The sequence below is a fragment of the Saliniramus fredricksonii genome, from assembly GCF_900094735.1.
Taxonomy (GTDB): Bacteria; Pseudomonadota; Alphaproteobacteria; order Rhizobiales; family Beijerinckiaceae; genus Saliniramus; species Saliniramus fredricksonii.
This window is the reverse complement of the sequence record NZ_FMBM01000002.1, coordinates 1247678-1304545: the sequence shown is the minus strand read 5'-3', so window position 1 is coordinate 1304545 and position 56868 is coordinate 1247678. Positions and strand designations below refer to the sequence as shown.

Below are 56868 nucleotides of genomic sequence, written 5' to 3'. Positions count from 1 at the left end.
GGTTCATCCCCACGTGCGTGGGGAACACGCCCAGCCGGAAATCTCAAGAGCGCCTGGACGGTTCATCCCCACGTGCGTGGGGAACACACCCAGAGATGATCTCGACCACACCCCAACACCGGTTCATCCCCACGTGCGTGGGGAACACATCTTGTCCTGGATAAGCTGCTTTGCGCTGAACGGTTCATCCCCACGTGCGTGGGGAACACGCGCGGCGCGGGGCATGTCACGCCCTCATTGCCGGTTCATCCCCACGTGCGTGGGGAACACGAGCCGCGCGATCTCGGCAGGGGTGAACCACTCGGTTCATCCCCACGTGCGTGGGGAACACTGTTCTTGATCTTACTGGTCCTCAGGGAAATGCGGTTCATCCCCACGTGCGTGGGGAACACATATTCACCAGAAAAAAGAATTGAAGGCGTATCGGTTCATCCCCACGTGCGTGGGGAACACTCCAGCGCGCAGCGTAGGGCAGACGGCAGTTCCGGTTCATCCCCACGTGCGTGGGGAACACGCACGCGCTGGATGCGTTTCGTGACGATCCCGCGGTTCATCCCCACGTGCGTGGGGAACACCTGATCCGGGTCGCGCCGGTCAATCTTTTTAGCGGTTCATCCCCACGTGCGTGGGGAACACTGTTCTTTCGAATACACAGAGAAACGCAACGTCGGTTCATCCCCACGTGCGTGGGGAACACTCTTCCGAGAAGTTATTGATTTCACGATTTAATTTCGATGTCAAAGAGCGTACCGACTGATTCGCGGTTTGTTCTTGGGCATGAATCTGCCCTGAAACCGGGGTGGATTGCAAGCGTCTGTTGCGGTTGAATCAAGGCATCGTGAAACCGTCGAGAGGGTCGTAGCGGCCTTCGAGGACATCGTTACCGCTGCCTTGGCAGGTGAATCGCCAGCCCGAATCGCAGTCGCGCATCAGCACGACGATGCGGGCGTGGATACCCCGGCTTGCGAAGCGTTCCTCGAGCGCATGCGCCTGCCGCTCGATCTCCGGCGCAAGGCCTGCGCGGGGGCGGAACCGGTTCTGGCGGATGGCGACTTCCGACAGGGACCAGGCACGGCGCGGGTCAGGATCCGCTTCGGAGCCCGTCTCGGAGCCGGCCTCGCAGACCGTGTCGGCATGCAGTGGCGCCAGCGCGCCGCCCTCCCCGATCACCGCGAGGCGCAGCGTCACCCTTTCATCGCCCTCGCGTGTCGGCGTCACCGTGTCGGGCCCCCATGCGCCGGATTCAGGGGCGTAACCGGGGGCGAAGTCGATCACGTTGAGGCCGGCAAAGGCCCGGCTCGCGAGATCGCGCCCGGCCTGCTCGTCCGCGCTTGCCTGGAGGGATGGGGGCGCACCCAGACTCGCATCGGGCGCATAGACCGCCTCGATCAGCCCGCGCAGGTCCTCCGGCACCCGCATCACCGGCTGCGCGAACAGGGCCCGCGCCGAAAGCCAGAGCCGGGCATGATCGCGGTAGACATATTGTCCGATCGGGAAGAGCTGCCCATACCAGTCCGCCGGCGCATCCGCTACAGGGTCAGGCGCGACGACGGCGAGTTCCGGGCCCGGAACCGGACGCGCGCCGCGCGTATGCCGCCACAGCCGCCCGGCGCGCTGGATCATCAGGTCGATCGGCGCGAGATCCGTGAGCATCAGGTCGAAATCGAGATCGAGAGATTGTTCGACCACCTGGGTCGCGACGAGCACCCGCCCTGCCCGCTCATCCGGCCGCGACGCCTTGCCGAAACGTGTGACCACCCGCTCCTCGATGGCGAGCCTGTCGGCCATGGCGAAGCGGGCGTGAAACAGATCGACCGCCAGCCCCTGCCCGCGCAGAAACCGGGCGGCCTCGATCGCATCATCGACGCTGTTGCGGATCCAGGCCACCGCTGCACCGTCGCGCGCAGCCCGGATGATCCGCTCCTGCGCCGCCTCCGGCGTGTCGACGCGCGTCACCGTGATCGCGCGGGCAAGATCGGCCCTTGCCGCGAGAGGCGTGATCACGGGTGCGCTTGTTGGTGTGCCGGATACGGCGGTTGCGCAGGGATACGGTGTTGCGGCACCCGCCGGCGCACTCTTGCCATAGGCTCGGATCAGCCGTGCGCGCATGGCCGCCGGGAGCGTTGCGGAGAGGACGATCACCGGTGCATCGAGCCGTGCTTGATGCACCACCAGCGCCTCGATCTCCGCCTGCATATAGGCGTCATAGGCATGGGCCTCGTCGATGATCAGCACCTGCCGCGACAGGCCGAGCTGGCGGATCGCCGCGTGCTTGACGGGGAGCACCGCGAGCAGGGCCTGGTCGATCGTGCCGACGCCAATCTCCGCCAGAAAGGCGCGCCGACGGTCATCCGCCAGCCAGCGCGTACAGGCCGCCGAAGCTGTCTCGTCCTCATCCGCATCCGCGCTTGGGGCACCGCCATAGCCGACCTCCTCGCGCCGCCCCGCCAGCGCAATGGAGCGGATGAAGGCCGGGTCGAGATTACGCGCGCCGTGGGCGAGGACGATGCTCGGTCGCGCGCCCGGCGCGTAGAGCGCGCGATAGGCCGCCCCGAGGCGGCGATAGAGGCCGTTCGCCGTTGCCATGGTGGGCAGCGCCACGTAGATACCGCCCGCGCGCGCTGCCTGCATCAGGCGATGGGCGAGGATCAGCGCCGCCTCGGTCTTTCCAGAGCCGGTGACGTCCTCGATGATGAAAAGACCCGAGCCCTCGCAATCCACCTGCGCCGCCCATTCCTGCGCCTGAGTCGGCGTGAAGGCGCCGCCGCTGACGATGGCGAGACTGTCTCCGCGCGCCACCTGCGCGCGCTCCAGGCCGCTCGCCGCGATCGCCGCTTTCGCTTGCGGGGTTGCGTGATTGCCCCAATACTCCGGCCAGGAGATGTCCGGGGTGGCATAGGGAAAATACCGCTGATCCGAGCCGATCCAGTCGGCGAGCGCCACGAGCCCTGCCAGACGCCAGGACAAGGCTGTTTCAGCGCCTTGCGCGATCGGCGGCAGCACCGGGCCTTCGAAAAGCGTCATCACGCGTTCCACGAGCGCGCGCGCCGCATTTGCCCCGGCCTCGTCGGGTCGCCCCACATGCACGCTGAGATCAACCTCTACCGGGACCGGGCGGCCATGATGGCCGAAGACGGGGCCGAGCAGGAAAGCGCGCTCGAACTCGTTCTGGCCGAGAAGCAGCGCGAGTTCCTTTCCGCAAAAGCGTGCATCTTCCACCATCGCGTATCCGACGGCGCCATGGTTGCACGCCACCGCACGCGGCGGGCCGAGCAGCGTGTGCGGGTAGACGTCCAGTGCCTTGGCCTGAAAGGTTCGCGCACATTTCCCGAGATCGTGCAAGGCGACCAACGCCGCGAGACCGTTGATCGCTTCATCCGCATCACCGTCAAATGACGCGACGAGTCCGGCGCGCTGCTCGGGCCAGATCCGGATCAGCTTTAAGAAAGTGGCTGCGACGTCGAGGCTGTGCCAGGCGAGTGGATGATACGGCATGATCTGACGCAAGCTTGCATCGCCCGCACCAGGCTGCGCCTTGCCCCAGATCTGCATAACGCCATCATGCGAAAAGAACCGAACCACCACCGTGCGTTCCTCAAAAAAGGTTAAACGTTATCCTGAAATAAAAACAGCCTTGCCGGCAATTCCCGACTTGAACGACCTGTCAGATGGAGAGCAACTGTTATTTGTGTCTGCAAATGATGCGCGTACAATTGATTGGCGGCTGCGCCGACTAATCGTCGTCCTCAACAACCCTCGTTAGGGACTTTTACTCGACTGCTCCATCTTCCCCGCAGGCGCGCTATACCGGTCCCGCACACGCGAGAGAGGACCCATCACGACCATATTCTTCAACAAAGCGCGCGAGCGCTGGCAGTACGATTTCCAGCGCCACGGAGAGCGCTATCAAGGCTACTGCATCGATCCGGAATCGGGAGAGCCAGTAAAGACGAAGCGTCAGGCGCAGGCGATCGAGGCGCTGCTGAAGGGCTGCGCCGGCATAGGACCGATCAAGGAAGCGCCGTCCGCGCCTGTCGCTGCGGTCACCTTCGCAGAGGTGATCGCCTCCTACGCCGAAAACCACGCGCGGCATTGCCGGACGTGGACGACGATGCGGTATCAGCTTCGGGAACTGGTCGATTTCTTCGGCCTCGAAACGCCCGCCGACGACATCCGCCCGGAAGACATCGTGCGCTACATCGCGTGGTCTCGGCAACAACCAGTGAGGCGGTACCGGGGCGGTCAGAAGGCCGGGCGCGGCGATTTCCTCGACACGGGGGCGAAGCGCTCGCCAAGCACGATCAACAATCATCTCGCCTTGTTCGCTGCCGCCATGGCCCGCGCCCGGAAGCAGGGCCTCATACGGCATGTTGTCGATGTTCCCCGCCTGCGGGTCCCGCGTGACCTCCCGAACCCGCTGCGGCCCGAAGACGCCCGCGCGATTCTGGCGCAGGCAGAGCCGCACCTCCGTGACGTCATCGTACTTTGCATGAGCACGGGAATGCGGCTTCGGGAGCGCCTGCCCCTCCGATGGAAGCAGGTCGATCTGGACCGGGCCGTCATCACGCTCGACAGCAGCACCAAGAGCGGCAAGGGTCGCGCCGTGTATCTGGGCAATCAGGCGCAGGCTACGCTGACCCGGCTCGCATCCGAGCGCCCGGAAGGTGCAGATCACGTGATCCTCTACCGGCACAAAGGCACGGGCGATCCGCGACCGATCAAGGATATCCACAAGTCTTGGGGACGGGCGTTGGAGCGCGCGGGGCTCAAAGGCCGGTATCGGTTGCACGACAACCGGGCGGCCTTCTGCACGGCATTGGCGGAAACCGGGGCGAACGCGATCGATATCCAGCGGCTGGCCGGTCACGCCTCGATCGCGACCACGATGCGCCATATCAACGCGAGTGATTCGCGCCTCCGTGAGACAGTCGGGCGCCTCCCGGCATCGACTATCCACAACAGATGGCGACCCCGGCAGGAATCGAACCTGCAACCTGTGGATTAGAAGTCCACCGCTCTATCCGGTTGAGCTACGGGGCCTGAACTGGAAAAATCCCTAACGAGGCACATCGGTAAACCTAAAAGATTAGCGATATCAATAATATAGGATATATAGTCCAACTGATTAGAAGTCCGGTGCTCTATCCTGCTGAGCTACGGGGCCGAGGGCGGTGCCGGGGCGCCACCTTGTTGCGCCACGCCTAGTGGGTCCAGGCACCGACGCGGTTGTATTTGAAATTATCCGCATAGGCGAGCGTACGGCGCTTGGGTTGCTTGGGCTGCTCGACGCGGTAGGGGATGCCGTTACGTTCGCAATAGGCGACCGCTTCCTCGCTCGTCTCGAAGGAGAGCTTCACCTGCTGCGTCATGTCGGAGGAACTCGTCCAGCCCATCAAGGGCTCGACCGTGCGCGGCGTCGACTGATCGAAAACCAGAACCCACTTCCTGGTGCGCGCTGTGCCGGAAGAGGTCGCGCCACGGGCGGGTTTGAAGATGCGAGCGGTCATGCTTGGCCTCAGATCCTTGGAAACGTCCCCTTGCCCGGCGAACCGGGAATTGGCCATCTGGTCGGGGCGGCAGGATTTGAACCTGCGACCCTCTGCTCCCAAAGCAGATGCGCTACCAGGCTGCGCTACGCCCCGATGATGGTCAACACGTTGTCAACTAGGCGGTTTGCGAACGGATGGCAAGCCTCTTCAACCGCGCCACACGCAGCCCCGACATGCGCAATATCATAGGGCGATACGATTTATAATTGCTGAACGCCGGAATGACGCGATTCACTGTGCGAATAACGGGTGTTCGATGCGATCCCCGGCTGTGATGCCGAACCGATCACTGATGCCGGCATTGATCTCGAATACCGCGAGAACCGGCTCGCCGGACGAAATCGAGCGCTCCGACAGCGGCTCGGTATCGCGTGCAATCCGTGCGATGGAGCCATCGGCGCGCACGAACAGCATATCCAGCGGAATATACGTGTTGCGCATCCACATCGAGACCATGTCGACGCGCCCGAAATCAAACAGCATGCCATGATCGTCCGGCATCGAACGCCGATACATCAGCCCGCGCGCACGACTCTCCGGCGTGTTGGCCAGCTCGACCGAAAACACATGCCGGTCGTCGCCGCTGATGATCGTCAGCGAATCGGCATCCTGAGCCTGTGCTGCCTGATAGGAACCGGGAAGGGAAATGGAAAGGGCGAGCAGCGCAACGACCAGCAACGCCGCCACCACGAATCGATTCACGATCGGGCACCACCAGGAGCTTGCAGAACCGGGGCCCGAAGGCATTGCGGTGCATGGGGCACGCCGGGGCGGGATCGTGATCATCATTCTGAAACCAGCCTCAGTGGGACGCGGGCAGGCGCCCCTCCGGCAACCGGACCTCGGCTGCCATCAGCCCCTTGGGCCCATCGCCATAACGCACCAGAACGGTCTCTCCGGGCTGGAGTTCGGCGATACCGTAGCGGCGCAGGGTCTCCATGTGCACGAAGATATCCGGAGTCCCCTCCCCGCGTGTCACGAAGCCGAAGCCACGCAGGCGGTTGAACCATTTCACGATGCAGGGCTCCAGAGGGCTCGTCGGCTCGACGGTGACATGGGTGCGCGGCATCGGCAGTTCGGAGGGATGCAACGCCGTCGATTCATCCATCGAAACAAGCCGGAAAGCCTGGAAACCCCGGCTGCGCCGCACGGCCTCGACGACGACAGTAGCGCCTTCATGCGCCGTCTGATAACCACCCTTCTGCAAGCAGGTCACGTGGAGCAGCACATCCGGCCAGCCATTATCCGGCACGATGAAGCCAAACCCCTTTGCAACGTCGAACCACTTGATCCGACCGGTAACCTCGAAAAGCTGGAGCTGCGCTTCCGCCGCCTGCGCGTCAGCGGCGGCACCCTGTTCGCCGGCAGGCCCCGCCGCAGCCGTTTCGCGTGACGGATCCGGGTCGTTTTGCACGGATGGAGCGACATCCGGTTTGAACGGATCATGGTTAGACATATACTCACCAACCGAATCACGACGACAATATAATCTTAACGATAAGATACCATCGCTGTGCAATTCCGAAAGCCCGAATTGGATGCAGATCCCGCCTTTCATTGCTGCACTGCGAAATCAGAGGTTGCCCCTTATCGCTCGCGCCCGAACGGCGCGTCGGTCACCGCGATGAGGATGCCCGGATCCGGAGACATGTGCTCATGGCCATTCCGACGCGCTTGCGCCTCGATGCGCTCGATCTTGCCCGCGGTGTGGCAATTCTGGCCATGGTCATCTACCATTTCGCCTGGGATCTGAGCTTTCTCGGCTTCGTCGCCACCGATGTGGGTCGCGAACCCGGCTGGATCGCGTTTGCGCGCGCCATTGCGACGAGCTTTCTGGTGATCGTCGGAATCAGCCTCGTATTCGCGCACCAGGCGGGACAGAGCTGGTCGAAATTCGTGCGGCGCGTGGCGAAGATTGCGGCAGCGGCCGGCGCGATCACGCTCGCGACGTTCATGGTCTTTCCCGATGCCTTCATCTTCTTCGGTATTCTGCACATGATCGCAGCCGGCAGCATCCTGGCCCTGCCCTTCCTGCGCGCGCCGGTGCTGCTGACCCTCGCTGCGGCCCTCGCCGTTTTCGCTGCGCCCCAATTCTACGGCTCCCCCGCCTTCGATACGCGCTGGCTCGCCTGGATCGGCTTTTTTGAAACCCCGCCCCTGACGAACGATTTCGAGCCTGTCTTCCCCTGGTTCTCCGCCGTGCTCGTCGGCGTCGCGGCGGGGCGGCTGGCCTTTGATCGCGGTCTGATCATCCATCTCGCCCGCTGGCAGATACGCAGTCGACCGGCGCGCTGGCTTGCCGGCGCCGGACGCTGGAGCCTCGTGATCTACCTTCTGCACCAGCCGATCCTGCTCGGTGCGCTCTACCCGCTCGCCATGCTGACAGCCCCTGCCCCGGCGACGTTCACGCAGGCTTGTGTCGCGGAATGCGTGGCTGTCGGCACCGATGAAGCCATCTGCGCCCCCGCCTGTGCATGCACGCGTGACGCGCTCGTACGCAACGGATTCGAGCGCTTGCTCGAGGCGCCAAGCATCAGCCAGCAGGAGCAGACGCTGCTGGACGATGTCGCCGCCCAATGCTTCCGTGCCGTACGCGATGGTGATCCAACGGGCAATGATCCTCTCGATATCAAGCCCCTGAGATGAACAAAAGGGCGCACCGTCGACCGGCGCGCCCCTGGTTCGATCGACCGGCGATCGCCGGCAGATCAGTCAGGCAGACGATCGGCAATGCCCTGCACGAAGAAATCCATCCCGAGAACCTGCTCATCGGAGAGCACACCATCACCCTCGCAGGGCACTTCCGACCCGTCCTGCGCAATGATCGGGCAGGTGAAGGGATTGAGCTCGCCCGAACGGATGGCTGCTTCCGTGTCAGCGGCACGCTCGGCGACATCATCCGGCATGTTGGTATAAGGCGCCATGCGGATCATGTCGGCAGACAGACCGCCCCAGGTGTCGCTCGGCTCCCAGGTCCCTTCAATGACGGCGCCAACACGCTCGACGTAATAGTCCGACCAGTTGTTGACGATCGAGGTCAGCAGCGTATCAGGGGCGAAGTCGATCATGTCAGAGGCCTGGCCGAAGCCGTAGGCGCCGCGATCAGCGGCGGTCTGCATGGCGGCGGGGCTGTCGACGTGCTGGGCGATGACGTCGGCGCCCTGATCGAGCAATGCGCGGGCTGCGTCGGTTTCACGGGCGGGATCGAACCAGGCGTTGACGTATACGACGCGCAGTTCGATATCCGGGTTTACCGATTGCGCGCCGAGAATATAGGCGTTCATCCCGGCAGTGACTTCCGGGATCGGATAGGCGCCGATATAGCCGATCACGCCGCTCTCGGACATCTCCGCCGCGATCTGACCGAGGATGTAGCGACCCTCATGGAAGCGCGCATTGTAGGTCGCGACATTGTCCGCACGGCGGAAGCCGGTGGCATGCTCGAACTTCACATCCGGAAAGCGTTCTGCGACGCGGATGGTCGGCTCCATATAGCCGAAGGAGGTGGTGAAGATCAGATCATGGCCAGTGCGGGCCAGTTGCTCGATCACGCGCTCGGCATCACCGCCGGAGACGCTCTCGACGAAGGTCGTCTCGACCTGATCACCAAAGGCTTCCTCGATGGCGAGGCGGCCCTGGTTATGCTGATAGGTCCAGCCGAAATCACCGACCGGCCCGACGAAAACGAATCCGACCTTGACCGGCTCATCGCTCTGGGCCTGGGCCGGTGCGGCGCCGAACGCCATCATTGCGGCAAGCGCGCCCGCTGCTACGAAATCCCGTCTCTTCATGACGACCCCTTTCTTTATTGGTTTCAGCAGATTGGCATGCCCCCGAAACCAGCGCAATGCCACAGAAAACAGCTTCGCTTCAGCACGTTACGACAGCATCTGCAGCACAATCGTTGTGCAGCCTGCCGCGCGCCTGCGCAGTGCTACCGGTCCGGCACATAGGGCTGGCCGAGCGAACCCGGTGCCCCGACCCCGCTCGACCCGCGCCGCGCCGAGAGGATCACCAGAGCGATGATCGTCGCGAGATATGGCACGGCAGAGAGGAATTGCGAGGGCAGCCCGAATTGCGCCGCCTGCGCATGCAGTTGCAGCACTGTCGCGGCGCCGAAGATATAGGCGCCGACAAGCGCCCAGCCCGGTCGCCAGGCGGCGAAGACGACGAGCGCCACGGCGATCCAGCCGCGCCCGGCCGTCATGTTCGGCGCCCAGAAACGTGTATAGACCAGCGAGAGATAGGCGCCCGCGAGTCCCGCGCAGATCCCGCCGAAGACCACCGCCATGAAGCGCACCTTCAGCACCGGCAGGCCGAGCGAATGCGCCGAGCCGTGGTTCTCGCCGATCGAGCGCAGCCGCAGGCCCGCGCGCGTCCGCATCAGGAACCACGCGACCCCGGCGACGAGCAGCAGCGAGAGATAGACGAAAATGTCTTGCGAAAAGACAGCGCTGCCCAGGATCGGCAGATCCGAGAGCAGTGGAATCGCAAGGCTCGGTGTGGGCGGCAGCCGCTCGCCCACGAAGGGCGCCCCGATCACGCCCGACAGGCCGAGCCCGAGAATCGTCAGCGCCAGTCCGGCGCCGACCTGGTTCGCCGCAAAGCCGAGCACCACCACCGCGAACAGGGCCGCCATCAGCCCGCCGGCCATCATGCCGAAGCCGATGCCGATCCAGGTTGAATCGAACAGAAAGGCGCCGACGAAGGCGCTCACCGCCCCCATCGCCATCATGCCCTCCACTCCGAGATTGAGCACGCCCGCACGTTCCGCCACAAGCTCGCCGATGGCTGCGATCAGGAGCGGCGTCGAGGCCATGACGATGGTGAACAGGATCGCTTCGAAAGTGGTCATGCGCGCGCCCTCACGATCCGCAACCGATTGCTCACCAGAGCATCCGCCGAGAGTACGCAGAGCAACACCAGCCCCTGGAAGGCGAGCGCGAGATCAAGCGGCAGCCGCAGCATGATCTGCGCATTCTCGCCCCCGATCAGGATCAGCGCCATGATGAAGCCGGCGACGAGGATGCCGATCGGATTGAGCCGCCCGAGAAAGGCCACGATGATCGCCGTGAATCCGTAACCCGGCGAGATCGAGGGCTGCACCTGGCGTAACACGCCCGAGACCTCGATGATCCCGGCCAGCCCGGCCAGCCCGCCCGAGATGCAGAACACGGTGACGATGGTGCGCGCCTGCGAGAAACCGGCGAAACGCGCGGCGCGCGGCGCATCGCCGCTCACCCGCAACCGGTAGCCGAACAGCGTGCGCCCGAGCACCACCATGGTCACGATCGCGGCGATCAGCGCGAAGATCACGCCGATATGCACCCGCCCCATCCCGGCGATTGCCGGAAGCGTCGCGGCCGTGTCGAAGACCACGGATTGCGGGAAGTTGAAGCCCATCGGATCCCGCCAGGGGCCGCGCACCAGATAATCAAGCAGCAATTGCGCCACATAGACGAGGAAGAGCGAGGTCAGGATCTCGTTGACGCCGAAGCGCACCCGCAGGAACGCCGGAATCGCGCCATAGAGCGCGCCGCCGATCATGGCGAGGATCATCATGGCCGGCAGCACCCAGATTCCGGCATCGGTACCGTGGGTGGCGAGTGCGAGCCAGGAGCCGAAAATGGCGCCGACGATGAATTGTCCCTCTGCCCCGATATTCCACAGATTGGCGCGAAAGCAGTAGGACAGGCCGATGGCGATGATGACGAGCGGCGACGCCTTCATGGCGATCTCGCGAAGCGACCACGGATCCGTCAGCGGATCCAGAATATAGATCTGGAAGGCGGCCACGGGCGAGCGACCCATGCCCCAGATCACCAGCCCGGCAATGGCGAAGGAGACGATCAGCGCCGCGACCGGCGCGAGCGCCCGCGCCCGCGCCTTCGGCTCCACTCTCGGGACGAGTTCAATGCGCATCTTGCGGCGCGACCCCCATCATTTCGAGACCGACCGCTTCACGCGTCCATTCCCCTGTCGGCCGCAGCCGGCTGACATGCCCCTCATGGATCACTGCCATGCGGTCGGCGATGGCGAAGAGCTCGTCGAGGTCCTGGCTGATCACCAGCACCGCCGCGCCTTGCGCCGCAAGATCGATCAGCGCCTGGCGGATCACCCGCGCAGCGCCGGCATCAACGCCCCAGGTCGGCTGATCGACGACGAGAAGTTTGGGGCCGCGCACAATCTCGCGTCCGACCACGAATTTCTGCAGATTGCCGCCGGAGAGCTTGCGCGCCAGCGCATCGGCGCCCGGCGTGCGCACGTCGAAATCACCCACCACCTTCGCCGCCATGCGCCGCGCCTTGTCGAAGGCGATGAAGCCGCTGCTCACGATGCCGCCGATCGCGTGATGTGACAAAACCGTATTGTCCCCAAGTCCGTGACCCGGCACGGCTGCGTGGCCGAGCCGCTCTTCCGGAACGAAGGCCCCGCCGAGCTTGCGCCGGGCATCGATCCCCTTCAATCCCACGGCGACCCCGTCGATCACCACGGCGCCGGGTTCATCCGTCGGCCTCTCGCCGGAAATTGCTGCGAAGAGTTCGCTCTGGCCGTTACCCGCGATCCCCGCAATGCCAACGATTTCGCCGGCGGCAACGGCGATATCGACATCGCGCAGGGGGCGCTCGTGGATGGAGCGGGCGGGCATTGAGAGGTTCTGCACCTGAAGCATCTCGTCATGCCCGCGAGCCTTCGCCGTGCGCGCCACATCGCCGACTTCCTGCCCGACCATCAGCGCGGCGATCTCGCGGGCGCTGCTCTCGCGCGGATCGAGCCTGGCGACGACCTTGCCGCCGCGCAGGATCGTGGCGTCGCGGCACAGCCGGCGCACTTCCTCCAGCTTGTGCGAGATATACAGAATCGCCCTGCCCTCGCCGGCAAGTTGCTCCAGTGTCTCGAACAGCCCTTCCGATTCCTGTGGCGTGAGCACCGAGGTCGGCTCGTCGAGGACGATCAGCTTGGGATTCTGCAACAGGCAGCGCACGATCTCGATGCGCTGGCGCTCGCCGGCGGAGAGCGTCCAGACACGGCGATCCGGGTCGAGCGGCAGGCCGTAGCCCTCGCTCACCTGCTTGAGGCGCTTGCGCACCACGTTGAAGGAGAGATCGGTCAGCGCGACGGCGACATTTTCCGCCACTGTCATCTCGTCGAAGAGCGAGAAATGCTGGAATACCATGCCGATGCCAAGATTTCTTGCATCAACGGGTGAATTGATTTCGACCTGCTTCCCCTCCCAGAATATCTCGCCGGCACTCGGCTCGATCACCCCGTAGAGGATCTTCACCAGCGTGGATTTGCCCGCCCCGTTCTCCCCAGAAGCGCGTGCACCTCGCCGGGCGCGATCGCGAAATCGATCGCGTCATTGGCGACGAGATTGCCGTAATGCTTCGTGATGCCCTTCAGCGCGACGAGTGTCCCGCCGGAGGAGGATCTTGGGGGGATGAGGCGGACAAACCGGTTTGCTCTCTCGCTCAGGGGCTCATCACCGTGGCCCCGGTCGTCTCGCGACCCTCGAGCGCCTTGTGGACATCGACCGCATCGGCGAGTTTGGCGCGGTGGTGGACGGGGATCTTCACCGCCCCGCTAGCGACCACATCGAACAGCTCGCCCGCGACCTCCTCCAGATCGGCACGCTTGGCGATATGCGTGAACAGCGTCGGGCGGGTGGCGTAGAGCGAGCCCTTCTGGGCCAGCAGGCCGAGATTGAAGGCCTCGATCGCACCGGAGGCGTTGCCGAAACTCGCAAACATCCCGAACGGACGCAGGCAGTCCAGCGATGCCGGGAAGGTCGCCTTGCCGACGCCGTCATAGACGACATGGCAGCGCTCCCCCCTGGTGATCTCGTCGACGCGCTTGGCGAAATCCTCGTCGCGATAATAGATCACGTGATCGCAGCCGTTCTGCATGGCGAGTTCGCCCTTCTCGCGCGAACCGACCGTGCCGATCACCGTGGCGCCGAGATGCCTGGCCCATTGGCAGGCGATCAGGCCGACACCGCCGGCGGCAGCGTGGAAGAGGATGGTGTCGCCTTTCTTCACGCGGTAGGTCCGGCGCAGAAGGTATTGCGCCGTCATGCCTTTCAGCATCATCGCGGCAGCGGTCTCGTCATCGACGCCGGCCGGCGTGGCGACGACCTTGTCGGCCTCGAGCAGACGTTCATCGGCATAGGAGCCGAGCGTCGCGGCATAGGCGACGCGGTCGCCCTCCTTGAAGCGGGTCACACCCTCGCCCACCGCCGTGACCACGCCCGCACCCTCGTTGCCGGGGGTGAAGGGAATGCTCGGCGCCGGGTAGAGGCCGGAGCGGAAATAGGTGTCGATGTAATTGACGCCGATGGCCGTGTGCTTGACCCGGATCTCGCCGGGGCCGGGATCGCCGACGGCGACTTCCTCGTAACGCATGACCTCGGGGCCGCCATTTTCATAGATGCGGATCGCCATGGTCTTTGACATGGGCCGTCTCCTCCCTCGTTCGCGTCGGATCATAGGATGCGGGACAGTCCTACCGCAACGTCCATCGCGTCGTCAGAGGCATTTGCTCACAGGCCGATTGCATCGCGCAAGGGAGCGAGCCCCACCGCCGAGACGGACAATGCGGCACCGGCGATGATCATCGCGACGCCGATCGCGTTGGGCAGGCGCTGCGAATCGACCATCTTCTCCGCCGCCATGATGATTGCGAATATTGCCATCCAGAGGATGTTCATGGCGCCGAGCACCACGAGCAGCCCCATCATCGCCCAGCAACAGCCGACGCAGAGCACACCCTGATGAAGACCGAGCCGAAACGCCGCCATATTGCGCGTCAGCGCCGCCTCGCGCTCCTCGCTAAAGGGATGGCGGATGGTGACGAGACAGGCGCGCTTGAGCGGCGAGAACTGGTAGAACCCGGCGGCGCCGATAATCGCCCCGGCGAGGATCGTCGCGGTTGCCGGCGGCAGGGCGATGCCCGACAGGATCGCCGAGATGAAGGCCTGCGCCGTTGCCGCCACGACGGCCACGATCACCCAGATCCCGAGATAACCCGCCGCCACGGCCAGCGGCGATGCGGCATGGGCCCGGTCGCTCACCTCCTTCTCGACGCGATCGGCGAAACCGACGATCAACAGACTCGCGGTCGGCAGCATCATCGCGACGCTCATGGCGATCCACATGCCGATCGCCATACCCAGCCGCGAGAGCATTTCCGCCGTCGAACGGGAACCGAGAATATCGGCGGGGGCGCACAGCGCCTCCATGAAGGCGGCGGCACCCGAGGCCATGGTGATTGCTTCGGCGAACATCACCCCCCAACCCAGCGCCGTCAGCAGAACGAGCGCCGTGATCGCCACCGGCATCGGTTGCAGGATCGGGCCGAATTTTTGCCTGAACGCCGTCATGGGCGCATGCTCCCTCGCGCATGAAACCGGTACTTTCATGCCGATCTCCTAGCGCGTCCATTGAAGCGGCTGCATTGATCGAAAGCAAGCGCTGCGCCTTGCGCGCCTCAACGGCGTGCGGCCGATCCGCGCCCTTCCCCGAGCCATGCGGCAAGAACGGCGCCGAGCAGCAGCAGAAGACCGAGCAGCCCGAGCGCGAGCGGCATCACCGATACGCCGAGCACCACGGAAGAACCGCTCGGGCGGATGCCGATCCAGTCATTGCCATAGGCGCGCGCATCGCCACGCACGCTCTGGATTCGCGGCACGGCAAGGGCCCCCTCCGCGCGCGACAGGCGCCGCACCGATCCACCGGTCTCTAAGGTGATATCCGCCAATTGCTCGCGCGTGGAGAAGACATCGACGAGTTCGCGTGGGTTGGCCGGACCAACGCTGGCAAAGGCGACGAGATCCCCGTTGCGCAGCGTGTAAAGCCCGCGTTCCTCGCCGGCGATCTCGGCCCGGAACAGGCCGGGCAGATGGGGTTCGAGCGCGACGCCGGACTCGGCACCCGAGGGCGATGTGACGCTGACGGAGGCAACCTCGTCGGCCATGCTCTGACGCTCGATGAAGATCCGCTCTCCCTGCGTCGTCGCGCGCAACGCCTCCTCCTCCAGCGCCGGCTCGCGCATCAGCCAATGCGCGGTCCGGCGCAGGAGATCCACATGCGGGCCGCCTTCGCGATAACCCCGCGCCCAGAGCCAGGCATGATCAGACAGAAGCAGCGCGACGCGCCCCTCGCCCTGGCGCTCCAGCACCAGCAGTGGACGGTCCTGCGCGCCCGACATCACCGTCTGCCCCGCAGTGACCCGCGTGTCGAGCACGCGCAACCACTCGCCCCAGGCCGGCGGATCGCTTTCCGATCCCGGAAGACCGCGCGTCACCGGGTGGCGCTCACCGGTATCCGTGAGCATCGCCTTGAACGGCTCCTCCAGCACACCGCCGGTCGGCTCGCCCGGAATGATCGGCGCGAGGCGGGTGCGGGCAAGCGAGGCGCGCCCGGCGAATTCCGGCCCCGCCGCGAGCAGAACGGCGCCACCCTCGCGCACATAACGCACGATGTTGTCGTAATAGATCGACGGCAGGATGCTCTGATTGGCATAGCGATCGAAAATGATCAGATCGAACTCGCCGATCTTGTCCTGAAACAGTTCGCGCGTGGGAAAGGCGATCAGCGACAATTCGTCGATCGGCGTGCCGTCCTGCTTTTCCGGCGGGCGCAGGATGGTGAAATGCACGAGATCGACATTGGCATCCGAGCGCAACAGGTTCCGCCAGGTCCGCTCGCCCGCATGGGGCTCGCCGGAGACGAGCAGGACGCGGAGATTCTCGCGAATCCCCTCGATCGTCACGACGGCCCGGTTATTGGCCATGGTGAGCTCGTCGGGCAGCGGCTCGACCTCGATCTCGACCACATTGGGGCCGGCACGGTCGATCTGGACGGGGATGCGGAATGATGCTTCCGTCGGCACTTCCCGGCGCGCGAGACGCTCGCCGTCGCGGCGCACGGTGACCACGGCCGAGCCCGTGCCGCCGCGCTCGCCGATCTTCGCCTCGATCAGTTGCGTGCGCCCGACAATGCCGTAGCGCGGCGCCCGGATCAGATCAATCTGCCGGTCGGCCTCGTCCGGGTATCCTGTGATCAGGGCATGCAGGGGTCCTGTGAAGCCGAGATCCTCCGCTGATCCGGGAATGTCATGGACGACGCCGTCGGTGAGCATCACCGCGCCCGCCACGCGCTCCGGCGGCACGTCGGCGAGCCCGTTGGCGAGCCCGGTGAAGAGTTCCGTTCCAGCGTCACCCGCCGCATCACCCACCTCGATGATGCGCAGTTCGATATTGCGCAACCCGCCAAAACGCTGCTCCAGCTCCTCGCGGACAGCCTGCGTCACCTGCGCCCGATCGCCCAGCCGTTGAGAGGTCGACCGGTCCACCACCAGGGCCACGACATCATCGACCGGCTCGCGGTCCTGCGTGACGAAGGCGGGATTGGCCAGTGCAAGCACCAGCACGACCAGCGCAGCCGCGCGCAACAGGGCCACCGGCCCGCGTATGACGATCGCGGCCAGCGCGACCAGAGCCGCGAGAATGCCAGCCGCGATCAGCACGGCATCGGGGACCAGCGGTGTGAAGCTCAAACTCGCCAAAGCGTCGCCTTCCTCAATTGCCGAGCCGCTCCAGCAGGGCGGGCACATGCACCTGATCGGCCTTGTAGTTGCCCGTCAGCGCGTACATCACGATGTTCATCCCGGCGCGGAACGCCATCTCGCGCTGACGCGGATCGCTGCCACTCACCGGCAGCATCGCCTCACCCCGCGACCCGATCGCCCAGGCGCCCGCGAGATCGTTCGCGGTGATGATGATCGGCGACACGGCGTCACCGGCCCGTGCCGGACGCATCCCCTCCTCGACGGGAGCCGGGGGCAATTCCTCGACCCAGGTCACACCGGATGAATGCCGGCCCGGCAATTCATCCATGATGAAGAACGTCTTGGTCAGGACGTGATCCGGCGGCATCGGCTCAAGCGGGGGCACGTCGACATCCGCAAGCAGCCGGCGCAGATATGCGGCTTCGGGCGAACGCGCTGAACCGGGGCGCCAGTTGGTCGCCGCGTCGCGGGTATCCATGATCAGCATGCCGCCATTCTTCATATAGGCCTCGATCCGCTGCATCGCGTCGCGCGACGGTATCGGCGCATCGGGCACGATCGGCCAGTACAGAACCGGAAAGAAAGCGAGTTCGTCCGTCTCGATATCGACGCCCATTGGCGCACCGGGTTCGAGGGATGTGCGCGCGGCCAGCGCCCGCGACAGCCCGTCGAGCCCCGCCTCGCTGATCTCGTCGACGCGCGCGTCGTGGGTGCGGATATAGCCGAGCCGGGTCACCATTGCGGCCTCGATATCCTCGATCGTATCGGCTGGTGCCGGCCCGGGCGCGCTGATCGCGAGAAAGGCGAGCGCAAGCGCACCCGTTCCGAGAGCCGCGCGTCGAAAGCGCGCGGCGAAGGCGCCGGCATGTCCCGAGAGCAGCATGGCGAGAATCGTATCGACCAGAAACAGGCCGAGGGCCGCCACGAGAAGCGGCGGGCGCAAATCCACAGTTTCCGCCGGTTCGAGCGGCAGGATGCGCGCATCAAGGATGGCGAGATCGACGGGAACGAGCCGGTCCTCGGCATTGAGCGTATTCACCGCGATCGCCGATTCCGTCGGGCCGTAGAAACCGGGCGGATGATCGAACCCGGCGCGCTCCGCAAAGGTCCGGGTGACCGGGCGGGCATGCGAAGGCGGCGAACCGAGATTGCCGGCCCCGTCGAGAGCCAGGCGCGGCGCGACGGGCTGACGCTCCCCCCCTGTCTGAAGACCGGCGCCCGGCGGTGCGGCGGCAAATTGCAGGGTCTCGCGCAACATGTCGACGAACAGCCCGGTCAGCGGCAGGTTCGACCAGCTCGCATCCGCTGTCACGTGAAAGAGCACGCTCATGCCGTCGCCACGCCGATCCGCCGTGACGATCGGGGTACCGTCTTCGAGCGCCGCCCATGTCCGCTCGGTCAGCGCGCCGGAGGGCTCGGCGAGGATCTGGCGCGAGATACCAAGCTCGTCCGGAACGGCGAGACCATGGAACGGGCTTTCCCGGGCGAATTCCGCCAGGGTGCGCGGTGCATCCCAGGAGAGCGCGCCACCGAGATTGCGCCCGCCATCGCGCAAACGCACGGGCAGAAGGTCGTCGACATTGCCGGTCATCCGTGATCCCGCAAAGCGCAGCAGCAGCCCGCCCTCTTCCATGAAAGTCGCGATCCGCGCCTGCGTGCGTGGCGGCAGAACGCCGATATCGGCGAGCACCAGAACATTGACCTGCCCGTCGAGCAGTTCCTCGATCGCTTCAGCCGAGCCGCCGCGCCCCTCGCGGATCTCGGCATAGGGCTCAAGCGCCCGCTCGATATAGAAGGTCGGCGCGAGCAGCGGCTGTGCAAGATCGAGCGTGGTTCCCGTCACGATGCCGACGCGGCTGCGCCGGCTGCGCGAATCAAGCAATGTCGTCGCGGCTGCGGATGCTTCCTCCACGATGTCGATCCGCGCCACGGAATTGCGCAATTCAATGGGGATGTCGAAACGCACATCAGTTTCGGTCTCGTCCGGCAGAAAAACGAAGGTCTCCTCGGCCAGCGTCAGGCCCCGCAGATCGGCGGCGCGCACGCGCCCCTCGTCACGCGCATTCGGCTCGGCACGCAGCACGTCGACAGAAAGCCCCTGCGCAGAATTGCGCGCATTGCCCAGCGCCAGCGCGGGTGCGGGATCCGGGCCCAAGATGGTCAGGGTTCGATCCTGCGCGATCTCCGCGAGCAGCATCGCCATGTCATCCTCGCCGGCGATGCCGACGCCGCCGGTAATCCAGAGGATTTCGGTATCGGGATGCGCTTCGAGAAAAGCACTGAGCGGACGGCGCCAGCTCTCGGCCTGCGGAAAATGTGGACGCGCGTTGACGGCCCGCAAGCGCTCCAGCGCGGCTGCAGGCTCCTCCAGAGCGATTTCCGCTACCGGCGTCGCCGTGGCCACAATGCCCATCGAGCGCCCGTCCCGCGCAATCGCCTCGCCCTGTTCCAGCGCGATCGCCGCATGCCGGCGCCAATCGGCAGCTGTACCGGCGCCATTGTCGACGATCATCAACACCGGTGCGCGCCGGTCACCCTCCAGCGAGGGCGCCGGATTGAGGATCGGGCCAGCGGCGGCGAGGATCAGCAATGCGGCGATGACGAGGCGCAGCAGCAGGAGCCACCACGGCGTGCGCGCCGGCAATTCACGACGCGGGATCAGATCGGCGACGATCTTGAGCGGCGGAAACGCGATCCGGCGCGGCTGCGGCGGGGTCACCCGCAGGAGCAGCCAGATCGCAGGGAGGGCGATCAGCCCGGCAAGGACGAGCGGTACGGCGAAGGTGAGCGGCAGACCGAACATGTCAGCGCCCTCCCATGCCCGAGCGCGCCGCCTGGACGAGCGCCATCAGCCGCAGGGCGGCCTCGCTGGCGGGACGGTCGGTGCGGTGAATCGTGAGCGTCCATCCCCGCCGCCGCGTCGCCGCCTCCAGCGCATCGCGGTGGCGGGCAATGCGCGTGCGATACTGCGCGCCCCAGCTCGCCGCATCCCCGACCCGCAGCCGCAGACCGCCCTCGGGATCCTCCAGCATGGCCTGCCCGGCAAAGGGAAAGCTCTCCTCGACCGGATCGACGATCATCATGACATGCCCGCGCGCGCCCCGCGCTGCAATCGCCGCGATGCAGGCTTCCCATTCCTCGGCGGGGCTGAGGCAGTCACTGAGGATCACCGCTTCGTCATGGGGGGCGAGCGCCGTAGGCGGTGGCATGTCGGTGGCGTCGGAGCCGCGCGGATCGGCGAGGATTTCGGCGAAACGCTCGGCGATCCGGCGCACGGCGCGGGGCGGCGCCTGCCCCATCATGCCGACACGCTCGCCCGCCTCGACGAAGCTCTCGGCGAGCGCGAGGCCGAGCACCACGGCCCGGTCGCATTTCGGCGCCATGGCAAGCTCCGAACCGAAGGCCATGGAGGCGGAACGGTCGATCCACAGATGCACCGAGTGCGCCGCCTCCCATTCGCGCTCGCGCACATAGAGACGGTCGTCGCGGCCAGAACGGCGCCAGTCGATCCGCGATGCCGGCTCGCCACTGCTGAAGGGGCGGAACTGCCAGAAGGTTTCGCCCGGGCCCGCACGGCGACGTCCATGGATACCGTGCGCGAGGGTCCCGGCGACGCGGCGCGCCTCCAGTACCAGACGCGGCAGCCGCGCTGCGAGATCCTGCGCCGCCAGCGTGACCGTCCGCCCGGGTAGCCGTTGCGTCTCGCTGAGGACCCGCACGCGCGCCATGTCAGGGCCTCACCCGCCGAGCCGCGCCGTCAGACGCTGCACGAGATCGGGAATGGTGACGCCGTCGGCGCGCGCGGCGAATGTCAGGGCCATGCGGTGCTTGAGCACCGGCGCGGCGAGCAGCGCCACATCATCAATGGAGGGCGAGACGCGGCCCTGGATCAGCGCATGCGCGCGCGCAGCAAAAATCAGCGCCTGCGAGGCGCGCGGACCAGGCCCCCAGAGCAGATGCTCGGTCACGGCGGGATCGCCCTCCCCCGGTCGCGCGGCGCGCACCAGATCAAGAATGGCCTCGACGATGCTGTCTCCGACCGGCAGGCGGCGCGCGAGGCGCTGCGCGCTCATCAGCGCCTCACCCGACATCACCGCACCGGGACGGGCTTCGGAATCCCCCGTCGTCTCCAGCAGGATGCGCCGCTCGGCATCGCGATCGGGGTAGTCGATGTCGATCTGAAGCAGAAAACGGTCGAGCTGGGCCTCCGGCAGCGGATAGGTGCCCTCCTGCTCGATGGGATTCTGCGTGGCGAGCACGTGGAACGGACGCGGCAGGTCGTGACGCTCGCCACTCACGGAAACGTGATGCTCCTGCATCGCCTGCAACAGGGCCGACTGGGTTCGCGGACTGGCGCGGTTGATCTCGTCGGCCATCAGAAGCTGCGCGAAGATCGGCCCGCGCACGAAGCGGAAATGGCGCCGGCGATCAGCATCCTCCTCAAGGATTTCCGAGCCGGTAATGTCGGAGGGCATCAGATCGGGCGTGAACTGGACCCGACGCGCATCAAGGCCGAGCACCGTGCCGAGCGTTTCGACGAGCTTCGTCTTGGCGAGGCCCGGCACACCGACGAGCAGCCCGTGCCCTCCGGCGAGGATCGTCGTCAGCGCCAGATCGACCACGTTCTTCTGACCGAAGATGACAGCCTCGACGGCCTCGCGGGCGCTGACCACGGTTTCCAGTGTCGCTTCGGCGTTGCGCAGCACCGATTCGTCAAGGGATTGCGGCGTCGACGACGTTTCTTGCATGCAGCAGGCCTTTTTCGCATCGGCGCCGGGTCGGCGCAGGATCATGCACGCCGCAATGGCGTGGTGGCGGGTTGCGCGAGTCACACCCGACACGGTGTCAGTTTGGGCCGGATGACCGCAAGCCGCAAGCGGGACCCTGCGCCGCAGCGATCCGGTCGCCGCATTGGTGAATCTGGGCGCGGCTCGCGTCGAAAATATGGCCGCCGCGACCGCTTCATCCCGGTCTCGTATTGCGAAGTTCAGCCCGGCGCAACCGACTCTCCGGCGCACCAGGCCAGAATGCGGCGGTTGCGCACCGCGCCGCGGGCCTCGCCGGCGAGGCCGTAATAATCAGCCAGCCGCGACAGGGCCCGTGCGATCATGATCTTGCCCGACCGCGCCGGCCAGGCACGCGCCCGCTCGATTTCGCTGATCCGGATGAGAAAGCCGCAGACATCGATGAGCAGATCGCCATCCTCGGCGCCCAGATGCCGCACGGCCCGGGTCACGCGCTGGCGCGCGGCGATGCAGGCCTCCGTTGCGTCGAGCCGGCCGGCGCGATTGCCGCCCCCACCACCCCCGCCCGAGCCGAGCCGGTCCCAGTCGATGCTCACACCGGGCATGATTCCTGCCATGGTGAGATCGCGCCGGAAGCGCTCACCGGCCTCGAACTGCGCGGCGTCGATGAGCGGCGCGCCATCCGCACCCTTGCGTGCGGCGAGCCAGGCGAGAGGACTTTCTTCCTGATTGACCCGCACGCGCGCTTGCGCCCCGTCATCGACGGGATCCGGCCTGTCGGCCATCACCGCGACGCGATGCTGCACAGCGAAGGCCTCGTCGCCCTGACCTGCGCGACGCGCCGCCAGCCGCGCGAGATAGCCCTTCCCGGCCTGCGAGATCAGTGTCGCTGCTGTGGAATCCGCGCGATTCCTGCTTGTAATCGCGCGATCATGCTGCAGAGGATCCTGTTGCACGAGATCATGCCGGATGAGCAAATCCAACGCGCTGCGCGCAAAGCTGCCGCCGCCGAGCGAGACCGCAGAGCCGTCACGGCGGAACTCCCCACCCTTGCTGAGAAGGATCCGGTCCGGGTCGAACGGATCGGACCGCATCCGCGTTCCCTGCACCGCCAGCCCCTGCAACAAGCGCAAGGCCTCGCGGGACAGAGCAGGCTCAGCCGGGGATCCCGGTATCGGGCCCCGTTTTCCCGACACGCGCTTGCTCGACAAACGCTTGCCAGACCCGCTTTTGCGGCTCGCAGCATCACCCTGACACACCACCGCATTTTCATAATTCATGATTTTCTTCCTTGCCGCACAACCTATGGCGGCAAGGTGGCTCGACAATTCCAGATTGTCAAGACGATTTTCCTATTGGCAGGAAAATCAGATCAGGAACCGTTCGTCCCGCTGGCCCCGTCCGCGCCTTTCGGCTTCAGCCCGAGCCGCTGCATCACCGCCTGGTGCGAGCTGTAGGGCTCCTGCCGCTCGACGCTCCAATAGACCAGCCTGTCAAGCGGAATGGGATCGCCGGTCACGGCGCAGCGTACGAACTTGCCGGGGCGCACGACGCGAAAATGCGCGTCGAGATATTCGATCTGGGCCTCCTGGCCGAAAGCATCGTTGCGGTCGAGCATGCGCGGTCTCCTCGGCCCCATTGCATAGGCAAAGCCGCGCCCCGGTTCAAGCGCCAAGGCGCCGCCTTTCCCGCGAAGCACAGCTTAGCGCGGCGAAGGCGTCTCGGGCACGGGCGTGAGCGGCGGCTTGCCGTCAAACCACGCCACCAGATTGTCGACGACGAGCTGGGCCATGGCATTGCGCGTATGCACCGAAGCCGAGCCGACATGCGGCAGCAGCACCACGTGATCCATCTCGATCAGTTCCTGCGGCACCTGCGGCTCCTTCTCGAAAACGTCGAGCCCCGCCGAGAGGATGGTGCCGTCGCGCAGGGCCGCGATCAGCGCCGCCTCGTCCACGACGCTGCCGCGCGCCACGTTGATCAGCACGCCTTCCGGCCCGAGCGCTTCGAGAATGCGCGCATCGACGAGCTTCTGCGTCCCCGTCCCGCCGGGCGTGATCACGACGAGCGTATCGACATCCCGGGCCATCGCCTCGAGATCGGCATAATAGCGATGCGGCGCATCCGCCTGCTCGCGGCGCCCGTGATAGACGACCTCGACATCAAACGCGTCGAGGCGCCTGGCAATCGCCTTGCCGATGCGACCGTAGCCGAGAATGCCGATCCTGCGCTCGCGCAGTGTCGGGCTGAGCGGGAACGGCTTTTCCAGCCAGCGGCCCTCGCGCAGATAGCGGTCCGCCTGCGGGAGTTTGCGCAAGGTAGCCAGCAGCAGGCCGATGGCGAGATCGGCCACCTCGTCGGTGAGGACGTCCGGCGTGTTGGTCACCACGACACCCTTCGTGCCGGCATAAGCGGCATCGACATGATCATAACCCACACCGAAGCTGGAGACGATTTCGAGCGCCGGCAGCGCGTCGATCAGCGCCTTGTCGACGCGCCCGCTTGCACCACCGCCGGTGGCGACGCCGCGAATCCGGGAGGCGTGCTGCGCGATGAACGCATCGGCGTCATCGGCCTCCCACAAGCGATGCAGGGTGAAGCGCGCATCAAGTTGTTCGATCACGCGCGGCGCCATCGGGCGCGGCATCAGGATCTCGATCTTTCCGGCATCATCGTTCGTGGTCATGGCGCTCTCCCGGCGTGTCTTATCGTCGCGCAGGCCCCATGCATCGGATCGGGCCCGGCGCGCTTTGCCGCCCGTTGATCATCCGGGCAACCGCTTCACTGCAGCTATAACGCGTCACGGCAACCCGGATAAGGCTCTTGCACGCAAAGGCCGCTGCGATCCTGCGCAGGCCGGGACCCGGGCACGACGCTGGCCGCACAGCCCCGCCCAATGGCATTTTCGGGGTTCGACACGGGCTTTCGCTTGCGCCATTATCGCCATAATGAATCGCTGTTCTTGCGTGAATGCTTGGCCTTGCAAAGGTGCACGCCGAACAGGCGAGGAGAAGGGGAACGCATGCTGACGATTGATCGACGCAGTTTCTTCACCGGTGTGGCGGCCGCTGCCGTCGTCGCGGGGATGCCCGGGCGGCTGCGCGCGAGCGAGACCGAATGGGCACACGGCATGTCGATATTCGGCGACCTGAAATACGGGCCGGATTTCGCGCATTTCGATTATGTCGATCCGGATGCACCGAAGGGCGGCTTCTTCGGCACCGACATGTTCGGCACCTTCAATTCCTTCAATCCCTATATCATGCAGGGTGATCCGGCGACCGGGATGGGGCTGACCTTCGACAGCCTGATGACCCGCGCCGCAGACGAGCCGGATGCGCTCTATGGGCTGGTTGCGCAATCGGTCTGGCGCTCGGAGGACGGGCTGACCTATCGCTTCCGCCTGCGCCCGGAGGCGCGCTTCCACGACGGCAGCCCGATCACGCCGGAGGACGTCGCCTTCTCGATCATGATCCTCAAGGACGAGGGCCATCCCAGTATCCGCCAGCAGCTACGCATGCTCGAAGCAGCCGAGGCCGAGGATGACGAGACCGTCGTGGTGCGCTTCGTCGAGGGCCGGTCGCGGGACCTGCCGCTCTCCGTTGCCGGATTGCCGATCCTCTCCGCCGCTTATTGGGAAGACCGCGACTTCGCCGCCTCGACCACCGAGCCGCCGCTCGGATCGGGCCCTTATCGTGTTGCGCGGTTCGAGAGCGGGCGCTTTCTGATCTACGAGCGCGTTCCGGATTACTGGGGTGCGGATCTGCCGGTCAATCGCGGGCAGAGCAACTTCGACCGTGTGCGCTACGACTATTTCCGCGACCGCCAGGTGGCGTTCGAAGCCTTCAAATCCGGCGCCTTCAACTATCGCGAGGAGTTCACCTCGCGCGATTGGGCAACCGGCTACGACTTCTCCGCACACAATGAAGGCCGGGTACAGCGGGAGGAACTGGTCGACGAGACTCCCTCCGCTCGACAGGGCTGGTGGTTCAACACGCGGCGCGGGAAATTCGCCGATCCGCGCATCCGCGAAGCGCTGGGCTATCTGTTTGATTTCGAATCGGTCAATCGGACGATCATGTTCGATTCCTACATGCGCACGAAATCGTATTTCGAGAATTCCCCGATGGCCGCCGAAGGCCCCATCCCTGATGACGAGGCGGCACTGCTCGAACCCTTCCGGGACAGCCTGCCCGAGCGTGTCTTCGGTGAAGCGATCTCGCCGCCGGCTTCAGACGGCTCGGGTACCGATCGCGGCAATCTCCGCCGGGCGCAGGAACTCCTGCAAGAGGCCGGTTGCAGTTATCGCGGGCGCGAGCTGATGCTGCCGAACGGTGAGCGTTTCACCATCGAATTTCTCGACTTCTCCAACGCGCTGGAACCGCATACCCTGCATTTCTCCCGCAATCTGAGCCGGATCGGCATCGATGCGGGGCTGCGTGTGGTCGATGCCTCGCAGTTTCAAAGACGCATTGACGAATTCGACTTCGACATCATCACCCGCCGCTTCGTCGGCTCCCTGACGCCCGGCGGCGAATTGCGCGTGCTCTTCGGCTCGGAAGCCGCCGAACTGACGGGCTCGCCCAATCTCGCCGGCATCGCCGATCCGGCCGTCGATGCGCTGATCGAGAAGGTCATCGCGGCCGGGACGCGTGAGGAGATGTATGTTGCCGCGCGCGCGCTCGACCGGGTGCTGCGCGCCGGTTTCTACTGGGTGCCGATGTGGTTCAAGGGAACGCACTGGCTGGCCTTCTGGGACGAATTCGGGCGACCGGAAACCAAGCCGCGTTTTTCCGTTGGTGCTTTGTCCACCTGGTGGATCGACGAGGAGCGGGCGCGCGCGGCACGACGTGCGTGATCGGGCTTTACGCTGTATGTGTGATTTAGCACGGTAGCTGCCGATTCGTCGCAACCGGGCCAGTGATTCGCTGCGCCCGCATCGTCAGAGGTTCCATGGCCGCTTATATTGCGCGACGTCTTCTGCTGATGATCCCGACGATTTTCGGGATCATGCTGATCTCGTTCGTGATCATCCAGTTCGCGCCCGGCGGACCCGTCGAGCGCATACTGGCCCAGATCCAGGGCGCCGATGCGGGGGCCACGGCGCGCTTCGGTGGCGCCGGCGGCGATGGTGGGGGCCTCGCGGGGCAGATGGGCGGCGGCGATGGCGGAGGCGGCGACGGCGGGGGCGGCGATTCGCGCTATCGCGGTGCGCAGGGGCTCGATCCGCAGTTCATCGCGCAACTCGAGGCACAATTCGGGTTCGATCGCCCTGCCCATGAACGGTTCGCGCTGATGATCTGGAATTTTTCGCGATTCGAATTCGGCGATAGCTATTTCCGCGATATTTCGGTGATCGACCTGATCAAGGAGAAGCTCCCGGTCTCGATCTCGCTCGGCCTCTGGATGACGATCATTTCCTATGCGATCTCCATCCCTCTGGGGGTCAAGAAGGCCGTGCGCGACGGCACCCCCTTCGACTGGTGGACCTCCGCCATCGTCATCGTGGGCTACGCCATCCCCGGCTTTCTCTTTGCGATTCTCCTGATCGTGCTCTTCGCCGGCGGCTCGTTCTGGCAGATATTCCCGCTGCGCGGCCTCTGGTCGGAGCAATATGCCGACATGTCTTTCTGGGCCTGGGTGACGAGCCCCGCCGCGATCCTGGACTATTTCTGGCACCTCGCCCTGCCCATCACCGCCATGGCGATCGGTGCTTTTGCGACGACGACATTGCTCACCAAGAACTCTTTCCTCGACGAGATCCGCAAGCAATACGTCATGACGGCGCGGATGAAGGGACTCTCGGAGCGCCAGGTGCTTTACGGGCACGTTTTCCGCAACGCCATGCTGATCGTGGTGGCCGGTTTCCCCGGCGCCTTCATCAGCGCGTTCTTTACCGGTGCGCTCCTGATCGAGACGATCTTCTCTCTCGACGGGCTCGGCTTGCTCTCCTTCGAATCCATCGTCAACCGCGATTACCCGGTCGTCTTCGCCACCCTCTTCATCTTCTCGCTGCTCGGGCTGGTCGTGAACCTGATCTCCGATCTCACCTATGTCTGGATCGATCCACGCATCGATTTCGAGACACGGGAGGTATGAGATGACGACGCTCACCCTTCATGACGGGCGCGCTCTCCCTCCCCTCAGGGGAGGGATCAAGGGTGGGGTTACCCGCGTGCAAATGCTGCGACGTGCGGGAGTTTCATCGCCCGCTCTCCCCACCCTCATTCCCTCCCCGCTGGGGAGGGAGGCCTGGCTCACCCTTCATGACGGGCACGATTTCCCCGCCAATCCGACCCTGCAGCAGGGGGGATCGTCATGAACGCGCCCGTGACCCAACCCCTCGCCCCGCCGCAGGAACAGAAGGGCTGGCTGAACCTGTCGCCGATCAACCGGCGACGTCTGGATAATTTCAAGGCGAACAAGCGTGGCTACTGGTCGTTCTGGATCTTCATGGTGCTGTTCGTGCTCACCATGTTCGCGGAATTCATCGCCAATGACCGTCCGATCATGGTGTCGTTCAAGGGAGAGATCCTGTTTCCGATCTTCGAGGATTATCCGGAGGACAAGTTCATTGATGACGGTTTTCTGCCGCTGGCGGATTACCGGGAACCGCTGATCGCGGATGCGATCGACGAGCACGGCTGGGCGATCTGGCCGCCGATCCGCTTCCATTACACGACCCACAACCTCTCGCTTCCCGTTCCGGCCCCCTCCCCGCCGACCTGGATGCTCGACGATGCGCAATGCGAGCCTGTCGCGATGCTCACCGGCGGCAGCACCTGCCGGGATCTCGAATGGAACTGGCTCGGCACCGATGACCAGAGCCGCGACGTGCTGGCGCGGCTGATCTACGGTTTTCGCATCTCGGTACTGTTCGGCCTGATCCTCGCTGGTGTCTCGTCGGTGATCGGCGTCTTCGCCGGTGCGGTGCAGGGCTATTTCGGCGGCTGGACGGATCTGATCTTCCAGCGTTTCATCGAGATCTGGACAGCGATCCCGGCGCTCTATCTGCTGATCATCATCGCCTCGATCATCACACCGACATTCTGGGTATTGTTGGGAATCCTGCTGCTGTTCAGCTGGGTGGCGCTGGTGGGCGTCGTGCGCGCGGAATTCCTGCGCGCGCGCAATTTCGAATATGTTCGTGCCGCCCGGGCGCTCGGCCAGTCTGACGGCAAGATCATGATCAAGCATGTCCTGCCCAACGCCATGGTCGCGACGCTGACCTTCCTGCCCTTCATTCTCAACGGCTCGATCACGACGCTCACCTCCCTGGACTTTCTCGGCTTCGGCCTGCCCCCCGGCTCGGCCTCGCTCGGGGAATTGCTGGCGCAGGGCAAGGCCAATCTGCAGGCGCCCTGGCTCGGCCTGACCGGCTTCTTCATCATCGCACTGATGCTGAGCCTGCTGATCTTCATCGGCGAGGCCGTGCGCGATGCCTTCGACCCGCGCAAGACCTTCTCGTGACGGCGCTCATGACGCACCCCGCGCTCCCCACACTCATCTGTCGCGGCCTTCATGACGGGCGCGTCCGTTCGATGCCCAACCAACCGACGAAGGAGCGCGCATGAGTTCGCCGATCCTGTCCGTGCGTGATCTCTCCGTCGCCTTTCGCCAGGGCGAGGATTCGGTGCTGGCGGTCGACCGGGTTTCGTTCGATGTCGCGCCGGGTGAAACCGTCGCGCTGGTGGGGGAATCCGGATCGGGCAAATCGGTGACGGCGCTTTCGGTGGTGAAGCTCCTGAACTACCCCACCGCGTCTCATCCGACGGGCGAGATTCTGTTCAAGGGCAAGGATCTGCTGCCTGCCAGCGAACCGGAGATGATGCAGGTGCGCGGCGCCGACATTACGATGGTCTTCCAGGAGCCGATGACCTCCCTCAACCCGCTGCACACGATCTCGCGCCAGATCGGCGAGATCCTGCGGATGCACCGGCGGCTGAGCGAAAAGGACGCCCGCACGCGCACCCTGGAACTGCTCGAACTCGTCGGTATCCGCGATGCCGGCCAGCGGCTCGACGCTTATCCACATCAGATGTCCGGCGGTCAGCGCCAGCGCGTGATGATTGCCATGGCGCTCGCCAACGAACCGGACCTGCTGATCGCCGATGAGCCGACCACGGCGCTCGACGTAACCGTCCAGGCGCAGATCCTCGAATTGCTGGCTGATCTGAAGAAGCGGCTGGGCATGGCGATGCTTTTCATCACCCATGATCTGGGTATCGTGCGCAGCATCGCCGACAAGGTCTGCGTGATGACCAATGGCAAGATCGTCGAGGCCGGCACCGTGCAGCAGGTGTTTGGCAATCCACAGCACGATTATACCCGGCGCCTGCTCGCGGCAGAGCCGAAGGGCCGACCGCATCCGGTGCCCGCAGGCGCGCCGGTGGTCGTCGAAGCCGGGCCGATCAAGGTCTGGTTCCCGATCAAGAGAGGCTTCCTCGGTCGTACCGTCAACCATGTGAAGGCGGTCGACGAGGTCAGCGTCAGCGTCCGGCAGGGGGAGACGGTTGGCGTCGTTGGCGAATCCGGATCGGGCAAGACGACTCTGGGCCTGGCCATCCTGCGCCTGATCTCGTCGCAAGGCCCGGTGGCGTTCCTCGGCAACCGGATCGACGGGCTGAAATCGAAACAGATCAGGCCCATGCGCAAGAATATGCAAGTGGTCTTTCAAGATCCCTACGGCTCACTCTCGCCGCGCATGTCGGTGACGCAGATCGTGGAGGAAGGCCTGCTCGTGCTCAATCGCGGACTCTCGGCCGATGAGCGGCGTGAGGTCGTGGCGCGGGCGCTGATCGATGTCGGGCTCGACCCCTCCGCCATGGATCGCTATCCGCATGAATTCTCCGGCGGCCAGCGCCAGCGTATCGCCATCGCGCGCGCCATGGCGCTGGAGCCGCAATTCGTGCTTCTGGACGAGCCGACCTCGGCGCTCGACATGTCCGTGCAGGCCCAGATCGTCGAACTCTTGCGCGAACTGCAAGACAAGCGCAAACTGGCTTACATGTTCATAAGCCATGATCTCAAGGTGGTTCGCGCACTCGCCAACCACGTCATCGTGATGCAGAACGGGCGTGTCGTGGAACAAGGCGACGCGGACCGTGTCTTCGACGCGCCTGAAAGCCCCTATACCCGCGCATTGTTCGCCGCAGCCTTTGATCTCGAAGCGGCGGGTGCCGGCATCGTTTCCGATTGATCGGGCCATGTCCGTTCCTCACAAACGCGCCCTCCTGATCGTCCTCGACTCGGTGGGGATCGGTGGCGCGCCGGATGCGGCGGCCTATGGCGACGAAGGCGCGAACACGCTGGGCCATATCACGCAGGGCTGCGCCGGCGGCGCCGGTGATCGCTGCGGGTTGCGCGCAGGTCCGCTGCACCTGCCGAATCTGGCGCGTCTTGGCCTCGGCCATGCCATGCGCGGCGCCAGCGGCGAGACGTATCCGGATCTGATGCGAGACGGCGAACCCGCCGGGCTCCGGGGCCACGCGGTCGAGACATCGCGCGGCAAGGATTCGCCTTCTGGACATTGGGAGATCGCCGGCTGCCCTGTCGATTTCGACTGGGGCTATTTCCCCGACACGCAGCCGACATTCCCGCAATGGCTGACCGATGCCCTGATCAGCGAGGCCCGTCTGCCCGGCATTCTCGGCAATCGCCACTCACCCGGCACCGCCATCGTCGAGCAATGGGGACCTGAGCATCTGCGCACCGGCAAGCCGATCTGCTACACTTCCGTCGACAGCGTGTTGCAGATCGCCGCCCATGAAGAGCAATTCGGCCTGGAGCGACTCTACGAGACCTGCCGTATCGCCCGGCGCCTGTGCGACCCGCTGAAGATCGGGCGGATCATCGCCCGCCCCTTCAAGGGCGACCCGCGCTCCGGCTTCAGCCGCACCGCGAACCGCAAGGATTTCGCCATCCCGCCGCCGGAGGGGACGATCTTCGACCGGCTGCACGATGCGGGGCGCGCCGTCATCAGTGTCGGCAAGATCGGCGATATCTTCGCCCATCGCCATACCGGCGAGGAGGTCAAACCCTCCGGCGACGACGCCTGCCTGAGCGCCGCCATCGCCGCGCTCGACCGCCTGCCGCCGGGCGGGCTGATCTTCACCAATCTCGTTGATTTCGATTCCGATTACGGCCATCGCCGTGACCTGCCCGGCTACGCCGCCGCGCTCGAGTCCTTCGATCGCCGCGTGCCGGAAATCGAGGCGGCGCTCGCGCCGGGCGATCTGTGCGTCCTTGCTGCGGATCACGGCAACGATCCGACCTGGCGCGGCACCGATCACACCCGTGAGCAGGTCCCGATCATCGGCTTCGGCCCCGGTCTCACCGGCGCGACAGTCGGGCAGCGGGAGAGCTTTGCCGATATCGGTGCGAGCATCGCCGATTGGCTCGGTGTTGCCCCGCCGCGCCATGGTCGTCCCTTCCCGATCATCGCATGAAACGACAACGCCCCGGGTGATGCCGGGGCGCTCGTCATGCGCGAGGCGGATTGACGCTCAGTCCCTGGCGCGATCAGTCCTTGGCGCGATCAGTCCTTGGCGCGATCAGTCCTTGGCGCGCTCGACGTAGGACGCATCTTCCGTCATCACCACGATGCGCGTGCCCGTGGCAATATGCGGCGGCACCATGGTGCGCACGCCGTTATTGAGCATGGCGGGCTTGTAGGAGGACGAGGCCGTCTGGCCCTTCACGGTCGGCTCCGTCTCGACGACTTCGAGGGTGACGCGCTGGGGCAGTTCGATGGCGATCGGCAGGCCGTTATGCAGCTTCAGGCTCACCGTCATGCCTTCCTGAAGGAAGGCGGCCTGTTCGCCGATATCCTCACGGGTCATGACGACTTGCTCGTAGCTGTCGGGGTTCATGAAGTGGAACCCCTCGCCATCATCATAGAGGAAGGTATGATCGCGATCCTCGACGACGGCCTTCTCGACCTGCTCGGTGGTGCGGTAGCGCTCGGAGATCTTGGTGCCGTCGGAAATCCGGCGCAGATCGAGCTGGGTAACGGGCGTGCCCTTGCCCGGATGGATGTTCTGCGCCGTGAGAACGACATAGAGCTTGTCGTTGATGTCAACGACGTTACCCTTGCGCAGCGCGCTTGCCAGAACCTTTGCCATTTTCAATCCCGTTCCTGATCAACCGCTCGCGCGGCCTTGAACCTTGCTTCGCGTCGGCTTAACCCGATAACGCGTCCGGGTCCAGACCGGGATACGCATTCACGCGCAATCGAGGCGCAACAGACGGGATTGATCGGCGATGACGCAATGGTGGCGGCCGGAAGTACACGCGGATCGGCGCCCCGCGCTCATGGCGCGCAACCGCATCAGGAGCGGATTGCGGGCCTGGTTCGAGGCGCGCGACTTCGTCGAGGCAGAGCCTGCCGTCCTGCAGGTCTCGCCCGGTAACGAGGCGCATCTGCATGCCTTCGCGACGCGGATGATCGGCCATGACGGCGTGGCGCATCGGATGTACCTGCACACTTCGCCGGAATTCGCCTGCAAGAAGCTGCTCGCCGCCGGCGAAACGGCGCTCTTCGCCTTCGCCCCGGTCTTTCGCAACCGCGAGCGCGGGCCGCTGCATCATCCGGAATTCGTGATGCTGGAATGGTACCGCGCGCATGCGCCCTATGACGCGATCATCGCCGATTGCGCAGCCCTGATCGCGCGCGCCGCCGAGATCACGGGGGCGACGCGTTTTCGCCATCGCGGCGTGGAAGCCGATCCGTTCGCGCCGTTCGAGCGCGTCCCGGTGGCGCAGGCCTTCGCCGATCATGCCGGCATCAATCTTCTCGCCAGTCTGCGCGATGACGGCGGCACCAACCGCGCGGCGCTCGCGAGATCGGCACGCGAGGCCGGGATCAGGGTCGCGCAGGACGATACCTGGGCGGATATCTTCAGCCGCATTCTCGTCGAGCGCGTCGAACCGCAGCTCGGGCGGGGGCGTCTCACCGTGCTTGATCGCTATCCCGTTGCGGAAGCCGCACTGGCGCGCCCCTGCCCGGATGATCCGCGTCTGGCCGAGCGCTTCGAGATCTATGCCTGCGGCGTCGAACTCGCCAACGGGTTCGGCGAGCTCACCGATCCTGACATCCAACGCGAACGCTTCGAGGCGGAAATGGACGAGAAACAGCGTGTCTATGGCGAGCGTTATCCGATCGATGCGGATTTTCTCGCAGCGCTCGCCCTGATGCCGCCGGCAAGCGGCGTGGCGCTCGGTTTCGACCGCCTGATCATGCTGGCCACCGGCGCCCAGCGCATCGACCAGGTGATCTGGACCCCCGTTTCCGAGGCCGGAGGAGAAAGCTGATGGCGCAACGTACCCTGCGCGATCCCGACGCGCTCATCAAAGCCGGTCTCGCCCCGGAATCCGCGCGCGCGGATATCGATGCCGTCAATGCACGCTACGCCATCGCGGTCACGCCGGAAATGGCGGCGCAGATCGACGCGAGCGATCCGCATGACCCGATCGCGGCGCAGTTCATCCCTGATGGGCGCGAATTGCGCACGCGGCCTGAGGAGCTTGCCGATCCGATCGGCGACGAAGCCCACAGCCCGGTGCCCGGCATCGTGCATCGCTATCCTGATCGTGCGCTGCTCAAGGTCGTGCAGGTCTGCCCGGTCTATTGCCGCTTCTGCTTCCGCCGCGAGAGCGTCGGGCCGCAGCATGGCGGGACGCTGCCGCGCGCGGAGCTCGATCACGCGATCGCCTATCTGCGCGATCACCCTGAAATCTGGGAGGTGATCCTCACCGGCGGCGATCCGATGATCCTCTCCCCCGCCCGCATGCGCCATGTCATGGAAAGGCTGGCCGAGATCGACCACATCCGCATCATTCGCCTGCATACGCGCGTCCCCGTGGTGACGCCGGCGCATGTCGACGCGGCGCTGATCACGGCCTTGAAGAGCGCCGGCAAGACGGTCTATGTCGCGCTGCATGCCAATCATCCCAGGGAATTCACGCCGAATGCCAGAGCGGCGATCGCGCGGCTCGTCGATGCGGGGATCCCGATGCTGTCGCAGAGCGTGCTCCTGCGCGGGATCAACGATGATCTCGATACGCTGACGGCGCTGATGCGCTGCTTCGTCGAGCTGCGGATCAAACCCTACCATCTCAATCACGGTGATCTGGCGCCGGGCACGGCGCATTTCCGCACGACGATCGCCGAGGGACGCGCACTGGTCGGCGCGTTGCGGGGGCGGTTGTCGGGATTGTGCCAGTTCTTCTACGTGCTCGACATTCCCGGCGGCGCAGGCAAGGCCGTGCTCAACCCGGATGCGATCGAGGCCGAGGCCAAAGGCGAGATGATCATCCGCGACTGGCAGGGCGGGCACCACCGCTATACTGATTCGATCAGCGGCGCCTGAACCGGCTCAATCGGCCAGCACCATCACCCAGAACTTGCCAAAACGGGTTCCCGGCGCGTGAGCCTTGACGAAACCGATGCGCCGCGCCTCCGGCATCAACAGGTTCTCGTCGTGATAGGCCGATGCCTGCCAGCGCTCCAGCACCCGCTCGGGCGTCTGCGCGCCGGCCTGGAGATTCTCCGCTGCGGTGCCGTTAATGCCGTTACGCGTCATGCGCTTGCCGAAGCGCCCGGCGGCGTGGTGATCGAGATCATCCATGGCGGCGATGGCCCGCGCCTGCTCGTCAGCAGCGCGCATCAGGCTGCGATCGACACGCACCGGCCCGAGCCCCTTCTGCGCACGATACGCCGTCAGCGCCTCGGCCATGGCGCTCGCATGGCTGTGATCGGTGGTGATGCCGGACATGTCGCGGAAGGAAAACAGGGCGCAGCCGCCGAGAAAGGCAGCCATGGTCACGACGAGAATCAACTGCCTCAATATCCGCTCCCGGGAATCGGCTCGATATGAAAACGCGTTTATGACACGCTCACAGGCAGAAATAAGGCACGTCTTGAAACTTTTTTCGACTAAAGCATCTGCGACGCGATATCCGTATTTCTCGCCAGCACGACCACACTCAGAGCAAACCCATGGACGCATCGCATCACGGCCTGAAAATCGGAATCGCGCTGGGCGGCGGGGCGGCGCGGGGGTGGTCGCATATCGGGGTGCTGCGGGTGCTCGCCGAGGAAGGCATCGTGCCCGACATGGTCGCGGGGACCTCGATCGGCGCGGTGGTGGGCGGCTGCCTCGCCGCCGGCAAGCTCGACGATCTTGAGGAGTTCGCCCGCTCGCTCACCCGGGCGCGCGTGCTCGGCCTGCTCGATTTCTCGCTCGGCGCTTCCGGCCTGATCGCGGGCGAGAAGCTGCGCCAGCTGTTGCAGGAGGATCTCGGCGGGTTGCGGATCGAGGAACTGCCGATGCGCTTCGGTGCAATCGCCACCGAGATCACGACCGGCCACGAGATCTGGCTGACGCGCGGACGTCTGCTGCGGGCTGTCCAGGCCTCCTATGCCTTGCCCGGCATCATCAATCCGGTGCGGATCGGGAACCGCCTGCTCGTTGACGGGACGCTCGTGAATCCTGTTCCGGTTTCCGCAGCGCGGGCGCTGGGCGCCGATGTGGTGCTTTGTGTGAATCTCAATGGCGATCTGAAACTGCGCGGCACCACGATCCAGTCGATTGAGGATGCATACGATGACACGGAAGCCGAAACTCCGGAGGCCGAGGAGGAAAACGGGCGCCCCGGCTTTCTGGGGCCCATGCTCGACATGGCCGACAATGTGGCCGACAGCCTGCGTGGACGCGATCCGGCACGGCGCGTGGCGCCGGGCATGGCCAAGGTGATGCTGGACGCGTTCAACATCACCCAGGATCGGATCTCGCGGGCGCGCCTCGCGGGCGATCCGCCGGATCTGATGATCTCGCCGAAACTGGCGAAGATCGGCCTTTTCGATTTCCACCGCGCCGACGAAATCATTGCGCTCGGCGCGCAAGCCACACGCCGGGCCATGCCCGATATCCGCGAATTACTGGCCGAGGCGAAGGCGCTGGCGGCGGCCATGCGCTGATCAGGCGCCAATGTCAGCCGGCCGCTATGTAATCCTTCAAGGCCTGCTGTTCGGCCTCGATATCGGCGAGCCTGCGGTTGACGACGTCGCCGATCGAGATGATCCCGGCCAATGCGCCGTCTTCGACCACCGGAACGTGGCGAAATTTGCCATCCGTCATCAAGCGCATCAGATGATCGGCATCCGCATTGATGCCGCAGGTGACGACATCGCGTGTCATGAATTTCGAAACCGGCGCATCCAGCGCTGCCGCCCCGTCCTGCGACAGCGCGCGGATGATATCGCGCTCGGACAGGATACCGGCAACCGCGCGACCGTCATCACTGACGACGACGGCGCCGATCCTTTTCCCGGCAAGCAGCGCCGCCGCTTGCGACAGCGTCTCCTGCGGCGCAATCGTGACGACCTGCGTCCCCTTGGTGGAAAGAACCTGCCGAACCGTCATGGCACCCTCCCTCGTTGCGTGCATCGTGATGTGCGCGTTATGGGCAGTGTGCTGGACATTGCGGGCGCTGGCAACCATGACGCGTCATCAAACGCGACGATATTCGCCGTCCGGAAATCCGCCTGCCCTTGCCGCATGAAGGAGCTGCTGCTAACTCCGCATCTGAGAGACGCCTTTTGAAACTGGGCCTGCGAGGCAGATCATGACCCGTCAAAGCGATATCGCTCCCGTCCACGTCATCGGCGGCGGCCTGGCCGGCTCGGAAGCCGCGTGGCAGATCGCCCAGGCTGGCGTGCCGGTGATTGTGCACGAAATGCGCCCGCAGCGCATGACCGATGCCCACAAGACGCACGGACTCGCCGAGCTCGTCTGCTCGAATTCGTTCCGCTCGGACGATGCGCAGAGCAATGCGGTGGGCCTCCTGCATCAGGAGATGCGCCGGCTCGATTCGCTGATCATGCGCATGGGCGACGCCCATCAGGTTCCCGCCGGCGGAGCGCTCGCCGTTGATCGCGACGGATTCTCGGATGCGGTGACGCAGGCGCTGGAGGCCCATCCGCTGATCACCATTGATCGTGGTGAGATCGCCGGCCTGCCACCGGAGGATTGGGACAAGGTGATCATCGCCACCGGCCCCCTCACCTCCCCGGCTCTGGCGGACGCGATCCGCGAGATCACCGGTGAAACCGCGCTGGCCTTCTTCGACGCCATCGCGCCGATCGTGCATCGTGAATCGATCGACATGTCGAAGGCCTGGTACCAGAGCCGCTACGACAAGCCGGGCCCGGGCGGCACCGGCGCCGATTACATCAACTGCCCCTCGACCGGGAGCAGTACGAGGCCTTCATCGACGCGCTTCTGGACGGCGACAAGACCGAATTCAAGGAATGGGAGGCCAACACCCCCTATTTCGACGGCTGCCTGCCCATCGAGGTCATGGCCGAGCGCGGGCGCGAGACGCTGCGGCACGGGCCGATGAAACCCGTCGGCCTGACCAACCCGCATGATCCGGAGGTCAAGCCATACGCCGTGGTGCAGCTGCGCCAGGACAATGCGCTGGGCACGCTCTACAACATGGTTGGCTTCCAGACGAAGCTGAAATACGGGGCGCAGGCCGCGATCCTGCGCATGATTCCCGGCCTCGAGAATGCGGAATTCGCCCGTCTCGGCGGCATCCACCGCAACACCTATCTCAACTCGCCGCGCCTCCTCGACGCGACCCTGCGGCTCGAAGCCATGCCGCGGCTGCGCTTCGCCGGTCAGATCACCGGCTGCGAGGGCTATGTCGAGAGCGCCGCGATCGGCCTGCTGACCGGGCGCTTCTGCGCCGCCGAACGGCTGGGCCAGCCGCTGCGCCCGATGCCGGCCGAGACAGCGCTCGGCGCGCTCGCCAACCACATCACCGGCGGCCATATCGAGAGCATCGACGAGGGGCCGCGCTCCTTCCAGCCGATGAACATCAATTTCGGCCTGTTCCCGCCGCTCGAGAAAGCGCCCATGGGCGAGAACGGCAAACGCCTGCGCGGATCGGCGAAAGCCATCGCGCGCAAGCACGCCCTCACCGACCGGGCCCGCGCAGCCCTCGATGCCTGGCTGGCAGAGCCGGCGGAACGCGCCGTCGCCTGACGTCGCGACCGATCACGAGGCGCGTGCGCGGCCCGATCCGCGCCAGAAGGCGCCGCAACGCGGGAAGGGCGAGGGCGACGCAGCCCTCCGTCGGCGGGAAGCCAGGACGCGCGGCATGCATGAAGATCGCACTCCCGCGTCCGCGCAACGGGCGGGGCATGCGGTTCCAGCCGATATCAACGACGAGATCATAGAGCCCATCCTCGCGCCACATCCGCTCATGGCCGGCGCGCGACGGCAGGCATATCAACTGATTGTAACGCGGATCGCCGGGATCATCGCACCAGCCGTCATGCGGGCGAATGGCCCGCGCGGGCAGGCCCGTGTGCGGGCGCGGCGGACGGCGATCGGGGCGGAAAAACAGAGCGAGCAAGGGAAAGTCACCGATCGGGGTGGCGCCGTCACCTTCGCGTTTGCGCCGGGTCATCCCGCCCTTGCCGATGGCGCAGGGGAGCACTCGCCCGCCAGCGGTGAGCCAGCCGCACCTGCCATTATGCGGGGCGGGGAGAACGTGAATTCTTGCCAGAAATCGCCGTTTCATGCCATTTCCCTGTGGTTGACGCGGATCGCGCCGCGCGCGGGACTTGCCGGAAGTCCGGCCCGGGTTACTCTGCGCTTGAGCGGGATTCCCGGCGAATCTGTCAGTCGCAGGCGGGGCGCTCCCGCATATAGTCGAGGATAGTGTCTGATGTCGAAAGCTCACCGCCTTCTCGTCGTGGATGATGATCAGGATCTGCGCGAGACCCTTGCCGAGCAGCTCGCCCTGCACGAGGAGTTCGACGTGGCCACTGCCGAGAATGCCAGCGCAGCGATGAGCACGGTCCGCAACGAGCGTATCGACCTCGCCATCATGGATGTCGGCCTGCCGGACATGGACGGGCGCGAGGCGGTGAAGCTGATGCGCAAGCACGGTTTCCGCTCGCCGATCATCATGCTGACGGCGCAGGGCTCCGATTCGGATACGGTGCTGGGGCTTGAAGCCGGCGCGAATGATTACGTCCCCAAACCCTTCAAGTTCGCCGTCCTCCTCGCCCGCATTCGCGCCCAGCTGCGCCAATATGCGGCGAGCGAGGATGCAGTCTTCCAGATCGGTCCCTACAGCTTCAAGCCGGGCGCCAAATTGCTGGTCACCGAAAGCGGCTCGAAGCTCAAGCTCACGGAGAAGGAAACCGCCATCCTGCGCTTTCTCTACCGTGCGGATCAGCAGGTCGTGCCGCGCGACACCCTGCTCGCGGAAGTCTGGGGCTACAATGCCAACGTCACCACGCATACGCTGGAGACGCATATCTATCGCCTGCGCCAGAAGATCGAGCCGGACCCCTCCTCCGCTTCGCTGCTGGTGACCGAGGGCGGCGGTTACAAGCTGGTGCCCTGAGGGGCGGATCGGACACCCCATGTCGCTCGACGACGACATCGCCATGCTGGCTCAGGCCCCGCTTCTGGGGCTGCTGGAGCGCGACGCACTGCGCCTGCTCGCCTTCGCGGCTGACAAGCGCCGGCTGCGCCAGGGCGATGTGCTGTTTCGCAAGGGCGATCGCTCGGATGCGGGCTACATCGTCACCGAGGGAGAGATCGGGCTCGATACCGGCGGCGGCAAGCCCGATCTGGTGGCGAAGCGCGGGGATCTGATCGGCCAGACGGCTCTGTTCATACGCGGGCATCGCCCGGCCACCGCGACCGCGCGGGCGCCTTCCGTCGTGCTGCGGCTCTCCGTCAGCCTGATCCGGCGCGTGCTGGAGGAATATCCGGAAGTGGCGGCCTCCATGCATGCCGCCCTCGCCGAGGAGCTCGGCGCATTCAACCAGGAGCTTGCGCGGCTCGGCACACGCTTTGGCTGATCTCATGAGCGAGAGCGCCCCGATCATCCGCGCCGCCGGACCCGCTGATCTCCCCGCCATCCGCGCGATCGTCGAGGCAGCCTACAGCCCCTATATCGAGCGGCTCGGCAAGAAGCCCGGGCCGATGCTCAACGATTACGCCGCGCAGATCGCGGCGGGGCGGGTGCATTGCCTGTGCGATGACGAAGGCGTGGCCGGTTTCACCGTGCTGATCCCCGAGGAATCGCGCTTCATGCTCGACAATGTCGCCGTAGCTGATCGCGCACGCGGGCGCGGCTACGGACGGGCCCTGATGGCCTTCGCCGAAGATGCTGCGCGCCAGGCGGGTTACCGTGCGATCACGCTCTACACCCATGAGAAAATGCACGAGAACCGCGCGCTCTATGCGCGGCTCGGCTATCGCGAGACCGGGCTGATCCGGGAGAAGGGTTTCGCGCGCATCTATATGGAAAAGAGCGTGTGATCCGTCTAGCCGTTACGGCGACCCCGTGACAGTTCGACCGGCGCGTTGAACATGTCGCTCTGCGCGGCGCCCTCCTCGGCAAATTCCAGATTCTCGATGCGCTGACCCCGCCGCGTGATCTTCTCCGACGAGATCCGGATCTGCCCGACATCCTCCTGCGCCTGCCGGAAATGCTGGTCGAGCCGCTCGACCCGCTCGCCGAGCCGCGTCACATCGGCCACGAGACGCCCGACCTCGCGCTGGATCACCTGCGCTTCTTCCCGGATCCGCGCATCACGGGCGAGCCCCTGCATGACCTGGATGGCGAGAACCAGCAGCGAGGGCGAGACGATCATCACCCGGGCGCGATAGGCGCGCTGGACCAGATCCTCGAAATGCTCCTGCAGATCCGCATGCAGCGACTCTGCGGGCACGAACATCATCGCCACATCCTGGGTTTCGCCGGCGATCAGATATTTCTGGGCGATGTCCTTGATATGCGTGCCGATATCGCTGCGCAGCTTCTGCGCCGCACGCGTGCGCGCCTCCGGTCCGCGCGCCTCGCGGAAGGCGGAGAACGCCTCAAGCGGAAATTTCGCGTCGACGACCAGCGGGCGATGGTCCCCCGGCAGGCGGATCGTGCAATCAGGTCGGGTGCCGTTGCCAAGCGTCGGCTGGAAGGAATAGGCATCCGCAGGCAGCGCATCGCGCACGATCGCCTCCATCCGCCCCTGCCCGAAAGCTCCGCGCGCCTGCTTGTTGGAGAGCACCCGCTGCAACCCCGCCACCTGCCCGGTCAGCTCCGTCAGATTGGCCTGCGCCGCGTCGATTACCGCGAGCCGCTCGTTCAGCCGGCCGAGCGTCTCCGCCTGGACATGCGTGCCGCGATCGATCCGCTCGGCCAGCATGCGCGCGAAATCGCCCTGGCGGGCGCCGAACACGTCGGTGAAGCTCTGCACGCGCCCGGCCATCTCGGCCTGAACGCGCGCCATCTCCTCCACGTGCTGCGCCAGATGCCGCTCGCGGGCGGGGCGCGCAAGCCGCATGGCGACGAGGATCACGAGGAAGAAACCGGCGAGCGCCAGCTCGCGCCAGGTGAAGGCAAATTCGCCGAATCGGAATGCAATCTCGCTCATGCAGGCATTCTATGCGAGAAAACCGAACAAACAATGAACAATATCCATTGCGAACGCGAAACCGCCTTGCGGCTGCCGGGTTCGCGCGCTACCACCCGCCTATCCGTCTCGCATCTTTGGGAAATCACACGCAATGTCCAATCCGGACGAGAACAAGCCCGCCGGCAAATCCAAGGCCGACAAGAAGAAATCCGACAAGCTCAAGGCGCGCCTGCCGCGCGGCCTCACCGATCGCGGTCCGCAGGATCTCGCAGCGTCGCACCGGATGCTGGAGAAGATCCGCGAGGTCTACGAGCTCTACGGTTTCGAGGCGGTCGAGACGCCGCTGATCGAATATACCGATGCGCTCGGCAAGTTCCTGCCCGATCAGGACCGCCCGAACGAGGGCGTCTTCTCCTTCCAGGATGATGACGAGCAATGGCTCTCGCTGCGCTATGACCTGACGGCGCCGCTCGCGCGCTATGTGGCGGAGAATTTCGACGCGTTGCCCAAGCCCTACCGTTCCTACCGCTCCGGCTGGGTCTTCCGTAACGAGAAGCCCGGCCCGGGCCGCTTCCGGCAATTCATGCAGTTCGATGCCGATACCGTCGGCGCGCCTTCGGTCGCAGCCGATGCAGAGATTTGCATGATGGCCGCCGATACGATGGAGGCGCTCGGCCTTTCCGGGCAATACGTCATCAAGGTCAATAACCGCAAGATTCTCGATGGGGTGATGGAGGCCGTTGGACTGAGCGGTGAGGATCAAGCGGCACGCCGACTCATTGTGCTTAGGGCGATCGATAAATTTGACCGCCTTGGAGCCCGTGGAGTGGAAGCGCTTCTTGGGGGCGGAAGAAAGGACGAAAGCGGCGACTTTACCGCAGGTGCTGAATTAGGGACTGACGCGATTGATGCATTCCTGCGCCTGCTTGATGTCGATTCTCCGACTGACGAAACTAGTGGTGACGGGTTTGGGGTTCCAAATCCCTATTACCTCCCATCAGATCAATGGGATAATTTTCCTGATGTCGTTAGCCAAGCCTTCGATTCCTTCAACTATGCCATGAAGAGAAGGGAGCGTAGCAAGAGTTTTGATCGCCTTGGTGCTGTCGCCCGTATCTTCAAGCCGATGCCAAGTCTCATACGTGGCCTTGAGGAGCTTGAGGAACTGGCAGATCTGATTGCCGCAGCGGGCTACTCCGACAAGGTCGTCATCGACCCCTCTGTCGTCCGCGGTCTCGAATATTACACCGGCCCCGTCTTCGAGGCCGAGCTCACCTTCCAGGTGACGAATGAGGACGGCGTGCCGGTGCGCTTTGGCTCCGTGGGCGGCGGCGGGCGTTATGACGGGCTCGTCGGGCGCTTTCGTTCCGAGCCGGTTCCCGCCACAGGCTTCTCAATCGGCGTCTCGCGGCTGCTCGCGGCGCTGCAACTCGTCGACAGCCCGATTCTCAAGCAGGCCGCCTTGCGCGCGCCCGTCGTGGTGATGGTGATGGAGCGCGAACGCATCGCCGATTACCAGAAATTCGTCGCGGCATTGCGTCGCGCCGGCATCCGCGCCGAGCTCTATCTCGGCTCCTCGGGCATGAAGGCGCAGATGAAATATGCCGACCGCCGCGGCGCCCCCTGCGTCATCATCCAGGGATCGGATGAACGCGAGCGTGGCGAAGTGCAGATCAAGGATCTGATCGAGGGCGCAAAGGCTGCCGCCGCGATCGAAACGAACGAGGAATGGCGCGCCGCACGCCCGGCGCAGTTCTCCGTGGCGGAGGCTGATATGGTCGAAGCGGTGCGCGATGTGCTCGCGCAGCACTCTTGATTTATATCAAAGAAACTGCACATTCTGAAAAACGTCCGAACCAAGGCAGCAGCGCGGCATTGTCCGCACGGCCTGCCATCGGATCCAGAGGAACGCTCGCGCCCCCGGCGAAACCCGTTCGAGGCAAAAAATCGAGTTAGAAAAGACAATTGGAGCAAATCATGCGCTTTCTCATCGCCGCCGCTGCACTGCCGATGATCGCCTTCGCAAGCCCCGCCGTTGCGCAGGATGCTGCCGCCGGCCAGCGGGTCTTCAACCAGTGCCGCGCCTGCCATATGGTCGGCGAAAACGCCCGCCACACGGTCGGCCCGCACCTGAACGGCCTGTTCGGGCGCGTCGCCGGTGAGATCGAGGGCTATAATTTCTCCAGAGCCTTCGATGATATCGACAAGGTGTGGGACGAAGAGAACTTCGCCGTCTACATCCGCAACCCGCGCGAAGTCACCCCCGGCACACGCATGGTCTTCGCCGGCCTGCGCAACGACCAACAGATCGCCGATCTCACGGCCTATCTGAAGCAGTTCAACGAGGACGGCACGACGGACTGATCCGTACGTGCATCCGCGCCCAGAGCGGTGCTGCCTTATTCCGGCCTGCCGTAACGTTGCGGCAGGCCTTTTTCGTGGCTAACGTCCTGCACCAGAACAGGCTGCGGTCAGGGCCGGCATTGCAGGGAGGATCTCGTGGCGCAGGATGAATCCGCAGGGCTGGCGCTCGGCGCCGTTGCCGATGATTATACGGGCGCGACGGATCTCGCGAATTCGCTCGCACGTCAGGGCCTCAAGACCATCCAGACCATCGGCATTCCGCGCGAGGGCCTCTTGCCGGATGATGTCGAGGCCGTCGTCGTCGCGCTCAAGAGCCGCTCGATCCCCGCCGCAGACGCGGTGGCCAGGTCGCGTGCGGCTCATGACTGGCTCTCCGCCAGTGGCTGCGGTCATGTACTCTTCAAGATCTGCTCGACCTTCGATTCGACCGATGCCGGCAATATCGGTCCCGTCACCGACGCCCTGCGCGTGGCAACGGGCGCGGATACGCCGATCGTCTGCCCGGCCTTTCCCGGTGCGGCGCGCACGGTCTATCTCGGCCATCTCTTCGTGGGCGACCGCCTGCTGAGCGAGAGCCCGCTGCGCCACCACCCGCTCAATCCGATGCATGACCCTGATCTCGTGCGCGTCCTCGCCCGCCAGAGCGCAGGCGATATCGGGCTCATCCCCTATGCCACTGTCGAGCAAGGCGCCAATGCCGTTGCGGAAGCCCGCGCGGCGCTCGCCCGTGAGGGCAAGGTGGCGGCGATTGCCGATGCGCTGACCGACCGCCATCTGGAAATCCTCGGCGAAGCCGCCGCGCGCACGCCCTTCTCCACCGGCGGATCCGGGCTGGGCGCGGGGATCGCTGCGGCGCTCGTGCGCCAGGGTCGCGCCGGCCAGGGCAAATCCGAGACGCTGCCCGCGATCGGTGGTCGTGGGGTGATTCTCTCGGGAAGCTGCTCGGTGGCGACGCTCGATCAGATCGACCGCGCCGAGGAAGCCGGCATCGCAACGATGCGCCTCGATCCGATGCAGATTGTCGCCGAACCCGATGCGACCTTCAAAGCGATCATCGGCTGGATCGCGCAGCAGGATGGCGAGGCGCCCGTCCTGATCGCCGCGAGCGCGCCGCCGGATGTCGTGGCGAGTGTCCAGGAGCGCTTCGGTCGTGAGGCCGCCGGCCACGCGATCGAGGGGCTGCTCGCGCGCTGCGCGAAATATTTCGTGGAAACCGGCGTGCGGCGCCTCGTCATTGCCGGCGGCGAGACCTCCGGCGCCGTGGCCGATGCGCTCGGCATCGAAGCCCTGCTAATCGGCCCGGAAATCGCCCCAGGCGTCCCGGCCACGCATGCGCTCGGCGGCATCGCGGTACCGCTCGGCCTCGTCCTGAAATCCGGCAATTTCGGCGGCCCGGATTTCTTCGCCAAAGCGCTTTCGGTCCTGGAGTAAATCCATGCACGCCCTCCCCGCCCCCCGCCTGCTGATCGCCGGGCAATGGGTCGAAGCCGCCGGCCGCGCGACGATCCCGGTCGTCGATCCGAGCGAGGGCGAGGCCTTCGCCAAGATCGCGCGTGGCGATACGGCGGATGTCGATGCCGCCGTCGCCGCCGCGCAGCGGGCGATGGAGGGCCCCTGGGGGCGCATGAGCGCCACGCAGCGCGGGCGCATCCTGCATCGGCTCTCCACCCTGATCGAACGCGAGGCCGAGCGGCTCGCCCATCTCGAGGCGCGCGATGTCGGCAAGCCGCTCTCCCAGGCGCGGGCGGATGCGGCGGCCTGTGCGCGTTATTTCGAATTCTATGGCGCCGCCGCCGACAAGGTCCATGGCGACACCATTCCCTATCAGGACGGCTTCGCCGTGATGACCTGGTACGAACCGCATGGCGTGACCGGGCATATCGTGCCGTGGAATTATCCGATGCAGATCATCGGACGCAGCGTCGGCGCGGCGCTCGCCATGGGCAATGCCTGCGTGGTGAAACCCGGTGAGGATGCCTCGCTCACCGCCCTCGTCCTCGGCGAACTCGCCACCGAGGCGGGGCTGCCCGAAGGCGTTCTCAACATCGTCACGGGCTATGGCGCGGAAGCGGGCGCGGCGCTGGCAGTGCATCCGGGCGTGGCGCATATCTCCTTCACCGGCAGTGTTACGACGGGGGCGCTGGTCCAGCAGGCCGCCGGGAGCAATGTCATTCCGGTGACGCTGGAACTCGGCGGAAAATCGCCGCAGCTCGTCTTCGCTGACGCCGATCTCGAGGCCGCCCTGCCCTTCCTCGTGCGCGCCGCGATCCAGAATGCCGGCCAGACCTGCTCCGCCGGCTCGCGCGTTCTGATCGAGCGCCCGATCTTCGACCGCGTCGCCGGGCTGATCGCCGAGCGCTTCAAGGCCCTGCGCGTCGGCGCGGCGCTGACCGATCCCGATATCGGCCCGATCATCAACGAGAAGCAGCGTGCCGGCATCCGCGCCATGGTCGAGGCCGCGCAGGCAGCCGGCGCGCCCCTGCTGGCGGAAGGCGCGATCGAACCTACCTCCCCCGGTGGCGGATACTATGTCCGCCCCGCCCTGTTCGGCCCGGTCGATCCCGATTCCGAACTCGCCCAGCGCGAGGTGTTCGGTCCGGTTCTGGCGCTCATTCCCTTCGAGGATGAGGCGGATGCGATCCGCATCGCCAACGGCACGGATTACGGCCTCGTCGCCGGCGTGTGGACGCGCGATGGCGGGCGGCAGATGCGGCTTGCGCGCAGGCTGAAGGCGGGGCAAGTCTTCGTGAACAATTACGGCGCCGGCGGCGGTGTCGAACTGCCCTTCGGCGGCGTCGGCAAATCCGGGCATGGCCGTGAGAAGGGCTTCGAGGCGCTCTACGGGTTTGCGCATCTCAAGACCGTCGCGGTCAAATACGAGTAGGGATCACGGCATGAGCGATAAGCGCGAGGCGATCGTCGCGGCGGCGAAGCGAATGGATACGGCGGGGTTTGCGCCCAACAAATCCGGCAATGTCTCCGCGCGCATGAATGACGGCATGCTGATCACGCCTTCCGGCCTGCCCTATGCGCGGATGACGCCCGATGATCTCGTCACCATGCGCCTCGACGGGACTGTGACGGGTAGCGGCAAGCCCTCCTCGGAATGGCCCTTCCACGCCGCGATCTACGAAGCGCGCGCGGATGCGCAGGCGATCGTGCACACCCACAGCCCCAAGGCGACGGCACTCGCCTGCGCGCGCAAGCCGATCCCGGCCTTCCACTACATGATCGCCTATTGCGGCGGCGCGGATGTGCGTTGTGCCGATTACGCCACGTTCGGCACGCCGGAACTCGCGCAATCCGTGGTGCGCGGGCTCGAAGATCGCAAGGCGGTTCTTCTGGCCAATCACGGCGTTGTGGCGCTCGGCGCGACCATTGAGGGCGCCTACAACATCGCGGCGGAGGTGGAAAACCTCGCCGGCGAATATCTCACCATCCTCGCCGCCGGGCTCGACCCCGTGATCCTCGACGAGGCCGAGATGGAGCGCGTCGCGGCGCGGTTTTCCGGCTACGGCAAGGTCGGGTGAGGCCGATCACATGTGCAGACGCCCGACCAGGGTCCGCAGAAGCTCGTGATAGGTCTCCTTCTTCATCAGAACCGCGTTGCTGCCGTTCGTGAGAAGATTATTAGCCTGCCACGGGCCGTTGGGGTCCCCCGTGCCGCCGAACTGGCCGATCGTACAATCGAGGACATAGACGCCCTGGTTGGTCTGGATCTCCAGGACGTAATGCGCCCCATTCGCAACTGCCTCCTGCGTGATCCGCTTGATCCCTGCCTGGCGAAGCTGGCCATAGGCATCAGCCGTGCATTCACCACACATGCCGATGAGATCCTCCGGACGCCGGGGCTGGCACTCGTTCACCACCGGGAGGCTATGCACTGCATCGATGACATCATTGAGATCCGGGACGCGGGCATTCAACTGCAAGGCATCCATCACCGCGCGCTGCAACGCAGATCCCACCTCCCCAGGGAGTTGGGCAAGGTTCCTGATCGTGTCGCCGAGATGGCCCAGGCCGATGACGCCGCGCTGCACCATGTCGGTGAGGACATTCCACACCGTATCGCGCACGATGCGTTGCTCATCTCTCGAGAGCGAGTTCCAGCTGACTCCGATGGAAGCCACGGCGGCCATCGCTACCGCCGTGACCGTCCCCGCACCGATCGCCGGCGCGGCGAGCGGGAAAGCGGCGATCTGATTGTCGGCGGGGGCGGTCAGGGCTTTCGACGGATTCGACGCGGTGTCGAAAGCCGCGGCGAACATGCCGTTCTGACCGGGGCTCTGGGGTGTGGCGATGGCTTTCGGATCCATCGCGCTTGATGAGGCAATTTGATACATAGCTGCAAACCCAAAAAGAAATGAATAATTCAAGATTACTGGATATTCATTAAATTGCAACATAAAATAATTAATATAATATATTATTATTCGAAAAAGGGGACTTTATACATCGTCGAGAATGGCTTCGATATGCCGCTTCATCGCGTCCTTGCAGGCATCGCCGGCGGCCAGCACGTCCTCGGCGCTGAAGAATTCGAGCACGAAAAAATGCGCGACCTCCGGCTTCAGCACGACCTCGGGGCGTCGGCTCGCGAGTTTTGCGCGCACGATCGCCTCCTGCATGATCTGGATCGTGCCGATGCCGAGCTCGAATCCGCTCGGCATCCGCTCCACATCCTCGGTCGGCCCCCCGGCGACATCGACGGCGATGACGTGATCGACCTTGTCGAAGAGCAGATCGAAGGGCAGCGGGTTGACGATGCCGCCATCAATCAGCGTGCGCCCCTCATATTGCACCGGCTTCACCACGCCGGGAATCGCCAGTGACGCAGCAACGGCTGGGCGCAGGGGCCCCGTCTCGAAGGTGACCCCCTCCCGTCGGAAGAAATCCGTCGTGGCGACGAGCAATGGGGTCTGAAGCTCTTCGAATGTCTCGGGGATTCCGTCGGGCCAGTAGATGTCGAGCAGCTTCTCGCCATCAAGCGTGAAGAAATTGCCCTCGCCCTTGAAGATGTCGAAAATGCTCGCCGCGCGCGCATCGACCAGCCTGGCCATGGCGCGCGCACGGTCTCTGGTCTGGCTCAGCAGATATTCCCGCAGATCCTTTCCCGGAATACCGGCGCAATAGGGTGCGCCGATGATGGCACCGATCGAGGCGCCGGCGACGATATCGGGGCGCAGGCCGAGTTCGTCAAAAACTTCCAGCAACGGGATATGCGCAAGCCCGCGCGCGCCGCCGGAGCCGAGAGCGAGACCGATCGTCGGAGTCGACATCGCATGCGCCTCCACCAGTGCCGATCAGTCGGCTTGGGTCATCAGGAAGGGTTCGAGGATGGCGAGCATGTCGCGCGGGTTCTCCTCGGCGAGGAAATGCCCGGAACGGATGCCGCCACCTTCGGCGCGCGGGGCGAAACTGTTGCGCCATACATCCAGCGCCGTGTCCGATCCCGGCTCGTCACTGCCCGAGAGATAAAATTCGCCCCAGATCACGCAGGTCCTGGCCGAAATGGTCCTGGCCGCGGCCAGATCCGCCTCGTCCTGTGCGCGATCAGTGGTGGCGCCCGCGCGGTAATCCTCGCAGAAGGCGTGGATGCGCGACGGATCGTTCGAGGCCCGGCGATAGGCCTGCAGCGCGCGGCGGTCGAAGACGTCGAGCGTGCCATCCTGCGTCCAGCCGCTCATCAGCTTCTCGAAGAAGGCGGTGGCGTCCTTGCCGATCGCCTCTTCCGGCCCGGGCTCGGGGCGCGAGAGAAATTCCCAATGCGCGCCGGGAATGGCGCCGGATTCGATACGCTCCCAGACCCGGATCGTGGGCAGGATGTCGATCAGGCCCAGATGCGTCAGCCGTCCCGGATGATCGAGCGCCAACCGATAGCCGACCCGCGCACCGCGATCGTGCCCGACCAGCGCGAAACGCGTATGGCCGAGATCCGACATCACCTTCACTGCATCGCGACCCATGGCGCGCTTGGAATAGGTCTCGCGCCCGCCATCGCCGCGCGGCGCGCTCGACCAGCCGTAACCGCGCAGATCCATGAGCACGACGTGATGGTTCTTCGCGAGTTGTCCCGCGACGCGGTGCCAGCAGACATGCGTCTGCGGGAAGCCGTGCAGAAGAAGCAGGGGCGGCCCCTCACCGCCATGGCGGACGAAGACCTGACCCTGCTCCGTGGCGAAATAGCCGGATGCGAATCCGGGGAAGAAGTCGTGATTCTCGCTCATCGCCGCTCGGTCTCCCTCTGCATCGTCGCGCCGCGCGCGTCTCAGGCGGCGACCCGCTTTGCCTTGCGCGCATAACCATAATACAGATCGAGCATGCGCTCGCGCCAGGCATGCACCGGATCATCCGGCTCCAGCAGTTCGAAATGGCTGATGCAGCGCGCCCACATGAAGCCGCCGAAAGCCGCGTAATCCGCGTAACCGGGCGCTTCACCGGCGAGATAGGGGTACTCGGCCAGCGTCATCCGCATCGGGCGCAACGCCTTGCGGAAAGTGTCGACGCGCTCCTCGCGCCCGGCGACGATGTCCTCCAGCTTGCGTCCGAAACGCTTCTCGCGACTCTCGCGGAAATAGGCCTGCGATTGCGGATCGAGGCAGCGCCAGATGTCGTGAACGAGCAGCGTGATCATGCCCGGCAGCATGACCCCGTCGCACCAATGGGCGATGAACCGCGCCATCGCCTCGCCCTGCGCGCCCCCGAACAATGCGGGCGCGTCCGGATAAGCGCGCTCGAGATAAAGGGCGATCTGCCAGGAATCGGAGACGACCGTGTCTCCATCGACCAGCACAGGCACCTTGTCCTGGCCGGAAAAGGCGAGCGCCTCCTTCTCGGTGAAGCGCCAGGGCCTGCTCTTGGCGTCGATACCCTTGTGCAGGAGCGCCATGCGCGCGCGCCAGCTATAGGGGCTGAAGCGGATTTCGGGGTCGGCCCCGACGAGTTCGAAGAGCTGCCGTGTCATGTTTCAGCCCTTCACCACGGAGGCCGTCTGGCCGAACATGATCTTCTTGGCCTCTTCCGACATCGGTGCCTGATCCGGATTGACCTCCTTCGCCTTCTCGTAGGCGCGGACCGTGCCCGGGCGGGCGCGGATTTCCTCGAACCAGCGCTTGAGATGGGGGAAGTCGTCGAGATTCTGGCCCTGGCGCTCATGCGGCACCACCCAGGGATAGGCCGCCATGTCGGCGATGGAATAGTCGCCGGCGAGGAAGGCCCGGTCGGCGAGGCGCTTGTTCATGACACCGTAGAGCCGGTTTGTCTCGTTGACGTAGCGATCCACGGCATAGGGGATCTTCTCGGGCGCATACTGGCTGAAATGGTGGTTCTGCCCGGCCATCGGCCCGAGCCCGCCCATCTGCCAGAACAGCCATTGCAGCACCTCGGCGCGCCCGCGTGGATCCTGCGGGATGAAGGCTTTGTCCTTGTCGGCGAGATAGAGCAGCATCGCGCCCGATTCGAAGACGGAAATCGGATCGCCGCCGCCCTCGGGCGCATGGTCGACCATGGCGGGGATGCGGTTGTTCGGGGCGATCTTCAGGAAATCAGGCTCGAACTGCTCGCCCTTGCCGATATTGACCGGGATGATGCGGTATTGCGCACCCGTTTCCTCAAGGTACATGGTCACCTTGTGGCCGTTCGGCGTGGTCCAGTAATACAGATCGATCATGTCGTGCTCCCTGAAGCTTCATATCTCGCGTGTCGGCGATGCCCGACGCGTGCCGTTCGTCATCGCATATAAGCGCATCCGCCGCCGAAACATCCCGTGTGTTCGCACGTGTCCTTTGCAATGGCGCAATGCGAAAGGATTCGACGGGCGGGGCGCGGCGCATCAGCCGCGGAATTCATTCTCCTTCAGGAAGGCCTCTTCCTCCAGCGTGTTTGTGCGTCCCAGAATCGCGTTACGATGGGGGAAGCGTCCGAAGCGGGCGATGATGTCGCGATGGTGGCGAGCCCATTTCAGCCCTTCCTCGTCGCCCAATTCCTCGTTGAGCGCCACCGAGCGCTCCTGCGCGGCGCGGTCCTCGGCATGGGTGAAGGGCAGGATGAAGAAGCGGCTCATCGGCGGCTTGAACACCTGATGATACTTCTCTTCGACCGCATCCTCGGCAATGGCGAGCGCCATTGAATCTGTCGCATAGGTGCGCTTGTCGCCACGAAACATGTTGCGGGGGAACTGGTCGAGCAGGATCAGGAGCGCGAGCGTGCCGTGTGCCGTCTCTGCCCAGCCTGCGAGTTCGCCTGCGGCGGCGGCCTCGTAGGTCGCGAGAAAACGCTCGCGGATCTGCGCATCGAAGGCTTCGTCCTTCGTGAACCACTTTTCGGGCCCCGCCCCCTCCCAGAAGGCGATGATCTCCTCTCGACCGGCCAATGCGTTCACGTCAACCCCCCACATCCCGCTACATCATGCCCGCCAGCATGACACGGCCCACGCGCCACCGGAACCGTCCGGGCGCATCACACAGGCCGAAATCGTCATCACGTCACTTGCGTCCGATAAAATCGTCGTTACAAGCATCGCTCACGTGTCGAACGTTGCGCCGTTTTCACGGCGTGGGCAACAATTGAACAGCACGGGCGCAATCCGGGGCGCTAGCCGCGCCTCTCGAACAAGGGAAGAGAAGACCATGCGGGTCTATTACGATCGCGACGCCGATATCAATCTGATCAAGGGCAAGAAGGTCGCCATCATCGGCTATGGCAGCCAGGGCCATGCCCATGCACTCAATCTGAAGGATTCCGGCGTCGGCGAAGTCGTCGTCGCCCTGCGTGAAGGCTCCGCCTCCGCGAAGAAGGCGGAAGGCGCCGGCCTCAAGGTCATGAGCGTCCCCGAGGCGGCCAAATGGGCCGACGTGATGATGATGCTCACGCCGGACGAGCTTCAGGCCGATATCTACAACGATCACCTGCATGCCAACATGAAGCAGGGCGCGGCCCTCCTCTTCGCGCACGGCCTCAACGTGCATTTCAACCTGATCGAGCCGCGCGCCGACCTCGACGTGCTGATGGTCGCCCCCAAGGGCCCCGGCCATACCGTGCGCTCGGAATACCAGCGCGGCGGCGGCGTACCCTGCCTCGTGGCGATCGCACAGGATTCCTCGGGCAATGCCCATGATCTCGGCCTCTCCTACGCCTCCGCGATCGGTGGCGGCCGCGCCGGCGTCATCGAGACCACCTTCAAGGAAGAGTGCGAGACGGATCTGTTCGGCGAGCAGGTCGTGCTCTGCGGCGGTCTGGTCGAGCTGATCCGCGCGGGTTTCGAGACGCTGGTCGAAGCGGGTTATGCGCCGGAAATGGCCTATTTCGAGTGCCTGCACGAGGTGAAGCTGATCGTGGACCTGATCTACGAGGGCGGCATCGCCAACATGAACTACTCGATCTCCAACACGGCTGAATACGGCGAATACGTCACCGGCCCGCGCATCATCACGCCGGAGACGAAGGCCGAGATGAAGCGCGTTCTGGAGGATATCCAGTCCGGCAAGTTCACGCGTGACTGGATGCTTGAGAACAAGGTCGCCCAGACCTCCTTCAAGGCCACCCGCGCCCGCAACGCCGCCCACCAGATCGAGGATGTCGGCGAGCGCCTGCGCGAGATGATGCCCTGGATCAAGGAAAAGGCGCTGGTCGACAAGGCCAGGAACTGAGTTGATCGGTTGTTACGACGAGGAAAAGGCCCGCCCGCAAGGCGGGCCTTCTTCGTGACTCAACTGTCCCGCCGGTAATGCACCGCCTGAAAACGCTGCTCGGCGCCCGAGGGTGTCACGTGTGTGAAGCGTTCATCGCTCACGCGGGAAAATTGCGGCCCGAAGAACGCGTCGAAATCATCGAGACCGTAGCGGCGCACCGGCAGGCCGCTGCATTTCTCCGGCCCGTCCGGGGCGAAGGCGGCCGCTATCACGCTGCCGCCGGGCGCAAGCCCCGCCATCAATGCAGCATGATAGGCTGCCCGATCCGTTTCCCCGGTCAGGAAATGCAGCACCGCGCGGTCGTGCCAGAGCGCATAGCGTCGCGCCGGTGCGAAAGTTGTGATATCGCTGACGATCCCGGTGAGCCGTGCATCAGCGTCATTGCGCGCGATCAGACGATCGATCGCCGCGCGGGAGATGTCGAGCACGCTGACATCCGCATAGCCTTCCGTCAGCAGCGCATCCGCGAGCCGCGACAGCCCGCCGCCGATATCGATGACCGGATCTCCCTTGGCCACGCCCGTCTGCGCGATCATCGCGAGCGAGCGCGCCGGTGATTCCTCGAACCAGGACACGGCATCTTCTGCCCTGGTCGTGTAGACGTCGTTCCAGTGCGTGCTGCTTCCGGGCATTTCCTCGCCTCCATTCGTTTCAACTCCAGAGATGGGAAGCGCGCTGCCGTGATTCCAGCCGGCGCGATTATTCATTGCCCATTCAGGCAAGCTTGGGCAATTTGGCTCTCATGCGCCAGATCCTGATCACCCTCGCCTTCCTCGCCGCCTTCGCCGGCAGCCCCGCCCTCGCCTCCTGCCTGTCGCAGGGGGAGATGCGCGAGGCCGTCGCTGCGGGCCAGGCGATCCCCGCCGTTAACGCGACACGCGCCGCGCAGGGCGCGTATCCGGGAGCGGAAGTCACCCGCGTCGACCTGTGCAGCGCCGGCGGCGGGCTGGTTTATCGCATCACGCTGTTGCAGCGTGACGGAAGGGTGATACAGATTGACGTCGATGCGCGCTCCGGCGCCCTGCGCTGACGGCGGAAGCGGGAGATCTCTCACGTGCGGATACTGGTGGTCGAGGACGATGCCACGCTCAACCGGCAGATCGTCACCATGCTCGAAGATGCAGGCTATGCCGTCGACAAGGCTTTCGACGGCGAGGAAGGCCAGTTCCTCGGCGAGACCGAACCTTATGACGCGGTGATCCTCGATCTCGGCCTCCCCAGGATCGACGGCGTCAGCGTGCTCAATGCCTGGCGCCGTGCGGAGAGGGTCATGCCCGTCATCATCCTCACCGCGCGCGACCGCTGGAGCGACAAGGTGCAGGGCTTTGATGCCGGCGCCGATGACTATGTCACCAAGCCTTTCCACGTGGAAGAGCTGCTCGCGCGGGTGCGCGCGCTCCTGCGCCGCGCCGCCGGCCACGCCACTTCCGAGATTGCTTGCGGCCCCGTCGCCCTCGATACACGCGCCGGGCGTGTGCTCGTCAACGACATGCCGGTCAAGCTGACCTCGCATGAATACCGGCTGCTCGCCTATCTGATGCACCACAAGGGCCGCGTCGTCTCGCGTACCGAACTCACCGAGCATATGTACGATCAGGATTTCGACCGCGATTCCAATACGATCGAGGTCTTCGTCGGCCGCCTGCGCAAGAAGCTCGGGGTCGACGTGATCCAGACAGTGCGCGGGCTGGGCTACGTGCTCGAGGCCGGGTGACAGGGCGCAGAGCTGCCACGAGCCCCGCCGATCCGCCTCTATCCCACCCGCCCACCGCATGCGCGAATCTGCGTAACATGCGACCGCACCAGGTCGGCCAAGGATGACGCTGCGGCGGAGCTGTATTGATCCGGTTTTGTATCAAATTGGAATCATCCCCAGAAATCCTGTCATACAAGGGGGCACGCGAAACAGAAATGTTTCAATATAAATCATGTAATTGTCCCAAATTAGAAGAATAAATCTCGATGTTACAGGCTATAATATAGTTTTTGAAAATTTAATTCAGAATATTATTGTGATTTTTTGAAGTTATATATCAGACTCACGTTTTGAATAAGATTTTTCGTAAGAAATTGCTGGCTTTCTGGACGTGTCGAAGGCAGCAAGTCTTCTGCTCTGGAACAAGGCTTACGTAAAGTCCTTGATCCAGAAAATGAAATAGATCTACGGAGAATCAACATGTCCAAGCTCATCAATCGTTTCGTCAACGACGAATCCGGCTCCACCGCAATCGAATACGGTCTGATTGCATCGCTTGTTGCGGTCGCGATCATTGCTGCCGTTGGTGCCGTTGGGGATAATCTCAGCACCACCTTCGAAGAAGTAGCAGATTCCTTGAACTGATCACAGATTTTCTGGTCCGGCGCTGCGGCGAATGCGCAGACCCTTCGTCGCGCGCCGGCGTGAAATCTGCAAGGAGATCTGCCATGTCACTGTTATGGAGGCGTTTTTGCGAGGATGACAGCGGCGCAACGGCAATTGAGTATGCCCTGCTCGCAGCAATGAT

52 protein-coding genes, 2 tRNA genes, 1 pseudogene and 1 CRISPR repeat array (2 of these 56 only partly in view) are annotated in these 56868 nt (G+C 64.9%); of the genes and pseudogenes, 24 read left to right on the top strand and 31 right to left on the bottom strand.

Annotation, left to right across the window (positions count from 1 at the left end; all coding sequences use genetic code 11):
* Positions 1–697: a CRISPR direct-repeat array (repeat unit 29 nt; unit sequence CGGTTCATCCCCACGTGCGTGGGGAACAC) (it extends 855 nt beyond the left edge of the window).
* A 131-nt stretch (positions 698–828) separates the two neighbouring features.
* Positions 829–3552 (bottom strand): CRISPR-associated helicase/endonuclease Cas3, encoded by a 2724-nt coding sequence (locus GA0071312_RS12580; RefSeq protein WP_074445254.1) that lies wholly within the window; start codon positions 3550–3552, stop codon positions 829–831.
* A gap of 559 nt (positions 3553–4111) precedes the next feature.
* On the opposite strand from GA0071312_RS12580, the gene GA0071312_RS20600 reads away from it, so the two are divergent.
* On the top strand, positions 4112–5005 hold the full coding sequence (locus GA0071312_RS20600; protein ID WP_083204684.1) for a tyrosine-type recombinase/integrase: 894 nt from the start codon (positions 4112–4114) through the stop codon (positions 5003–5005).
* On the opposite strand, the gene GA0071312_RS12570 is transcribed toward GA0071312_RS20600, so the two are convergent.
* The 5 genes from GA0071312_RS12570 to GA0071312_RS12550 form a co-directional block, all read right to left on the bottom strand.
* A tRNA-Arg gene (locus GA0071312_RS12570) sits at positions 4964–5040 on the bottom strand. The two genes, GA0071312_RS20600 and GA0071312_RS12570, sit on opposite strands and share 42 nt — an antisense overlap.
* A gap of 161 nt (positions 5041–5201) precedes the next feature.
* Positions 5202–5507: an ETC complex I subunit gene (locus GA0071312_RS12565; protein ID WP_165604029.1), complete on the bottom strand. Its 306-nt coding sequence runs from the start codon at positions 5505–5507 to the stop codon at positions 5202–5204.
* A 58-nt stretch (positions 5508–5565) separates the two neighbouring features.
* Positions 5566–5642 (bottom strand) — tRNA-Pro (locus tag GA0071312_RS12560).
* Positions 5643–5780: 138 nt separating this feature from the next.
* Positions 5781–6296 (bottom strand): DUF192 domain-containing protein, encoded by a 516-nt coding sequence (locus GA0071312_RS12555; protein WP_074445252.1) that lies wholly within the window; start codon positions 6294–6296, stop codon positions 5781–5783.
* A gap of 55 nt (positions 6297–6351) precedes the next feature.
* A complete protein-coding gene (locus GA0071312_RS12550; RefSeq protein WP_083204554.1) occupies positions 6352–7005 on the bottom strand; it encodes a cold-shock protein in 654 nt (217 codons plus the stop codon).
* A gap of 200 nt (positions 7006–7205) precedes the next feature.
* Here GA0071312_RS12550 and GA0071312_RS12545 point away from each other — a divergent pair, with 200 nt between their 5' ends.
* On the top strand, positions 7206–8195 hold the full coding sequence (locus tag GA0071312_RS12545; RefSeq protein ID WP_074445251.1) for a heparan-alpha-glucosaminide N-acetyltransferase: 990 nt from the start codon (positions 7206–7208) through the stop codon (positions 8193–8195).
* A gap of 62 nt (positions 8196–8257) precedes the next feature.
* Here GA0071312_RS12545 and GA0071312_RS12540 read toward each other — a convergent pair whose 3' ends face one another.
* The 13 genes from GA0071312_RS12540 to GA0071312_RS12480 form a co-directional block, all read right to left on the bottom strand.
* Positions 8258–9340, bottom strand: coding sequence for a BMP family ABC transporter substrate-binding protein (locus tag GA0071312_RS12540; RefSeq protein WP_074445250.1), 1083 nt, complete (start codon positions 9338–9340; stop codon positions 8258–8260).
* Positions 9341–9483: 143 nt separating this feature from the next.
* On the bottom strand, positions 9484–10404 hold the full coding sequence (locus GA0071312_RS12535; RefSeq protein WP_074445249.1) for an ABC transporter permease: 921 nt from the start codon (positions 10402–10404) through the stop codon (positions 9484–9486).
* A complete protein-coding gene (locus GA0071312_RS12530; protein ID WP_074445248.1) occupies positions 10401–11471 on the bottom strand; it encodes an ABC transporter permease in 1071 nt (356 codons plus the stop codon). Before GA0071312_RS12530 ends, GA0071312_RS12535 begins: the two co-directional genes overlap by 4 nt.
* Positions 11461–12834, bottom strand: coding sequence for an ABC transporter ATP-binding protein (locus GA0071312_RS12525; RefSeq protein WP_338056842.1), 1374 nt, complete (start codon positions 12832–12834; stop codon positions 11461–11463). Before GA0071312_RS12525 ends, GA0071312_RS12530 begins: the two co-directional genes overlap by 11 nt.
* Positions 12835–13021: 187 nt before the next feature.
* On the bottom strand, positions 13022–14002 hold the full coding sequence (locus GA0071312_RS12520; protein ID WP_083204553.1) for a quinone oxidoreductase family protein: 981 nt from the start codon (positions 14000–14002) through the stop codon (positions 13022–13024).
* An 86-nt stretch (positions 14003–14088) separates the two neighbouring features.
* Entirely contained in the window at positions 14089–14928 is an 840-nt protein-coding gene (locus GA0071312_RS12515; protein ID WP_074445247.1) for a DUF2182 domain-containing protein, read from the bottom strand.
* 107 nt (positions 14929–15035) lie between these two features.
* Positions 15036–17114 (bottom strand): hypothetical protein, encoded by a 2079-nt coding sequence (locus GA0071312_RS12510; RefSeq protein WP_074446154.1) that lies wholly within the window; start codon positions 17112–17114, stop codon positions 15036–15038.
* Between the two features lie 13 nt (positions 17115–17127).
* Positions 17128–19920, bottom strand: a complete 2793-nt coding sequence (locus GA0071312_RS12505; protein ID WP_074445246.1) for a DUF4159 domain-containing protein — start codon at positions 19918–19920, stop codon at positions 17128–17130.
* A 1-nt stretch (position 19921) separates the two neighbouring features.
* A complete protein-coding gene (locus GA0071312_RS12500) occupies positions 19922–20845 on the bottom strand; it encodes a DUF58 domain-containing protein (protein ID WP_074445245.1) in 924 nt (307 codons plus the stop codon).
* Positions 20846–20854: 9 nt separating this feature from the next.
* Positions 20855–21865: an AAA family ATPase gene (locus GA0071312_RS12495; protein ID WP_074446153.1), complete on the bottom strand. Its 1011-nt coding sequence runs from the start codon at positions 21863–21865 to the stop codon at positions 20855–20857.
* Between the two features lie 239 nt (positions 21866–22104).
* Positions 22105–22956 (bottom strand): DUF6456 domain-containing protein, encoded by an 852-nt coding sequence (locus GA0071312_RS12490; protein ID WP_131817800.1) that lies wholly within the window; start codon positions 22954–22956, stop codon positions 22105–22107.
* 278 nt (positions 22957–23234) lie between these two features.
* Complete coding sequence (locus tag GA0071312_RS12485) at positions 23235–23480, bottom strand: DUF2093 domain-containing protein (RefSeq protein WP_074445244.1); 246 nt, start codon at positions 23478–23480, stop codon at positions 23235–23237.
* Between the two features lie 84 nt (positions 23481–23564).
* Complete coding sequence (locus GA0071312_RS12480) at positions 23565–24548, bottom strand: 2-hydroxyacid dehydrogenase (protein ID WP_074445243.1); 984 nt, start codon at positions 24546–24548, stop codon at positions 23565–23567.
* Positions 24549–24884: 336 nt separating this feature from the next.
* On the opposite strand from GA0071312_RS12480, the gene GA0071312_RS12475 reads away from it, so the two are divergent.
* The 5 genes from GA0071312_RS12475 to GA0071312_RS12450 all read left to right on the top strand — a co-directional run bounded on the left by GA0071312_RS12475 (position 24885) and on the right by GA0071312_RS12450 (position 32310).
* On the top strand, positions 24885–26720 hold the full coding sequence (locus tag GA0071312_RS12475; protein WP_074445242.1) for an extracellular solute-binding protein: 1836 nt from the start codon (positions 24885–24887) through the stop codon (positions 26718–26720).
* A gap of 95 nt (positions 26721–26815) precedes the next feature.
* Positions 26816–27961, top strand: a complete 1146-nt coding sequence (locus GA0071312_RS12470; RefSeq protein ID WP_074445241.1) for a microcin C ABC transporter permease YejB — start codon at positions 26816–26818, stop codon at positions 27959–27961.
* A gap of 219 nt (positions 27962–28180) precedes the next feature.
* A complete protein-coding gene (locus tag GA0071312_RS12460; RefSeq protein ID WP_074445239.1) occupies positions 28181–29332 on the top strand; it encodes an ABC transporter permease in 1152 nt (383 codons plus the stop codon).
* Positions 29333–29432: 100 nt separating this feature from the next.
* A complete protein-coding gene (locus tag GA0071312_RS12455) occupies positions 29433–31061 on the top strand; it encodes an ABC transporter ATP-binding protein (RefSeq protein ID WP_074445238.1) in 1629 nt (542 codons plus the stop codon).
* 7 nt (positions 31062–31068) lie between these two features.
* Complete coding sequence (locus GA0071312_RS12450; RefSeq protein ID WP_074445237.1) at positions 31069–32310, top strand: phosphopentomutase; 1242 nt, start codon at positions 31069–31071, stop codon at positions 32308–32310.
* A 105-nt stretch (positions 32311–32415) separates the two neighbouring features.
* On the opposite strand, the gene efp is transcribed toward GA0071312_RS12450, so the two are convergent.
* A complete protein-coding gene (efp, locus tag GA0071312_RS12445) occupies positions 32416–32985 on the bottom strand; it encodes an elongation factor P (protein WP_074445236.1) in 570 nt (189 codons plus the stop codon).
* 139 nt (positions 32986–33124) lie between these two features.
* Here efp and epmA point away from each other — a divergent pair, with 139 nt between their 5' ends.
* Together epmA and GA0071312_RS12435 are read left to right on the top strand one after the other, a co-directional pair.
* Positions 33125–34174: an EF-P lysine aminoacylase EpmA gene (epmA, locus tag GA0071312_RS12440; protein ID WP_074445235.1), complete on the top strand. Its 1050-nt coding sequence runs from the start codon at positions 33125–33127 to the stop codon at positions 34172–34174.
* Positions 34171–35232: a lysine-2,3-aminomutase-like protein gene (locus GA0071312_RS12435; RefSeq protein WP_074445234.1), complete on the top strand. Its 1062-nt coding sequence runs from the start codon at positions 34171–34173 to the stop codon at positions 35230–35232. Before epmA ends, GA0071312_RS12435 begins: the two co-directional genes overlap by 4 nt.
* A gap of 6 nt (positions 35233–35238) precedes the next feature.
* On the opposite strand, the gene GA0071312_RS12430 is transcribed toward GA0071312_RS12435, so the two are convergent.
* The gene (locus GA0071312_RS12430) at positions 35239–35709 is read right to left on the bottom strand and encodes a CAP domain-containing protein (RefSeq protein WP_165604028.1); all 471 of its coding nucleotides are present in this window, start codon (positions 35707–35709) and stop codon (positions 35239–35241) included.
* 152 nt (positions 35710–35861) lie between these two features.
* On the opposite strand from GA0071312_RS12430, the gene GA0071312_RS12425 reads away from it, so the two are divergent.
* Positions 35862–36842, top strand: a complete 981-nt coding sequence (locus tag GA0071312_RS12425) for a patatin-like phospholipase family protein (protein ID WP_074445233.1) — start codon at positions 35862–35864, stop codon at positions 36840–36842.
* 13 nt (positions 36843–36855) lie between these two features.
* Here GA0071312_RS12425 and GA0071312_RS12420 read toward each other — a convergent pair whose 3' ends face one another.
* Positions 36856–37287 carry a CBS domain-containing protein gene (locus tag GA0071312_RS12420; RefSeq protein ID WP_074445232.1) on the bottom strand — a complete coding sequence of 144 codons (432 nt, stop codon included), beginning with the start codon at positions 37285–37287 and terminating at the stop codon, positions 36856–36858.
* A 202-nt stretch (positions 37288–37489) separates the two neighbouring features.
* Between GA0071312_RS12420 and trmFO the strand changes: the two are divergent.
* Positions 37490–38913 (top strand): annotated as a pseudogene (trmFO, locus tag GA0071312_RS12415) (methylenetetrahydrofolate--tRNA-(uracil(54)-C(5))-methyltransferase (FADH(2)-oxidizing) TrmFO).
* Here trmFO and GA0071312_RS12410 read toward each other — a convergent pair.
* Positions 38846–39454, bottom strand: coding sequence for a L,D-transpeptidase family protein (locus GA0071312_RS12410; RefSeq protein ID WP_074445231.1), 609 nt, complete (start codon positions 39452–39454; stop codon positions 38846–38848). The pseudogene trmFO and the gene GA0071312_RS12410 overlap by 68 nt on opposite strands.
* A gap of 147 nt (positions 39455–39601) precedes the next feature.
* Between GA0071312_RS12410 and GA0071312_RS12405 the strand changes: the two genes are divergently transcribed.
* From GA0071312_RS12405 to GA0071312_RS12395, 3 genes are read left to right on the top strand one after another with little or no spacing between them, the layout of a single operon-like run.
* Complete coding sequence (locus GA0071312_RS12405; RefSeq protein WP_074445230.1) at positions 39602–40288, top strand: response regulator transcription factor; 687 nt, start codon at positions 39602–39604, stop codon at positions 40286–40288.
* Positions 40289–40307: 19 nt separating this feature from the next.
* Positions 40308–40751: a cyclic nucleotide-binding domain-containing protein gene (locus tag GA0071312_RS12400; protein WP_074445229.1), complete on the top strand. Its 444-nt coding sequence runs from the start codon at positions 40308–40310 to the stop codon at positions 40749–40751.
* Between the two features lie 4 nt (positions 40752–40755).
* Positions 40756–41214, top strand: a complete 459-nt coding sequence (locus GA0071312_RS12395; RefSeq protein WP_074446150.1) for a GNAT family N-acetyltransferase — start codon at positions 40756–40758, stop codon at positions 41212–41214.
* A 5-nt stretch (positions 41215–41219) separates the two neighbouring features.
* On the opposite strand, the gene GA0071312_RS12390 is transcribed toward GA0071312_RS12395, so the two are convergent.
* Complete coding sequence (locus GA0071312_RS12390) at positions 41220–42329, bottom strand: DNA recombination protein RmuC (RefSeq protein WP_074445228.1); 1110 nt, start codon at positions 42327–42329, stop codon at positions 41220–41222.
* Between the two features lie 133 nt (positions 42330–42462).
* Between GA0071312_RS12390 and GA0071312_RS12385 the strand changes: the two genes are divergently transcribed.
* The 5 genes from GA0071312_RS12385 (at position 42463) to GA0071312_RS12365 (ending at position 48205) form a co-directional block, all read left to right on the top strand.
* A complete protein-coding gene (locus tag GA0071312_RS12385) occupies positions 42463–44127 on the top strand; it encodes a histidine--tRNA ligase (RefSeq protein ID WP_074445227.1) in 1665 nt (554 codons plus the stop codon).
* Positions 44128–44288: 161 nt separating this feature from the next.
* Positions 44289–44675, top strand: coding sequence for a c-type cytochrome (locus GA0071312_RS12380; RefSeq protein ID WP_074445226.1), 387 nt, complete (start codon positions 44289–44291; stop codon positions 44673–44675).
* Between the two features lie 135 nt (positions 44676–44810).
* Entirely contained in the window at positions 44811–46106 is a 1296-nt protein-coding gene (gene otnK, locus GA0071312_RS12375; RefSeq protein WP_238947202.1) for a 3-oxo-tetronate kinase, read from the top strand.
* 4 nt (positions 46107–46110) lie between these two features.
* Positions 46111–47559: an aldehyde dehydrogenase family protein gene (locus tag GA0071312_RS12370; RefSeq protein WP_074445225.1), complete on the top strand. Its 1449-nt coding sequence runs from the start codon at positions 46111–46113 to the stop codon at positions 47557–47559.
* A gap of 10 nt (positions 47560–47569) precedes the next feature.
* Entirely contained in the window at positions 47570–48205 is a 636-nt protein-coding gene (locus GA0071312_RS12365) for a class II aldolase/adducin family protein (protein WP_074445224.1), read from the top strand.
* A gap of 6 nt (positions 48206–48211) precedes the next feature.
* Here GA0071312_RS12365 and GA0071312_RS12360 read toward each other — a convergent pair whose 3' ends face one another.
* The 6 genes from GA0071312_RS12360 to GA0071312_RS12335 all read right to left on the bottom strand — a co-directional run bounded on the left by GA0071312_RS12360 (position 48212) and on the right by GA0071312_RS12335 (position 53055).
* The gene (locus tag GA0071312_RS12360; protein WP_131817799.1) at positions 48212–49051 is read right to left on the bottom strand and encodes a hypothetical protein; all 840 of its coding nucleotides are present in this window, start codon (positions 49049–49051) and stop codon (positions 48212–48214) included.
* A gap of 72 nt (positions 49052–49123) precedes the next feature.
* On the bottom strand, positions 49124–49954 hold the full coding sequence (locus GA0071312_RS12355) for a patatin-like phospholipase family protein (protein ID WP_074446148.1): 831 nt from the start codon (positions 49952–49954) through the stop codon (positions 49124–49126).
* A 24-nt stretch (positions 49955–49978) separates the two neighbouring features.
* A complete protein-coding gene (locus tag GA0071312_RS12350; RefSeq protein ID WP_074445222.1) occupies positions 49979–50902 on the bottom strand; it encodes an alpha/beta fold hydrolase in 924 nt (307 codons plus the stop codon).
* Positions 50903–50943: 41 nt separating this feature from the next.
* Positions 50944–51639, bottom strand: a complete 696-nt coding sequence (locus GA0071312_RS12345) for a glutathione S-transferase family protein (protein WP_074445221.1) — start codon at positions 51637–51639, stop codon at positions 50944–50946.
* A 3-nt stretch (positions 51640–51642) separates the two neighbouring features.
* Positions 51643–52344 (bottom strand): glutathione binding-like protein, encoded by a 702-nt coding sequence (locus tag GA0071312_RS12340; RefSeq protein WP_074445220.1) that lies wholly within the window; start codon positions 52342–52344, stop codon positions 51643–51645.
* A gap of 162 nt (positions 52345–52506) precedes the next feature.
* A complete protein-coding gene (locus GA0071312_RS12335) occupies positions 52507–53055 on the bottom strand; it encodes a DUF924 family protein (protein WP_238947201.1) in 549 nt (182 codons plus the stop codon).
* On the opposite strand from GA0071312_RS12335, the gene ilvC reads away from it, so the two are divergent.
* The gene (gene ilvC, locus GA0071312_RS12330; RefSeq protein ID WP_275262129.1) at positions 53024–54322 is read left to right on the top strand and encodes a ketol-acid reductoisomerase; all 1299 of its coding nucleotides are present in this window, start codon (positions 53024–53026) and stop codon (positions 54320–54322) included. The two genes, GA0071312_RS12335 and ilvC, sit on opposite strands and share 32 nt — an antisense overlap.
* A gap of 59 nt (positions 54323–54381) precedes the next feature.
* Here the strand turns inward: ilvC and GA0071312_RS12325 are convergent, their stop codons facing one another.
* Positions 54382–54996, bottom strand: coding sequence for an SAM-dependent methyltransferase (locus tag GA0071312_RS12325; RefSeq protein WP_074445217.1), 615 nt, complete (start codon positions 54994–54996; stop codon positions 54382–54384).
* A 110-nt stretch (positions 54997–55106) separates the two neighbouring features.
* Between GA0071312_RS12325 and GA0071312_RS12320 the strand changes: the two genes are divergently transcribed.
* The 4 genes from GA0071312_RS12320 to GA0071312_RS19200 form a co-directional block, all read left to right on the top strand.
* On the top strand, positions 55107–55394 hold the full coding sequence (locus GA0071312_RS12320) for a PepSY domain-containing protein (protein ID WP_074445216.1): 288 nt from the start codon (positions 55107–55109) through the stop codon (positions 55392–55394).
* A 24-nt stretch (positions 55395–55418) separates the two neighbouring features.
* Complete coding sequence (locus tag GA0071312_RS12315) at positions 55419–56078, top strand: response regulator transcription factor (protein WP_074445215.1); 660 nt, start codon at positions 55419–55421, stop codon at positions 56076–56078.
* 462 nt (positions 56079–56540) lie between these two features.
* Positions 56541–56705 (top strand): Flp family type IVb pilin, encoded by a 165-nt coding sequence (locus GA0071312_RS12310; protein ID WP_074445214.1) that lies wholly within the window; start codon positions 56541–56543, stop codon positions 56703–56705.
* Between the two features lie 83 nt (positions 56706–56788).
* A protein-coding gene (locus GA0071312_RS19200) for a Flp family type IVb pilin (protein WP_083204549.1) crosses the window boundary here: on the top strand, positions 56789–56868 show its beginning. Its footprint extends 85 nt past the window's final position; only the first 80 of its 165 coding nucleotides appear in the window; it begins with the start codon at positions 56789–56791; the stop codon falls past the right edge of the window.

Excerpts from the sequence above, each read along its gene's own strand:
- GA0071312_RS12580 (WP_074445254.1), bottom strand. The coding sequence starts at position 3,552 with ATGCAGATCTGGGGCAAGGCGCAGCCTGGTGCGGGCGATGCAAGCTTG.
- GA0071312_RS20600 (WP_083204684.1), top strand. The coding sequence starts at position 4,112 with ATGCGGTATCAGCTTCGGGAACTGGTCGATTTCTTCGGCCTCGAAACG.
- GA0071312_RS12565 (WP_165604029.1), bottom strand. The coding sequence starts at position 5,507 with ATGACCGCTCGCATCTTCAAACCCGCCCGTGGCGCGACCTCTTCCGGC.
- GA0071312_RS12555 (WP_074445252.1), bottom strand. The coding sequence starts at position 6,296 with ATGCCTTCGGGCCCCGGTTCTGCAAGCTCCTGGTGGTGCCCGATCGTG.
- GA0071312_RS12550 (WP_083204554.1), bottom strand. The coding sequence starts at position 7,005 with ATGTCTAACCATGATCCGTTCAAACCGGATGTCGCTCCATCCGTGCAA.
- GA0071312_RS12545 (WP_074445251.1), top strand. The coding sequence starts at position 7,206 with ATGGCCATTCCGACGCGCTTGCGCCTCGATGCGCTCGATCTTGCCCGC.
- GA0071312_RS12540 (WP_074445250.1), bottom strand. The coding sequence starts at position 9,340 with ATGAAGAGACGGGATTTCGTAGCAGCGGGCGCGCTTGCCGCAATGATG.
- GA0071312_RS12535 (WP_074445249.1), bottom strand. The coding sequence starts at position 10,404 with ATGACCACTTTCGAAGCGATCCTGTTCACCATCGTCATGGCCTCGACG.
- GA0071312_RS12530 (WP_074445248.1), bottom strand. The coding sequence starts at position 11,471 with ATGCGCATTGAACTCGTCCCGAGAGTGGAGCCGAAGGCGCGGGCGCGG.
- GA0071312_RS12520 (WP_083204553.1), bottom strand. The coding sequence starts at position 14,002 with ATGTCAAAGACCATGGCGATCCGCATCTATGAAAATGGCGGCCCCGAG.
- GA0071312_RS12515 (WP_074445247.1), bottom strand. The coding sequence starts at position 14,928 with ATGACGGCGTTCAGGCAAAAATTCGGCCCGATCCTGCAACCGATGCCG.
- GA0071312_RS12505 (WP_074445246.1), bottom strand. The coding sequence starts at position 19,920 with ATGTTCGGTCTGCCGCTCACCTTCGCCGTACCGCTCGTCCTTGCCGGG.
- GA0071312_RS12500 (WP_074445245.1), bottom strand. The coding sequence starts at position 20,845 with ATGGCGCGCGTGCGGGTCCTCAGCGAGACGCAACGGCTACCCGGGCGG.
- GA0071312_RS12495 (WP_074446153.1), bottom strand. The coding sequence starts at position 21,865 with ATGCAAGAAACGTCGTCGACGCCGCAATCCCTTGACGAATCGGTGCTG.
- GA0071312_RS12490 (WP_131817800.1), bottom strand. The coding sequence starts at position 22,956 with ATGCGGTCCGATCCGTTCGACCCGGACCGGATCCTTCTCAGCAAGGGT.
- GA0071312_RS12485 (WP_074445244.1), bottom strand. The coding sequence starts at position 23,480 with ATGCTCGACCGCAACGATGCTTTCGGCCAGGAGGCCCAGATCGAATAT.
- GA0071312_RS12480 (WP_074445243.1), bottom strand. The coding sequence starts at position 24,548 with ATGACCACGAACGATGATGCCGGAAAGATCGAGATCCTGATGCCGCGC.
- GA0071312_RS12475 (WP_074445242.1), top strand. The coding sequence starts at position 24,885 with ATGCTGACGATTGATCGACGCAGTTTCTTCACCGGTGTGGCGGCCGCT.
- GA0071312_RS12470 (WP_074445241.1), top strand. The coding sequence starts at position 26,816 with ATGGCCGCTTATATTGCGCGACGTCTTCTGCTGATGATCCCGACGATT.
- GA0071312_RS12460 (WP_074445239.1), top strand. The coding sequence starts at position 28,181 with ATGAACGCGCCCGTGACCCAACCCCTCGCCCCGCCGCAGGAACAGAAG.
- GA0071312_RS12455 (WP_074445238.1), top strand. The coding sequence starts at position 29,433 with ATGAGTTCGCCGATCCTGTCCGTGCGTGATCTCTCCGTCGCCTTTCGC.
- GA0071312_RS12450 (WP_074445237.1), top strand. The coding sequence starts at position 31,069 with ATGTCCGTTCCTCACAAACGCGCCCTCCTGATCGTCCTCGACTCGGTG.
- efp (WP_074445236.1), bottom strand. The coding sequence starts at position 32,985 with ATGGCAAAGGTTCTGGCAAGCGCGCTGCGCAAGGGTAACGTCGTTGAC.
- epmA (WP_074445235.1), top strand. The coding sequence starts at position 33,125 with ATGACGCAATGGTGGCGGCCGGAAGTACACGCGGATCGGCGCCCCGCG.
- GA0071312_RS12425 (WP_074445233.1), top strand. The coding sequence starts at position 35,862 with ATGGACGCATCGCATCACGGCCTGAAAATCGGAATCGCGCTGGGCGGC.
- GA0071312_RS12420 (WP_074445232.1), bottom strand. The coding sequence starts at position 37,287 with ATGACGGTTCGGCAGGTTCTTTCCACCAAGGGGACGCAGGTCGTCACG.
- GA0071312_RS12410 (WP_074445231.1), bottom strand. The coding sequence starts at position 39,454 with ATGAAACGGCGATTTCTGGCAAGAATTCACGTTCTCCCCGCCCCGCAT.
- GA0071312_RS12405 (WP_074445230.1), top strand. The coding sequence starts at position 39,602 with ATGTCGAAAGCTCACCGCCTTCTCGTCGTGGATGATGATCAGGATCTG.
- GA0071312_RS12400 (WP_074445229.1), top strand. The coding sequence starts at position 40,308 with ATGTCGCTCGACGACGACATCGCCATGCTGGCTCAGGCCCCGCTTCTG.
- GA0071312_RS12395 (WP_074446150.1), top strand. The coding sequence starts at position 40,756 with ATGAGCGAGAGCGCCCCGATCATCCGCGCCGCCGGACCCGCTGATCTC.
- GA0071312_RS12390 (WP_074445228.1), bottom strand. The coding sequence starts at position 42,329 with ATGAGCGAGATTGCATTCCGATTCGGCGAATTTGCCTTCACCTGGCGC.
- GA0071312_RS12385 (WP_074445227.1), top strand. The coding sequence starts at position 42,463 with ATGTCCAATCCGGACGAGAACAAGCCCGCCGGCAAATCCAAGGCCGAC.
- GA0071312_RS12380 (WP_074445226.1), top strand. The coding sequence starts at position 44,289 with ATGCGCTTTCTCATCGCCGCCGCTGCACTGCCGATGATCGCCTTCGCA.
- GA0071312_RS12370 (WP_074445225.1), top strand. The coding sequence starts at position 46,111 with ATGCACGCCCTCCCCGCCCCCCGCCTGCTGATCGCCGGGCAATGGGTC.
- GA0071312_RS12365 (WP_074445224.1), top strand. The coding sequence starts at position 47,570 with ATGAGCGATAAGCGCGAGGCGATCGTCGCGGCGGCGAAGCGAATGGAT.
- GA0071312_RS12355 (WP_074446148.1), bottom strand. The coding sequence starts at position 49,954 with ATGTCGACTCCGACGATCGGTCTCGCTCTCGGCTCCGGCGGCGCGCGC.
- GA0071312_RS12350 (WP_074445222.1), bottom strand. The coding sequence starts at position 50,902 with ATGAGCGAGAATCACGACTTCTTCCCCGGATTCGCATCCGGCTATTTC.
- GA0071312_RS12345 (WP_074445221.1), bottom strand. The coding sequence starts at position 51,639 with ATGACACGGCAGCTCTTCGAACTCGTCGGGGCCGACCCCGAAATCCGC.
- GA0071312_RS12340 (WP_074445220.1), bottom strand. The coding sequence starts at position 52,344 with ATGATCGATCTGTATTACTGGACCACGCCGAACGGCCACAAGGTGACC.
- ilvC (WP_275262129.1), top strand. The coding sequence starts at position 53,024 with ATGATCTCCTCTCGACCGGCCAATGCGTTCACGTCAACCCCCCACATC.
- GA0071312_RS12325 (WP_074445217.1), bottom strand. The coding sequence starts at position 54,996 with ATGCCCGGAAGCAGCACGCACTGGAACGACGTCTACACGACCAGGGCA.
- GA0071312_RS12320 (WP_074445216.1), top strand. The coding sequence starts at position 55,107 with ATGCGCCAGATCCTGATCACCCTCGCCTTCCTCGCCGCCTTCGCCGGC.
- GA0071312_RS12310 (WP_074445214.1), top strand. The coding sequence starts at position 56,541 with ATGTCCAAGCTCATCAATCGTTTCGTCAACGACGAATCCGGCTCCACC.